General features: G+C 53.4%; 46 protein-coding genes and 1 tRNA gene (1 of these 47 only partly in view). 13 read left to right on the top strand and 34 right to left on the bottom strand.

All coding sequences use genetic code 11. From position 1 onward, the window contains the following. Positions 1-4: 4 nt before the first annotated feature. The 3 genes from ACAW75_RS04895 to ACAW75_RS04885 form a co-directional block, all read right to left on the bottom strand. Positions 5-376, bottom strand: a complete 372-nt coding sequence (locus tag ACAW75_RS04895; protein ID WP_370727558.1) for an HPF/RaiA family ribosome-associated protein — start codon at positions 374-376, stop codon at positions 5-7. 290 nt (positions 377-666) lie between these two features. Then, the gene (locus ACAW75_RS04890) at positions 667-852 is read right to left on the bottom strand and encodes a CsbD family protein (RefSeq protein WP_370727557.1); all 186 of its coding nucleotides are present in this window, start codon (positions 850-852) and stop codon (positions 667-669) included. A gap of 114 nt (positions 853-966) precedes the next feature. Next, positions 967-2,664, bottom strand: a complete 1,698-nt coding sequence (locus ACAW75_RS04885; protein WP_370727556.1) for an AMP-binding protein — start codon at positions 2,662-2,664, stop codon at positions 967-969. A 151-nt stretch (positions 2,665-2,815) separates the two neighbouring features. Here ACAW75_RS04885 and ACAW75_RS04880 point away from each other — a divergent pair, with 151 nt between their 5' ends. Continuing rightward, complete coding sequence (locus tag ACAW75_RS04880) at positions 2,816-3,271, top strand: hypothetical protein (RefSeq protein ID WP_370727555.1); 456 nt, start codon at positions 2,816-2,818, stop codon at positions 3,269-3,271. A gap of 138 nt (positions 3,272-3,409) precedes the next feature. Beyond that, positions 3,410-7,903 (top strand): PAS domain S-box protein, encoded by a 4,494-nt coding sequence (locus ACAW75_RS04875; RefSeq protein ID WP_370727554.1) that lies wholly within the window; start codon positions 3,410-3,412, stop codon positions 7,901-7,903. A gap of 167 nt (positions 7,904-8,070) precedes the next feature. Here the strand turns inward: ACAW75_RS04875 and ACAW75_RS04870 are convergent. The 3 genes from ACAW75_RS04870 to ACAW75_RS04860 all read right to left on the bottom strand — a co-directional run bounded on the left by ACAW75_RS04870 (position 8,071) and on the right by ACAW75_RS04860 (position 11,016). Then, a tRNA-Arg gene (locus ACAW75_RS04870) sits at positions 8,071-8,142 on the bottom strand. A 90-nt stretch (positions 8,143-8,232) separates the two neighbouring features. Then, complete coding sequence (gene hflX, locus ACAW75_RS04865; protein ID WP_370727553.1) at positions 8,233-9,510, bottom strand: GTPase HflX; 1,278 nt, start codon at positions 9,508-9,510, stop codon at positions 8,233-8,235. Positions 9,511-9,630: 120 nt separating this feature from the next. Then, positions 9,631-11,016, bottom strand: a complete 1,386-nt coding sequence (locus tag ACAW75_RS04860; RefSeq protein WP_370727552.1) for an MATE family efflux transporter — start codon at positions 11,014-11,016, stop codon at positions 9,631-9,633. Between the two features lie 346 nt (positions 11,017-11,362). Between ACAW75_RS04860 and ACAW75_RS04855 the strand changes: the two genes are divergently transcribed. Beyond that, the gene (locus tag ACAW75_RS04855) at positions 11,363-12,133 is read left to right on the top strand and encodes a Nif3-like dinuclear metal center hexameric protein (RefSeq protein ID WP_370727551.1); all 771 of its coding nucleotides are present in this window, start codon (positions 11,363-11,365) and stop codon (positions 12,131-12,133) included. Here ACAW75_RS04855 and ACAW75_RS04850 read toward each other — a convergent pair. Continuing rightward, on the bottom strand, positions 12,110-13,465 hold the full coding sequence (locus ACAW75_RS04850) for a neutral/alkaline non-lysosomal ceramidase N-terminal domain-containing protein (protein ID WP_370727550.1): 1,356 nt from the start codon (positions 13,463-13,465) through the stop codon (positions 12,110-12,112). The genes ACAW75_RS04855 and ACAW75_RS04850 overlap by 24 nt on opposite strands. A 79-nt stretch (positions 13,466-13,544) precedes the next feature. Between ACAW75_RS04850 and rsgA the strand changes: the two genes are divergently transcribed. Beyond that, complete coding sequence (rsgA, locus tag ACAW75_RS04845; protein ID WP_370727549.1) at positions 13,545-14,471, top strand: ribosome small subunit-dependent GTPase A; 927 nt, start codon at positions 13,545-13,547, stop codon at positions 14,469-14,471. A gap of 57 nt (positions 14,472-14,528) precedes the next feature. Here rsgA and ACAW75_RS04840 read toward each other — a convergent pair whose 3' ends face one another. The 7 genes from ACAW75_RS04840 to ACAW75_RS04810 form a co-directional block, all read right to left on the bottom strand. Further along, positions 14,529-15,536 (bottom strand): nucleoside hydrolase, encoded by a 1,008-nt coding sequence (locus tag ACAW75_RS04840; RefSeq protein ID WP_370727548.1) that lies wholly within the window; start codon positions 15,534-15,536, stop codon positions 14,529-14,531. 181 nt (positions 15,537-15,717) lie between these two features. Continuing rightward, positions 15,718-16,842 (bottom strand): amidohydrolase family protein, encoded by a 1,125-nt coding sequence (locus ACAW75_RS04835; RefSeq protein WP_370727547.1) that lies wholly within the window; start codon positions 16,840-16,842, stop codon positions 15,718-15,720. A gap of 46 nt (positions 16,843-16,888) precedes the next feature. Then, positions 16,889-17,956 (bottom strand): asparaginase, encoded by a 1,068-nt coding sequence (locus ACAW75_RS04830; RefSeq protein WP_370727546.1) that lies wholly within the window; start codon positions 17,954-17,956, stop codon positions 16,889-16,891. A gap of 43 nt (positions 17,957-17,999) precedes the next feature. Continuing rightward, on the bottom strand, positions 18,000-18,818 hold the full coding sequence (locus ACAW75_RS04825; RefSeq protein WP_370727545.1) for a TatD family hydrolase: 819 nt from the start codon (positions 18,816-18,818) through the stop codon (positions 18,000-18,002). Positions 18,819-18,915: 97 nt separating this feature from the next. After that, positions 18,916-19,911, bottom strand: coding sequence for a glycosyltransferase (locus ACAW75_RS04820; RefSeq protein WP_370727544.1), 996 nt, complete (start codon positions 19,909-19,911; stop codon positions 18,916-18,918). After that, on the bottom strand, positions 19,904-20,560 hold the full coding sequence (locus ACAW75_RS04815) for a polysaccharide deacetylase family protein (protein WP_370727543.1): 657 nt from the start codon (positions 20,558-20,560) through the stop codon (positions 19,904-19,906). Before ACAW75_RS04815 ends, ACAW75_RS04820 begins: the two co-directional genes overlap by 8 nt. Before the next feature lie 45 nt (positions 20,561-20,605). After that, on the bottom strand, positions 20,606-21,730 hold the full coding sequence (locus ACAW75_RS04810) for a glycosyltransferase (RefSeq protein ID WP_370727542.1): 1,125 nt from the start codon (positions 21,728-21,730) through the stop codon (positions 20,606-20,608). Positions 21,731-22,067: 337 nt separating this feature from the next. On the opposite strand from ACAW75_RS04810, the gene ACAW75_RS04805 reads away from it, so the two are divergent. Continuing rightward, entirely contained in the window at positions 22,068-22,334 is a 267-nt protein-coding gene (locus ACAW75_RS04805; RefSeq protein ID WP_370727541.1) for a hypothetical protein, read from the top strand. Positions 22,335-22,367: 33 nt separating this feature from the next. Here ACAW75_RS04805 and ACAW75_RS04800 read toward each other — a convergent pair whose 3' ends face one another. From ACAW75_RS04800 to ACAW75_RS04790, 3 genes are all read right to left on the bottom strand, one after another. Continuing rightward, positions 22,368-22,895, bottom strand: coding sequence for a DinB family protein (locus ACAW75_RS04800; protein ID WP_370727540.1), 528 nt, complete (start codon positions 22,893-22,895; stop codon positions 22,368-22,370). Positions 22,896-23,029: 134 nt separating this feature from the next. After that, on the bottom strand, positions 23,030-24,271 hold the full coding sequence (locus tag ACAW75_RS04795) for a lytic transglycosylase domain-containing protein (protein WP_370727539.1): 1,242 nt from the start codon (positions 24,269-24,271) through the stop codon (positions 23,030-23,032). Between the two features lie 109 nt (positions 24,272-24,380). Beyond that, entirely contained in the window at positions 24,381-24,986 is a 606-nt protein-coding gene (locus ACAW75_RS04790; RefSeq protein WP_370727538.1) for a DUF6134 family protein, read from the bottom strand. Between the two features lie 244 nt (positions 24,987-25,230). On the opposite strand from ACAW75_RS04790, the gene ACAW75_RS04785 reads away from it, so the two are divergent. After that, the gene (locus ACAW75_RS04785) at positions 25,231-26,715 is read left to right on the top strand and encodes an APC family permease (protein ID WP_370727537.1); all 1,485 of its coding nucleotides are present in this window, start codon (positions 25,231-25,233) and stop codon (positions 26,713-26,715) included. A 423-nt stretch (positions 26,716-27,138) separates the two neighbouring features. Next, entirely contained in the window at positions 27,139-28,479 is a 1,341-nt protein-coding gene (locus tag ACAW75_RS04780) for a peptidoglycan DD-metalloendopeptidase family protein (protein WP_370727536.1), read from the top strand. Positions 28,480-28,481: 2 nt separating this feature from the next. Here ACAW75_RS04780 and ACAW75_RS04775 read toward each other — a convergent pair whose 3' ends face one another. The 4 genes from ACAW75_RS04775 to atpA all read right to left on the bottom strand — a co-directional run bounded on the left by ACAW75_RS04775 (position 28,482) and on the right by atpA (position 32,490). Further along, positions 28,482-28,757: a hypothetical protein gene (locus ACAW75_RS04775; RefSeq protein WP_370727535.1), complete on the bottom strand. Its 276-nt coding sequence runs from the start codon at positions 28,755-28,757 to the stop codon at positions 28,482-28,484. Positions 28,758-28,860: 103 nt separating this feature from the next. Next, complete coding sequence (locus ACAW75_RS04770; protein ID WP_370727534.1) at positions 28,861-29,442, bottom strand: DUF4136 domain-containing protein; 582 nt, start codon at positions 29,440-29,442, stop codon at positions 28,861-28,863. Between the two features lie 479 nt (positions 29,443-29,921). Beyond that, entirely contained in the window at positions 29,922-30,806 is an 885-nt protein-coding gene (gene atpG, locus ACAW75_RS04765; protein ID WP_370727533.1) for an ATP synthase F1 subunit gamma, read from the bottom strand. A 109-nt stretch (positions 30,807-30,915) separates the two neighbouring features. Next, complete coding sequence (atpA, locus tag ACAW75_RS04760) at positions 30,916-32,490, bottom strand: F0F1 ATP synthase subunit alpha (protein WP_370727532.1); 1,575 nt, start codon at positions 32,488-32,490, stop codon at positions 30,916-30,918. 242 nt (positions 32,491-32,732) lie between these two features. Here atpA and ACAW75_RS04755 point away from each other — a divergent pair, with 242 nt between their 5' ends. Then, on the top strand, positions 32,733-33,281 hold the full coding sequence (locus ACAW75_RS04755; RefSeq protein WP_370727531.1) for a hypothetical protein: 549 nt from the start codon (positions 32,733-32,735) through the stop codon (positions 33,279-33,281). 22 nt (positions 33,282-33,303) lie between these two features. Here ACAW75_RS04755 and ACAW75_RS04750 read toward each other — a convergent pair whose 3' ends face one another. The 8 genes from ACAW75_RS04750 to uxuA all read right to left on the bottom strand — a co-directional run bounded on the left by ACAW75_RS04750 (position 33,304) and on the right by uxuA (position 43,299). Continuing rightward, positions 33,304-34,134: a ThuA domain-containing protein gene (locus ACAW75_RS04750; RefSeq protein ID WP_370727530.1), complete on the bottom strand. Its 831-nt coding sequence runs from the start codon at positions 34,132-34,134 to the stop codon at positions 33,304-33,306. Positions 34,135-34,312: 178 nt separating this feature from the next. Then, complete coding sequence (locus tag ACAW75_RS04745; RefSeq protein ID WP_370727529.1) at positions 34,313-35,113, bottom strand: alpha/beta fold hydrolase; 801 nt, start codon at positions 35,111-35,113, stop codon at positions 34,313-34,315. Positions 35,114-35,138: 25 nt separating this feature from the next. Further along, complete coding sequence (locus ACAW75_RS04740; RefSeq protein WP_370727528.1) at positions 35,139-36,254, bottom strand: Gfo/Idh/MocA family protein; 1,116 nt, start codon at positions 36,252-36,254, stop codon at positions 35,139-35,141. Between the two features lie 23 nt (positions 36,255-36,277). Continuing rightward, the gene (locus ACAW75_RS04735) at positions 36,278-37,648 is read right to left on the bottom strand and encodes a putative oxidoreductase C-terminal domain-containing protein (RefSeq protein ID WP_370727527.1); all 1,371 of its coding nucleotides are present in this window, start codon (positions 37,646-37,648) and stop codon (positions 36,278-36,280) included. A gap of 94 nt (positions 37,649-37,742) precedes the next feature. Further along, a complete protein-coding gene (locus ACAW75_RS04730; RefSeq protein ID WP_370727526.1) occupies positions 37,743-39,149 on the bottom strand; it encodes a Gfo/Idh/MocA family oxidoreductase in 1,407 nt (468 codons plus the stop codon). Next, positions 39,146-40,507, bottom strand: coding sequence for an MFS transporter (locus ACAW75_RS04725; RefSeq protein ID WP_370727525.1), 1,362 nt, complete (start codon positions 40,505-40,507; stop codon positions 39,146-39,148). The genes ACAW75_RS04730 and ACAW75_RS04725 overlap by 4 nt, the downstream gene beginning before the upstream one ends. Positions 40,508-40,623: 116 nt before the next feature. Continuing rightward, entirely contained in the window at positions 40,624-42,090 is a 1,467-nt protein-coding gene (gene uxaC, locus ACAW75_RS04720; RefSeq protein ID WP_370727524.1) for a glucuronate isomerase, read from the bottom strand. A gap of 21 nt (positions 42,091-42,111) precedes the next feature. Further along, positions 42,112-43,299 (bottom strand): mannonate dehydratase, encoded by a 1,188-nt coding sequence (gene uxuA / locus ACAW75_RS04715; RefSeq protein ID WP_370727523.1) that lies wholly within the window; start codon positions 43,297-43,299, stop codon positions 42,112-42,114. Positions 43,300-43,657: 358 nt separating this feature from the next. Between uxuA and ACAW75_RS04710 the strand changes: the two genes are divergently transcribed. Then, complete coding sequence (locus tag ACAW75_RS04710) at positions 43,658-44,659, top strand: LacI family DNA-binding transcriptional regulator (protein ID WP_370727522.1); 1,002 nt, start codon at positions 43,658-43,660, stop codon at positions 44,657-44,659. Positions 44,660-44,671: 12 nt separating this feature from the next. Here the strand turns inward: ACAW75_RS04710 and ACAW75_RS04705 are convergent, their stop codons facing one another. From ACAW75_RS04705 to ACAW75_RS04695, 3 genes are all read right to left on the bottom strand, one after another. Then, the gene (locus ACAW75_RS04705; protein WP_370727521.1) at positions 44,672-45,670 is read right to left on the bottom strand and encodes a LacI family DNA-binding transcriptional regulator; all 999 of its coding nucleotides are present in this window, start codon (positions 45,668-45,670) and stop codon (positions 44,672-44,674) included. Positions 45,671-45,763: 93 nt separating this feature from the next. Further along, on the bottom strand, positions 45,764-47,464 hold the full coding sequence (locus tag ACAW75_RS04700; protein WP_370727520.1) for a RagB/SusD family nutrient uptake outer membrane protein: 1,701 nt from the start codon (positions 47,462-47,464) through the stop codon (positions 45,764-45,766). A gap of 51 nt (positions 47,465-47,515) precedes the next feature. Next, on the bottom strand, positions 47,516-50,575 hold the full coding sequence (locus ACAW75_RS04695; RefSeq protein ID WP_370727519.1) for a SusC/RagA family TonB-linked outer membrane protein: 3,060 nt from the start codon (positions 50,573-50,575) through the stop codon (positions 47,516-47,518). Positions 50,576-51,854: 1,279 nt separating this feature from the next. Between ACAW75_RS04695 and ACAW75_RS04690 the strand changes: the two genes are divergently transcribed. Then, positions 51,855-52,475, top strand: coding sequence for an HAD family hydrolase (locus ACAW75_RS04690; protein WP_370727518.1), 621 nt, complete (start codon positions 51,855-51,857; stop codon positions 52,473-52,475). A gap of 85 nt (positions 52,476-52,560) precedes the next feature. Here the strand turns inward: ACAW75_RS04690 and ACAW75_RS04685 are convergent, their stop codons facing one another. Together ACAW75_RS04685 and ACAW75_RS04680 are read right to left on the bottom strand one after the other, a co-directional pair. Further along, positions 52,561-53,589 (bottom strand): LacI family DNA-binding transcriptional regulator, encoded by a 1,029-nt coding sequence (locus ACAW75_RS04685; protein WP_370727517.1) that lies wholly within the window; start codon positions 53,587-53,589, stop codon positions 52,561-52,563. A 20-nt stretch (positions 53,590-53,609) separates the two neighbouring features. After that, positions 53,610-53,810, bottom strand: a complete 201-nt coding sequence (locus tag ACAW75_RS04680; RefSeq protein WP_370727516.1) for a hypothetical protein — start codon at positions 53,808-53,810, stop codon at positions 53,610-53,612. Positions 53,811-53,918: 108 nt separating this feature from the next. Between ACAW75_RS04680 and kduI the strand changes: the two genes are divergently transcribed. The 3 genes from kduI to ACAW75_RS04665 form a co-directional block, all read left to right on the top strand. Further along, on the top strand, positions 53,919-54,770 hold the full coding sequence (gene kduI / locus ACAW75_RS04675; protein WP_370727515.1) for a 5-dehydro-4-deoxy-D-glucuronate isomerase: 852 nt from the start codon (positions 53,919-53,921) through the stop codon (positions 54,768-54,770). After that, the gene (locus ACAW75_RS04670; RefSeq protein WP_370727514.1) at positions 54,771-55,952 is read left to right on the top strand and encodes a glycoside hydrolase family 88 protein; all 1,182 of its coding nucleotides are present in this window, start codon (positions 54,771-54,773) and stop codon (positions 55,950-55,952) included. It abuts the gene before it with no gap. Between the two features lie 230 nt (positions 55,953-56,182). After that, positions 56,183-57,671, top strand: partial view of a heparinase II/III domain-containing protein gene (locus ACAW75_RS04665; protein ID WP_370727513.1) — the 5' portion only. It continues 392 nt past the right edge of the window; the window shows 1,489 of its 1,881 coding nt (coding positions 1-1,489); its start codon is at positions 56,183-56,185; its stop codon lies beyond the right edge, outside the window.

Genomic DNA, 57,671 nt, shown 5'->3' with positions numbered 1-57,671 from the left:
CCTATTAATATTCGTCTTGTTCGACGGCTTCTTCTTCCTGTTGGGCTTTTGCTTTAGTAATTTCCGGGCTGGAGAAGTCAGTTCGTTTTTGCTTGCAGCGAACCAGCTTGTCCTTCATCACATCCATCAAGTGTTCAATGGCTGCTTCGAAGGATTTGTTGCGTTCAACAACGAACAGTTCCTTTCCGGGAATATTGAGCCGCACCTCGACAATCTTGTCTTTCACTTTGGCGGTCTCGGCTCCATCTAATTTAAGAAACACCTCTGCACTCACGATTCGATCGTGGAAGGTGTCGAGCTTGTTAAGTTTCTTCTGAATGAAATCCAGAAGTGTCTGGTCGGCCGTGAAGTGCACGGCGTGAGTTTGTACTCGCATACTGTCCAAGCGGTTATCAAGTGAAACATATACCAATGGACTACCTAAGTTTGTGATTTAGGCTATATGAGTCAAGGTATACGAAGAAATATCCAAACGTGTTTCACGCGCCCAGGCGTCAAACATATCGGTCACGCCTCCCTGATGCCAATACCTATCTGTTCGTGGAACGTCTGAAAAATGAAGATTCTTCCAATTGTCTAATACAGACAGCTGCCGTCAGGCAGGCATTAAGTGAAAAGCCCGGCGGATAAGGCTATCTACCGGGCTTCCATGTTCAGTGGTGCTGCTTATACGTCGGCAACGGCTTTACGAATCTCGTCTTTCGTTTTGCCTGTTTTCTCCTGAACCCGCCCCCACATTTCGTCTTCTTTCCCTTCCTCGTAGGTGAGATCGTCGTCGGTCAGGTCAGCATATGCCTGTTTGATTTTACCTTTCATCTGGTCCCATAGACCGCTGGCTGTTGTCTCGTTCATGGCGTTGAGCATTAAGTGCGGATACTCCGCTTTGACTAAGTCAGACCCACCCTGGGTCATGCCAGTATAACGAAGCCAGGAAAAAGTTGTTTAAAAAAGTAAGGTACCCGGCGCTTACTCCCAGATGATCACCTCATCGTTTTCGTACCAGGGCTGCAGGTTTGCCTGATACCTGGCTTCGACCATATTGCGCTTAATTTTCATGGTAGGCGTCATCAGGTTATTGTCTACCGTCCACGGGTCGCGTACAATGACCAGCTTCCGCACGCGTTCATACGTATGGAGCCTTGGATTCAAGGCCAGCAAGGTATCTTCCAGGCTTCGTTCCACCACAATCCGGTCAACCTGTCGGCCTATCTCAGACAGAACAATTAAGGCCAGTGGTTGGGGGAGTTGCTGGCCCGCCACACAGATCTGCTCAATGTAGGTATTGTCAGCAAAGCCAAACTCGATCTGAGACGGGGCTATATATTCCCCTTTGGCTGTTTTGTACATTTCTTTCACTCGTCCGGTAAGGCTCAGGTACCCCTCATCGTCTAACGTACCTACATCACCCGTTGCCAGCCAGCCATCCTGCAAGACGCTGGCGGTCAGGGCTGGTTCTTTGTAATAACCGCGCATCAGCCAACCCGAACGGGTCAGAATTTCGCCCGTATCCGGGTCGATCTTAACGCGCATGCCGGGGTAAAGCTGCCCAACGGTTCCATTCCGCATCTGGTAGCGCGGCATCAATGAAACGGCGCCGAGATTTTCGGTCATTCCGTAAGCTTCCTGGATATGGATGCCTAACCGCCTGAACCAGTCGATCAACGTCTGAGGCATGGGCGCCGCGCCCGTCATGATCAGTTTGGCTTCATTCAGCCCTAACCCCTTTCTGATCTTACGCTTCACCAGGTGCGACACAACGGGGATCCGCAACAGGACATCGAGTTTCTGTTGAGGTAGCCTGGCCAGAATACCTAGTTGAAACTTCGTCCAGATGCGGGGTACGGCAAGAAAATGAGTGGGTTTGGCCGCCGCGAGGTTTTTGGCAAAAGTGTCCAGCGATTCGGCGAAGTATATGGTGCCGCCGGTTGCCAACCCCACTGCCTCCACAACGTTCCGCTCGGCGATGTGGCAGAGCGGGAGGTACGAAAAAAAACGGGCGTTTGGCGTGTGGTGTAACAGGTGATGCTGGGTATCGGCCATCCCCTGTGCCACCGCCCTGTAGTCGATCATCACCCCTTTGGGGTTCCCCGTTGTCCCGGAGGTGTAGATGATGGTAAACAGATCGTCGGGCTGCGGGCGGAAGAGGTCTTGTGCTGGTTCATACTGTGCCATCACCGACTCCCAGGCTACCAGGTCCGGGTCGGCCAGCCCGCCGGCGCCATAGGTAGGAAAGCCAATCAGTGTAACGCTGTCGGGTACGCCTGCCTTCATGTCGGCCCACCGATTTGGATCAGTGTCGAGTTTACCAACGAACATTACCGGACAGTCGCTATGAACCAGCACCTGATGTAACTGGGCTGCATTGAGCGTTGGGTAGAATGGCACCGAAACATGGCCGCTCAACAAAATGGCCAGATCGGCGATGATCCAGTGTGCGCAGTTTTTTGATACCAAACCGATAGGGCTGCCCTGCGGTAGTCCTAGTGAGTTCAGGTACGTTGCCATACGCCGTACCTGCTGACCAACTTCTGCCCAGGTATAATCAATAAACGAGTCGCCAACGGGTTGCCGCAGGTACGTTGCCATTGGCTTCTCTCGTTCCCATTTCAGAAATAACTCAGTAGCGGTCAAAGACAGTGTCGATGAATCGGTAAGCGTTGCCATGATTGTAGAAGGCCTTAATGTTTTCAGTACAATTTAATGCTGAAAAAACCATATAAAATTTATCGGAACAAAAAATGATCGGGAGGGTTAGTTGTTGATCGAAACGGGTTACTAAATAGTCCGCTTCAACGGGCTTCTTCGACACAACGTCATGGCAACAACAGCACATAAAAAGGAATCGGACGAAACGAAATCGTCGCGAAAAAAGACTACCAAAGCCGATAACTATACTGACCCCGAACTGCGCGAACGCCTAAAGGAATCGATCAAGGCGGGCGAGAAAGGAGGCAAAGCGGGTCAGTGGAGCGCCCGGAAAGCACAGCTACTCACCCACGAGTACGAAAAAGAAGGAGGTGGTTATAAGGACGATCACCAAACGGATTCCCAAAAGCATCTGAAAGAATGGACTGACCAGGACTGGCAAACAGCAGACGGGAAGCCGGCCAAACGCGAAGGAGGCACCACGCGCTATTTACCAAAAGAAGCCTGGGATAAGCTCTCGGACAGTGAAAAAAAAGCCACGAATGCAAAAAAAATAGCGGGTTCTAAGCGAGGGGAACAGAATGTGGCGAATACCGAAAAGGCAAAGAAGGCAAAGGAAGAGTAGGGCACCGCGCCGAGATGGAAGGCGAAATTCCTTATATTGTCAGTCTTTCCTGTTGACGGCGAATGCGTCTCGGCAATGTATCCTGAGACAAACCATCAGGGCACGCCTTACCTCCTTTTTCAACAATACGTTTAATTCATGAATGGCCAGTCTACGCCCACATCATCGTCGAAATCGCAGTATGCTTTTCTAGAGGGTGGTGGTGAAATGGGCGCCCTCACCCGCGCTCATAACTGGGCCGAAACACCCCTCGGCCCCCCCGACCAATGGCCCCTGAGCCTGCGAACAACGGTGGGGCTTGTGCTGCACTCGGCATTTCCCATGACTTTACTCTGGGGAACCAACCTTACCTGCTTCTATAATGATGCCCTCCGGCCCAGTCTGGGCACCAACGGCCTGCACCCCGCCCTCGGCAAACCAGCGAAAGCGATCTGGCCGGAGAGCTGGGATTTTATCGGCCCGCTGCTCGGCCAGGTAATGACCACTGGCAAACCTGTTTTCTTTGACGACCAGTTAGTCCCCATTTACCGCAATGGCCATTTAGAAGATGTTTACTGGACATTTAGTTATAACCCGGCCTACGGCGACGACGGGCGGGCAGCCGGGGTGCTGGTTATCTGCACCGAAACGACGGAGAAAGTAGTCAACGCCAGACTCCAGCAGGAAAAAAGCGAACTGCTCCAGGCCGTTTTAGATAGCTCATCGGCGGGCATCAGCGTGGTCAGCAGCGTGCGCGGCGAACAAGACCAGATCATTGATTTTGAGTACCGGCTGGTAAATCGCGTAACGGAACAGACCAATAACCGCACTGATCTGGTCGGAAAGCGCTACTCCGCCATTCATGCCGGGTATAAGCAGGCGGGTATATACGACGATTTTGTGCAGGTCGCCAATACCGGGCAACCCGTTGAACGTGAGCGGCATTATATCGGCGAAGGCTTCGATAACTGGTACGAAACGATTGCCGTTAAACTCGATGATGGCGTTGTTTTCTCCTTCCGCGACATTACCGACATGGTTCAGGCCAGGCAGCAACGCGAAGACAGCGAACGCTACTACCGGCAACTGAACGATACCGTACCGGCCGTTATCTGGGAAACCCGATCCGATGGCAACTGTGTTTACCTGAACCGGCAATGGTATGACCTGACGGGCCAGACCCCCGCTGAAGCCGAAGGGTTTGGCTGGCTCGATGCCACTCACCCCGACGACAGGGCCGAATCCGGGCGGTTGTTTCTGGAAGCCAACGAAGCGCAGGTTCCCTTCAATGCGGTTTATCGGCTGCGCCACAAAGATGGTTCGTACCGCTGGGCGATTGATAAGGGAAGCCCCCGTTTCGGAGCCGATGGCACATATGAAGGCATGATTGGGACGGTGGTGGATATTCACGACCAGAAAATGGCCGAAGAAAATCTGCTGGCCAGCGAACAGCGGTTTCAGGCCGCCGTTGCCGCCGTGCAGGGTATTCTCTGGACCAACAACGCCACCGGCCAGATGGAGGGCGAGCAACCCGGCTGGGCTGCGCTGACCGGGCAGGCCTACGCCGACTATCAGGGCTACGGCTGGGCCAACGCCGTGCATCCCGACGATGCCCAACCGACCGTTGTGGCCTGGCAGGAGGCCGTGGCCCGGCGCGGTACGTTTGTGTTCGAGCATCGGGTCAGGATGAAAGACGGTCATTATGAGCAGTTTTCGATCCGGGCCATTCCGTTGCTAAACGCCGATGGCACCATCCGCGAGTGGGTGGGCGTACATACCAACGTAACCGAGCAACGCCGGGCCGAAGCCGCCCTGCGCCAAAGCCGGGAACAGCAGGCGTTTCTGCTCCGGCTCACCGACCAGCTTCGTCCCCTAACCGATCCGGCCAGTATTCAGTATCAGGCGGTTTGTGTACTGGGCGAGTATGTGGGGGCCAACCGCGTAGGCTATGCCGAAGACCAGAACGATGGGCAGCACGTGGTGGTGACGCAAAACTACACCAATGGGGTGCCGGGCATCGAGGGACGCTACCAATACAACGACTATGGAGCCGCCCTGATGACCGAGCTACAGGCGGGCCGACAGGTGGTGCGCCCCGACATTGCCAACGACAGCAGCCTGACCGAAGCCGAAAAAGAGGCCCACGCCCTGCTGCAACTGGGGGCAACGGTCAATTTGCCCCTGATGAAGGCAGGCCGCATGGCGGGCATACTTTTCCTGCACTACAACGGCCCGCACGACTTTTCGGAACAGGAACTGGCCCTGCTGAACGAAACCGCCGAACGAACCTGGGAAGCCATGGAACGGGCCAGAGTTGCCGAGGCCCTGCGCCAGAGCGAAGCCAAACTGCGGTCGCTGATTACGGTGGCCCCCGTAGCCATCGGGCTGTTTGTGGGGCGCGATCTGGTCATCGACCTCCCCAATCAGACGTTTATCGATATTGTGGGCAAAGGGCCAGACATTGTGGGCAAACCCCTGCGCGAGGTGATGCCTGAACTCATCACCGAAAACCAGCCCTTCCTGCAAATCTTAGACGACGTTTATACCACCGGCCAGATGTTCCAGAGCTTCGGCTCGATGGTGGCTATTGTGCGGCAGGGCGTAATGACCCGCAACTACTACAACATCACCTACAGCCCGCTCTACAACGAAGCCGGAGAGGTCTATGCCATCCTTGATGTGGCCGTTGACGTGACAGGGCAGATTCTGGCCCAGCAGGAACTCGCTCAGCAAAAGTCGTACCTGCAAAATGCCATAGATATTGCGGATCTGGGTACGTTTGAGATTGACGTAGCGACCCAAATAGCCCAATTCTCTGACAAACTGGGGCACTGGTTTGGCCTGACACCCCTCGACAAGCCCGTGGCGGATTTTCTGGCGAAGGTGCATACCGACGACCAGACAATGGTTTGGCAGGCACTCGATGAGTCGATGAAGGACGAGAGCCGAAGTCGCCACGACATCACCTACCGGATCGTTGATGCCGATGGCGTAACGAGCCACCATTTGCGGAGCATCGGCAAAACGCGCTATGAAGCCGGGCAGCCGACAACCATCAGCGGGATTATTCAGGATGTGACCCCGCAGGTGCTATCCCGCCAGAAAATTGAAGAAAGCGAGCAGTTTGCCCGGAGCGTCATTGAGCATTCGCCGGTGGCCAAACTGGTTTTTGAGGGCGGAGACATGGTGATCCGAACCGTCAATGAGATTATGCTCCAGCTGCTGGGCCGCGACAGATCCATTATCGGCCAGCCGTTTATGGTGGCCATGCCCGAACTGATCCCGACTCCGCTGATGGATCGGCTTCGGCACGTGCTGGCCACGGGCGAGACCTATTACCAGCCCGAAGAAAAAATTGAGCTGGTCCACTACGGACAGCCCTACACGGGCTATTACAACTACGTCTATAAGGCCCTCTACAACGCGGCTCAGGAACGGTATGGCATTATGGTAACAGCCACCGAAGTGACCGCTCAGGTGCTGGCCCGCCAGACAGTAGAGGAAAGCGAAAAACGGTTCCGGGCCTTACTGGAATCGATTTCGCAGATGGCCTGGACCAATACGCCAACGGGCGATGTCGATTTCTACAACCAGCGGTGGTACACCTATACGGGCCTAACGTTTGAGCAAACCCGCGCCTGGGGCTGGCAGGCGGTGGTCCACCCCGACGATATAGACCTGACTGTAGCCAATTATCAGCACGCCCTGACGACGGGCGAGGAGTTTGTGGTCGAGAATCGCTACAAACGGGCCGACGGTGAGTATCGCTGGCACCTCAACCGCGCTCAGCCCCTGCGTAGTGAATCGGGGCAGATTGTACAATGGGTAGGTACGGCTACGGATATTCAGGAGCAGAAAGAACTGGAAGCCGAACTGGAGCGGCAGGTCCGACAACGTACCCAGCAACTGCAGGATTCCATTAATGACCTGGAACGCTCCAACGCCAATCTCCAGCAGTTTGCCTACGTGGCCAGCCACGATTTGCAGGAACCGCTCCGCAAGATTCAGGCCTTCGGTGATTTGCTTCATAACCAGTATAGCAACGAACTGGGCGAGGCGGGTCGTGATTTTCTGGGCCGGATGCAGATATCGGCCAACCGGATGTCGAACCTGATTCGGGACCTGCTGACCTACTCCCGCATTTCAACCCAGCAGGACAGCAATACACCCGTTACCCTCGATAGCGTTGTTCAGATGGCCCTGACCGATCTGGACCTGATTATTCAGGAGACTCATGCCAGGGTGGAGGTGGCGCCGCTGCCGACTGTGCAGGGCGACAAATCGCAGCTAGGCCAACTGTTTCAGAACCTGCTGAACAATGCCATCAAGTTTCGCAAACCCGATACAAGCCCTCAGATCAGCATTACCTGCCAACGCATAGCCGCTACGAGCCTGCCCCCGTCGGTGAAACCAACCCGAATGGCAGCATCCTATTACCGTATTGCCGTGGCCGACGACGGCATTGGCTTCGACGAGCAGTATACAGAGCGCATTTTTCAGGTCTTTCAGCGGCTGCACGGCAAAGGGCAGTATGTGGGTACGGGTATCGGACTGGCTATTTGCCAGAAAGTGGCCGCTAATCATGGCGGGGCCATTGCAGCCAGCAGTCAGTCAGGTCAGGGAGCTACATTCAGCATCTACCTGCCAGCGTAACGGGGCTATCGTGAGTTATGGATAAAACTGGAGCGTATTGCTTCGCGAGGTAGGCTCCGCGCCCCGGGCCCTTCGACTGGGTCGGTGCGCCGTGGTCCGGCATTCCGGTGCGATCCCCGACGGGCTCAGGGTCTACCTCGCAAAACAATACGCTAGCTACTGATCGGTGGCTCCGGCGGGAATCGAACCCGCATCTAGCGTTTAGGAAACGCCTATTCTATCCGTTGAACTACAGTGCCAGGAAAAAGAGGGACAGTTGGCCCAATGCGGGTGCAAAAATGGCAAAAAAATATGGCTCTTCCGAATGCGAGACCCGGAAGAGCCAGTGGTTAATTGTCCGATTCAGTTGGTATTTCTTCGGGTGTGTAGTCGCCACCGAGCGTGGCCGATTCGATAAGCGGTACGTCGAGCCAGTTCGGGTAGATCTGGAAGTGACGTTGTTTCACCATATCATACAGCAACTCGCGAAGCTCGTCTATGTTCTCTTTCGTTTCCGCGGAGATAAAGACAACGTGCTCGGCTTTGCGGGTCAGGTACGTATGTTTCAGGTACGCCAGCGCTGTTTTCCGGCGGGTGTCCATCGGAATAACCCCTTCCGACTCGGCACCATACTCAGGTGCCCACTCTTCTCTTGGCACAAAAGCGTCCATTTTGTTGAAGACGAGTACGACCGGTTTATCAGCGACGCCCAACTCAGCCATGGTTGCTGTAACCACGTCGATCTGCTCCTCGAACGAGGGGTGCGAGACGTCGACGACATGCAGCAGGATATCTGCTTCACGAACCTCATCGAGCGTTGATTTAAACGATTCGATCAGCGATGTGGGCAGTTTGCGAATGAATCCAACCGTATCAGTCAACAGGAACGGAATATTACCCAGCACCACTTTTCGTACTGTTGAATCGACGGTGGCAAAGAGCTTATTCTCGGCGAAAACATCGGTTTTGGCAATGGTGCGCATCAGGGTTGACTTACCCACGTTGGTGTAGCCCACCAGGGCTACCCGCACCAGCCGGTCGCGCTCTTTGCGACGGGTCATGCTTTGTTTGTCGATTTTCTCCAGCTTTTCGCGCAGGAAAGCGATCCGGTCTTTCACGATCCGGCGGTCAGTTTCCAGCTCTTTCTCACCGGGTCCACGCATGCCAGCCCCCCCTTTCTGGCTGCTCAAGTGTGTCCACATGCGCGTAAGGCGAGGATACAAGTATTGATACTGTGCCAATTCGACCTGAACGCGCGACTGAGCTGTCTGGGCCCGCATCGAGAAGATGTTCAGGATCAGCAGGCTACGGTCGAGCACTTTCACGTCTTTGAATTCAGCTTCCAGATTACGTACCTGGGCCGGCGAAAGGTCGTCGTCGAAAATTACCGTATCGACCGGTTCGGCCTGGATGTACGTCTTTATCTCGTCGAGCTTCCCCTTGCCTACAAACGTCCGGGTGTCGGGCCGCTCCAGCTTCTGGGTAAACGTTTTCTTGGTGACAATGCCTGAAGTTTCGGCCAAAAAGGCCAGTTCGTTCAGGTATTCTTTCGTCTGTAAGGCCGTTTGTTTCTGCGTAGCTACAGCGACAAGCACAGCGGTTTCAGGGTTTTTATGCGTATCGATCATATAGAATCGGGATTAGTCGGTTAAAAAATAACGAACGGTTGGAGTTTCGGGTTTCAAGCTTCAGCTTTCATGTGCGCTGCCTGGCAACCATAGGGGCGATCAGCAGCGCCGTGACACTGATCATACCTGCACCAATCGCCAGCGACCTTGCCGGAAAGCCAGTACGGAAACGACCGCCAGCAATGATTCGGATAGAGCCACCGACCAGAATACGCCTGCTGGTCCCCACTTTAACCAATCTGCCAGCAGATAGGCTAACGGAATTTCAACGAGCCAGAAGCAGACGATGTTCAGGAGCATAGGGGTGCGGGTATCGCCTGCACCGTTCAGGGCCTGTGTCAGCACCATACCATAGGCCATAAACACGTACCCCAGGCAAAAAACACGCAAACTTTCTACGCCAATGGCCAACACGCTGGCATCTTGACTGAAATAGCCAACTACGGTTTCTGCACCCGTGTACAGCAAGGCCCCAACTGGAACCAGGAAGATCAGGTTACACAACGCAGCGCGCCAGGCTGAGGTTTCGGCCCGGTCTGGCTGACCAGCGCCCAGATTTTGCCCTACCAGCGTAGCCGCTGCATTGGCCATACCCCACGACGGTAGGATGGAGAAGATGAAGATTCGGATGGCAATGGTGTAGCCAGCCACCACATCACTGCCAAACGTCGAAACAATACGGGTCAGGAATACCCAACTGGCCGATCCGATCAGGAATTGGCCGGTGCTGCCCGCTGCGAGGCTGAGCAACGTACCGATCACGTTCAGGTTGGGTCGGAAGGCCTGCATATTGACCGATACACGTCCATTCCGAACCGTCAGGGCATATAACTGATACAGAACTCCGATTGATCGACCGGCCGTAGTCGCCACCGCCGACCCCATGACGCCCATTTCAGGAAAAGGGCCAAGGCCAAAGATAAACACCGGACAAAGCACAATGTTGATGCCGTTTGCCAGCCACAGTGAGCGCATGGCCACCGAGGCATCGCCTGCACCACGTAGTGAACCACTCAGCGTATGCAACAGAATAATGGCTGGTGCCGACGCAAAGATGACGCGGGTATAGCCAACTCCGCTGTTGATCAGATGCTGATCGCCGCCCATCAGGTGTAGCATGTCTGATGCGAACAGGACCCCTGGTATGCCCAGCAGGAACGCAAACGTCAGCGAAACAACCATCACCTGCCCAACAGCCTGGTTGGCTCCGGCTGAATTATTCTCGCCAATCCGCCGCGACACCAGGGCTGTCGCGGCCGTGCTCAGGCCAATGGCGATGGAATAAACCAGTGTAAGCACCGATTCAGTAAGGCCAACGGTAGCCACGGCTTCGATACCGATCTTAGCCACGAAAAACACGTCGACAATGGCGAAGAGGGATTCCATCACCATTTCGAGAATCATCGGAACCGACAGCAGAAATATGGCCCGGTTGATACTGCCGGACGTAAAATTGGTTTCTGAGCCGCGCAAAGCAGCCAGGAACAACCTGAAAAACTTGGTCATTGTAGGAAGAAAGAATTAGCCATAACCCGAAACGGGCTACCGATGCTCTAAGATGAACAGGCACACTGATGAAGCGTGGTGCACACCATCTAAAAAGAAAAAATGGAAAGCCAGTCCACTGTGGAGTGCGTGAAAAGCTGGCTGGAAAAAGCCCCCGTAGGGCTTCAGAATACGAGAATCATCGGCGTAGGCCACCGCGAGCGCGGTGCATTTACGTGACAAAACTAAGTTAATTATCGGAGAAACACCAATTTAGGTTGAGTTAACGGTCTGCGAAGTCCCAGAAGAGGCAGTTGTACAGGTAAATTACCCACAAACTCTTTACGGATTAAACAGTTGGGACAACATGAACGAGCAGTTGCCCCAATTGACGGATTTAGCCCAGTTCCTGGAAGGCGAGTTTCAGGCGAGCCGCTATCCGAAGAACGAACAGGGCGGTATCTATACGCCATCTGATCGGGCAATTCATCGGCTGGGCGTGACACTGGAGCCTGAAGCCGATACGGGCAACTGGGTACGTTCCAACCGGCTCGATGCCCTCTGGATGCACCGTCCCTGGCAACTCGATCTAAAAAGCCTTCCCGTCGATGTGGGGGTGGTTACGCATCATCTGCCATTCGATGAGTCCCTGACTATGGGGTACAATCGGCCTCTGGCAACGACACTTGGGTTACTTTCCTTAGACGAATTAGGGTATAAGCAACAGGCCGACGAGTCGGGTATACTACTTCCCAAACGGGCTATCGGCATGATCGGCAACGTACCTGAACGTACCCACGATGAATGGATTAACCTGATCAACGCGCAGTTTAGGGGGTACGACCGGGTAGAAGCGGGCGCGAATCGTAGTTATAAGCGAGTGGCCGTCGTGGGGGCCATGACAGATACACTGATCCGCGAAGCCCATGCACACGGCGTTGAGCTGTACCTGACCGGTGCATACCGAAAAGCAGCGCAATCGGCTATTGCTGAAACGGGGATGTCTGTCATGGCCATTGGGCACCAACGAACGGAAGAGTGGGGCCTACGCGCCTTAGGTAATCGGGTGCAAGAGCGCTGGCCAGCCTTGGAAGTAGTGCTGGTTAACCGAAGCTTACCGTCTTGCCTTCCGTACTAACCCCGCCATCATTTCAGAAAAATAGGTGCCGTTTTGTGGGCCGAACCAGTTCATAACCCGAGTTTCGTAGGCATCTTTCTCATAATAAGCATCTGGAGTGATGTAGCCAACGTACCCACCGTTGAAGCTGGTCACCATCAGGTCGAGGCCCTGCTTCGATGCCGCCTGGGCGAGTGGGGGAAGCAGTTCGCCGGAAAAGTCGCAGGGGGTGCCGATGAACAAAACTGGCCCGACGCGTAACGCTTTCAGATCAGAAGGGTAGTCGCCGTAAATCGAATGGAAAAGCCACGGACGGATCCGCCAGTCGCCGAGCACGCGGGGGGCGGGCGCGCGGAGTGCAAGGGGGAGGGTGAGCAGGCCCAATGTACTATCGGGCCGCGTCGCAAAATGCTCTAGTTCGGGTTTGAGGCGATTCAACAGAGCTGTGGCGTATTGATTGACCAACGGGAAATCTTTGCCGGTGGGAGGCCCTTTGGGGCCCATGCTACCAACTGCCCCAGCCAGGAATACGGCAAAGTCACCCGTTTCGCGCTCCAGCCCGTCAACAACGCGGCCCGGCCAGTCGCGCGACAGGTATTGATAGCTGAATATGTCGATGAGGGTGGCGTGGGCGGCATAGGTGACTAATACAGCGGTTTTCCCATCGGTTCGTTTTAAGCGGAGTAGCCGGAAGAAGGGATCTACCGGATTTTTCTCGTCGAGTCGGTTATAGACAAATTCAGGCGCATTTACCTGCTTATAGCCAATCTCAACGGGCTGCAAGTCGGCTTTGGCTTGTGTCAGCGCAGCCAATATTGTGTTGGTGATGTGGTCAACAAGGCGCTGGTCGTAACTACCCGAAAAGAGGTTGCCAACCAAACCGGGGGCCCATCCGCCCAGGCTATTGTGGCTGTGAATAGCGCCAAAATAAACAGACTCCCAACGCAGGCCAATTTCGGGTAGTCGCTGGCGTAACTGTTCGCTGACCGTTGGCGGGGTAATGAGCAGATCAGAAGCGACCACCGCCACAGGGCCATTTCCGTTATCGAACACAAGGGCACGCACCCAGACCGAATCGGCAACCGTAGTCCAGTGTTTACCACGCCGAACCCCATAGCCACCGGTTGGGGTAGTAAATGCGGGAGTTAGATTCGCTTTAGCCCAGCCCGCCCGGACTGCCGTTTTGGGAGCCGGCAGCGTTGGTAATGCCAACAGGCGGGCATTCGTCTGGGCATAAAAATTGGTCTGCTGGTACGGCGTGTGGTCATTTGGAGACAGACTGATGGCCAGGATGACCAGAACAACAACCAACAGGCCCAACAGAACCCGGAGCAGGATACGCAGAAGCTTCATAACGCAAAGGTACAGTGGCAACAGAGAAACATTTTTGCCTGATTTGTGGGTTAACCAGTTGCTACTAACAACAAGACATTTGGCGCAAGGCTTAGTTATACGGTCAACCGGCTCCTGGTACGACGTCCGCCATACGGACGGCCACGTGTACCATGCCCGGCTTAAGGGAAAATTTAAACTCAAAGACTTCAAGGTAACCAACCCGATTGCCGTTGGTGATCGGGTGCAGTTTGAGGTAGAAGATGAGGTCGAAAATACGGCGGTGATCTACGACATTGCCCCGCGCGAGAATTACATCATCCGGCAGTCGGTCCATAAAACGGCGCACGGACATATTCTGGCAGCCAACCTGGATCAGGCCGTGTTGCTGGCTACGCTAACCCTGCCCCGGACCTCGCTGGGCTTTATCGACCGCTTTCTGGTGGCTGCCGAATCATTCCGTATTCCGACAACCATTGTGTTCAATAAAACCGATATTCTAAACGAAGAAGGGCTTGATTTTCAGCGAGAATTGCAGGATTTGTACGAGCATATAGGGTATAACACGTTGGCTACGTCGGCCATTGAAGGCGACGGGGTAGAGCCGTTCCGCCAACTGCTCGATGGTAAGATCACTTTATTATCGGGGCATTCGGGTGTTGGTAAATCGTCGCTGGTCAACGCCATTTCGCCAGACCTTGATCTGCGCACCAATGAAGTGTCGACCTTTGCCAATAAAGGGGTACACACGACGACCTTCGCCGAAATGTTCGAGCTAACGCCGGGTACGTTCATTATCGATACGCCGGGCATCAAAGAACTAGGGCTGGTAGAAACCTCGAAAGAAGAGATCGCCCATTACTTCCCCGAAATGCGGGAGCGGCTAAACCAGTGCCGTTTCCATAACTGCCTGCATATCAACGAGCCGGGCTGCGTCATCAAGGAGGCCGTGATCGAAGGAGAGATTGCCGAAAGCCGCTACAATAGCTACCTCAGCATGGTCAGCGGAGAAGACAACCGGCGATAAAAAGCGAGAGCGCGAAAGCGTGTTTACGCCGGCGCAGATTCTTGCCTAAGCAAGCTTTCACTCTTTCACTCTCTCGCTCTTTGTACCTGTCTGATGTTGCATCAGTTTGTCAATGTGTGCCTGCACTTCAGCAGGTGGGCGTTTCACGACCAGGTGCGCCTGGCCTTTGCCCGTAGCATCCCAGGTGTTGCTGCCGTTGGGGCCGAGAATCAGACGCCCGGTTTGGACGGTATAGTAAGGCTCAGTGCCCTCAACAGCCACCAGTACCGCGGTTTGGTCCCAACTCATTCGGCCCGCATGATCTTCATCTGAAAAAGGCAGACTAATCCGAAATACATCTTTGACCGGGCTGTTTTTGATAGCTGAGTTCTGTACCAGCGGAAGCCCCGTTTTGATAGCTGCACCAATTTCGAACCCGCTGAGCAGCATCGGCGTGGGCCACTCGGTATACACGATTCTCGACGCGGTCGTGTCGCGGTGAACGTTGTATTCGTGCCCTGCCGGAAATTTACCCGCCATGCTTACCAATTGCTTCACTTTCCGGGTGACAAGCTGCTGACCTGTTAACGGCGAATAGTGGTCGGCTGGCGACTGGAGCAGATTGGCAAGATTGGTCAGGAAACCTACCGTAATGATGGTGACGCTCCGATCAGGTCGAGCAGCCAGCAGTTGCCTGTATAGGGTTACTGCAGCCGGCGCCGCTTCATTTGTTTTGAACGAATGCGGGTACCGAGCCACCAGCGTATCTGACCAATGTTGCTTATCGGCGTCTGTAACGGCCCAGCCTTTGGGCACGCCGATTGGCAGCGCAGGGCGCCCGAAATAGGTGTTCAGTACGCTTAGAACGGGTACTACGCGTGGATACTTACTAGACGCAATGGTAGCAAGAAGCGTTACTCGGCCTGCGTCGGCATAGGCGTGCAACATGGTAATTGCCCCCACGTCGTCATAGTCCGGCCCCATGTCAGTATCGAAAATAACCGGTATTGGTTTGCTCTTCTGAGCAACAGCCGGGTACGTTACCAGCAGAAATAAGAGCAGAAGGTAGCGGAGAGATGAATACACGGATAAATCAGAGGTGAAAGAGTTACGGAAATGCTGAGCTTATACCAGACGAAGGCCGTCTATTCGCAAATCTATCTGCTTTCCTATGTCGTCGTCTCAGTTGCCCACGTTGGAGTTAGTTTGTTGCTTTCGCGTAGTCGAAGGGCTACGCGGAAGCAACTCTCGCTCGTTCGCTCGTTCGCTAATTAGGGAACAGGCTCTTATCCAGGCCGGGTATGATGCGGAGGGCGTTCTTATAATAGACCTTTTTCAGCACATCGTCGGAGAGGCCCATGCCGTACATCCGCCAAAAGGCATGGTATTTTTTGTGGTAGGGAAAATATTCATCGTCAGTTTCCAACACCCGGAAATACGTAGCATACTCGCTCGGAACCCAGCTATCCTTGCCGAATACGATCCGGTCCTGGTGTTTGGTGAAAAACCGGTTCGACGCCCGGGGTTGCCGACCCAGTTCCGCAATCACGGCTCCAATTTCCAGGATCATGTTTGGGTATACGCTCATCAGGCTGTCGAGCTTGTCCAGGTTGTTCGGGTACCAGCCCATGTGTGCTGCAATGAAGGTAGTTTTCGGATTTTTACGAAACACGTTATGCTGTTCGTCCAACAGTTTTTCCCAGGAGACCGGATTTTTGTCGGAGCGGCGGCGACCGGGGTGCAGTTTCAATTCCAGCCAGCGTTCGTTGTAGCGATCCATCGGGTCCCAGAAGGGCTTGGGGTCAGCCGTATGAATCAGCACCGGAACACCTAATTCACCACATTTCGCCCAGATCGGGTCCAGGCGTGGATCGTCGACGGCAACGCGCTGCCCTTTGTCGTCTTTAGTATCCATGCCCAGACTTTTGTAGATCTTCAGTCCGTGTGCTCCGGCTTTCACATCGGCTTCGAGGCGTTTCACGGCGGCTTCTGTCCAGCCAGGTTTGCCAATACCGTCGAACAGAATATTGGTGAATAACACAAAATGAGAGGTGTTCGCCTGCTTAATGGTAGCCAGTGATTCCGTAAAGAATTTATCGCTTTCGGCTTCCTGCCCCCAGCCGCGCCCACTCAGGTTCACCATGATGCCCATGTTCAGGCTGTCCATCTGGGTGAGTAGGGTGCGTAGGCTGGCCCCGTCCAGGTTCCACTGATGGTTATGCACATCGATGAACGGAAATTTGGCGCGTGTCAGCTTATGTTCGGGGACTTTCAGTGTTGACACAGGGTCATATTCTTCAAAGCCGAGGGGTAATTCAGGAGATGGCTGTTGCGCCAGCAGGGGCGTTGCAGATAAGGCCAGACCGAGCGCCAGCAGGTGGGTAAACCGCATAGTTAGTGGAAAATTGGAACGTATAAATATACAAGTCGGCGCGCGTTTAATTGCTCATTTCACCCCGCATCGATTGCCCCAGCCGTTGCTTCAGAACTGTCTGGTTGGTTTCCTGTCCCAGCAGTACCATCAATTTAGTGATAGCCGCTTCGGTAGTCATGTCTACTCCGCTTACCACACCAATCTGTTGCAACCGGGTACTGGTCTGATAGTGTCCCTGCGTGACGCGCCCCCCTTCGCACTGCGACACGTTCAGGATAAGGGTGCCCGATGAGATAGCCGCTCTGAGCGCATCGCCCAGCCAGGCATCGGTAGGTACGTTGCCTGCGCCGAATGTTTCGAGCACCACGCCCCGAAGCCCGGGTATAGCCAGCACCGCGTTGACCACGGCTGGTGTAATACCCGGAAAAAGTTTCAGAATCGTTACGTTATCGCAAATGGCAGTTTTGATACTGAAGGGAAGAGCCGTATCCTGACGGGCAATGAACGGCCGGTTGTATTCAATACGAACGCCGGCCATAGCCAGATGCGGATAATTTTCAGAATGAAAGGCGTTGAAATGAACGCTTTCCCGTTTTTTAGCCCGATTCCCGCGAAGGAGCAGCGAGTTGAAATAGATACATACTTCAGGAACGGCCGGTCGACCATCCTGCCGGTCGGCGGCAATTTCGAGGGCGGTCAGCAGGTTTTCACGTGCATCGGTGCGGGCTACGCCGATAGGCAGCTGGGCACCTGTAAGTATGACTGGCTTGCCCAGATTCGTAAGCATGAAGCTCAATGCCGAAGCGGTGTAGGCCATGGTGTCGGTCCCGTGCAGAATGACGAAACTGTCGAACTGTTCGTAATAGGTATCAATGGCCTGCGCGAGCCGGACCCAAACCGATGGTTTCATGTCCGACGAATCGAGAATGGGTTCCAGCGTGATGAGCGATACATCGAAATCGAGCCGACCAATTTCGGGTACTTTTTCAATAACCTGACTGAAATCGAAGGGCCTGAGTTGCCCCGTTTTTGCCGAATCGGCCGACCGGTCGTAGACCATACCGAGCGTACCGCCCGTGTAAATGACCAGAATAGAACCGGCCGGATTCGGCGTTATGTTTAGATGAAGCATAGTGAATAAGAGACAATGGAGTTGGGTACGCTGGAGGGCATGCTCACCGGCCATTGCGCATCGTTAAGGCATTTCTGGTGGTGATTGCCGCCACTTCGTCAACCGACGTGCCGGTCAATTCTGCCAGGCGACCGGCAACGTACCTGAGGTAGGCGGGCTCGTTTCGTTTACCCCGGAAGGGAACAGGGGCGAGGTAGGGCGCATCGGTTTCCAGTACCAGATGATCGAGGCCAATGTGTGGAATGACCTGGTCGAGACCCCCGTTTTTATAGGTCGCCACCCCGCCAATGCCTAACACGAAACCCAGATCGATGGCCCGTCGTGCTTCGTCGAGTGTGCCGACGAAGCAATGAAAAATGCCTCTCAGGTTTGGCAATGCCAGTTTCTCGATCAGATCGGCAGCCTCCATCATGGCATTTCGATCATGCCCGGAGCGGGTATGAAGCGCCACGAACAGGTTTTGTTCCGACGCCCAGCGCAGTTGCCGCTCAAAAGCCATAAACTGTTGCGGCACAAAGGTCATGTCCCAATAGAAATCTAGGCCAATCTCGCCGATGGCTATAAACGACTGCTGGCTGAAGTAGCGTTCAACGGTGGCCAGTTCTGTTTCTACTGTTTCGCATACATAGGTCGGGTGGAGCCCCATCATGGGGCGGCAGCGATCAGGATAGTGCTCGCTCAGCGCCATCATGCCATCAATGGTTTCTGTCGCGCAATTGGGCATCCAGATTTCGGAGATACCGTTTGAAAAAGCCCGCTGTAGCATGTCGTCGCGTGTGCCAACGGGCTGCCCATCAACGAGGCTATCGGCTTCGTACTTCTCGTCGTAGATATGGGCGTGGGTGTCAATGAAGGTTAACATACCGCAAAGAAACGGCCAAAACGGCGTTTTCTGACAGGATTTCTGCTGCATTGCCGCCGCGAATCCATACGAACCAGTTGACCAGCCGACCTGCCCTTCAGGTGTAGGTACGTCCTTTCCAGCGAATTGGAATCGGCAACAGGTAATACAGCATGGCTAACGTACCCAGTACGAGTTGATACGGCTCGTAGAGAATGGTATCGGGCCAGCGGTGCATTTGCCGGGTACGTTGCAGGGCCCAGGTGAACACCGTGCTCTGAATCATCCACTTGACTAAATAGATCGCCAAGGCAGTTGTCGGCGCAAACAAGGCAACGAGCAGTAAAAAGGGTACCAGCAGATACTGGAAAAGAACACCGCCCAACAGGGTGGCGGGTAAGTCAAACGCGCCCCGCATCCAGCGCTTTCGTTGCTGTAGGTACGTTGCCAGCGTGGGCGCGGGTAGGGTGTGGGCCAGCACAGCCACGTTGAGGCCATGAGCGTAGCCATAGCCTTGCCGGACAATAGCCTGAAATAACGTATAATCTTCGACCACTGAGAATGGGATGCCGTCAAAACCGCCAACGGCTTCATAGGCTGTTCGCCGAACGGCCATGTTGTTGCCAGACCCGGTTAGCGGTAGGTTCAGGCGCGTCCCCAGGTGAATCAGCCCAAAGGCGAGCAGCCATTCCACCGCTTGAAGCCGGGCCCAGAGGCTGGTTCCGTCGACGAGCGTAGTGCCGGTCACTATGCCAGTAGTTGGCGTAAAGTGGCTGAGCATCCCGGATAACCAGGTTATCGGCACGCGCACATCAGCATCGGTCATGAACAGAAATTCGCCTTGTGCCCGGCTCGCTAATTGAGCCAGCACATTGGCTTTTCCGTTGAGTATCGACGTGCTCCCAGCCACATCGATTAGTTTGATGTGAGGTTTATCAGCCATAAATGCGTCTACAAGGCTGGCCGTCCGATCGGTTGACGCATCATTGCCAATCAGAATTTCGAATCGGTCAATGGGGTAGCTGACCGCCATCAGGCTATTGAGGCAGGCTTCGATGGTGGTTTCTTCGTTGCGAGCTGCGACCAATATCGATACGTAGGGCAGGTCAGGCATAAACCGGTTGCGGGACGGCCCTGAACTGATAGCCCAACGCCGAAAAATGGGCCAGGTAACGAGGTAACGCGTATTCCAGATTCCGCCAGGCTTTCAGGCTATCATGAAACACGACAATAGACCCCGGCTTGGTGTACTTGATACTCTTCTGCAAGACTGTTTCCGGAGAAAGCGACTGATCGAAATCGCCGGTCAGTACATCCCACATCACCACCGAGAACTCTGCTTCCAGACCCGCCGCCTGACTTTTCTTGATTCGGCCGTAGGGGGGACGAAACAGGTTGGTGGCCACACTCATCTGGCGTTGGCACTTCCTGATATTGGCCCAATAAACGTCGTCGTGCGTTTTCCAGCCATTCAAATGATTGAACGTATGGTTGCCGATGGCATGTCCCGCTTCAATCACTTTGTAGAACATATCCCGGTGTTTGCTTACGTTGTCGCCGATGCAGAAAAAGGTGGCTTGTGCTTCGTAGCGGTCTAGTTGATCAAGCACAAATTCCGTCACGCCGGGTATCGGACCATCATCGAACGTCAGGTAGATAGTTGGTCCGTGGGTATATTTTTCCTGTTTCGCGCCAAGCCGCCATAAAAAGTCGGGATAGACCGTCCGAAATAGAAAATTCGATTTGTGCAGGAAAAACGACATGGCGATGGTGGCAATTGGAAATCGGTTGCTACAGGAAAACCGCTTTTATGGTAGCTGTCGACCTTTCCAGGTAATGCCCGGTCGCTGAGCAGCAAGGCCAAAGAAAAGAACATAGAAGGGGTAAATCAACTGCGTCAACGGAATCCAGGCGATAGCACTTTGTTTACGAAGAAAACGCAGAACATGTTGCAAATAAACAAACTCGGGTACCAATTTCAGTGCAACCATCGTACCTGTAGCGGCAACAGGCAGACGGCCTGCCACGCACAGACCCACCGCGATGACGGGCGTCAGGTTACTCAGAAAAATAAAGACCGCCAGTAGCGTTGGAAACAGGGATGAATAGGCGCGCCATTTGCCTGCCCAGCGCTTGCGCTGGTGATAGAACGTACCCAGTGATCGATGAGCGGCTGTTTCAACAATTGCCTCGCGACTTTTCAGGAAACGGACGCTCTCTGGAAAACGGCCAGCTATTTTATGCATGAGTAATTCATCATCCCCCGACGCTACGTGATCGACCCCCGCAAACCCATCTACATCGAAAAAGGCCGACCGCTGATAACAAAGATTGGCGCCGTTGCACATGGTTGGGCGGCCAAGAGCCAGCGTGGCGGCCCCCGCACCGATCAGCGACGCAAACTCAACTGTTTGTAAAGAGCCAAAAATGGAGGAATCGGTTGTAAACGTGACCGGCCCGCTGATGAGTTTCGCGTTGGTTTCAGTATAAAAGCGGGCAAATGATTCAAGCCAGTGTGGGCCCACCCGGCAATCGCCATCGGTAGTCACGATCAGTTCGCCTGATGCCCGTGAAATACTCTGCTGAATGGCCCGTTTTTTGGGCGAAGCTACCGTCGCATCGTCTGCCAGGGTGAATACGCTGAGCGGGTACGTGGCCACAACGGCATGGGCGCGGGCCAGCGCGGCTGAGTCATCAGTAGAAGCATCGTCGGCAACAATAACGGTGAAATGCCTGTACGTCTGCGCGTCCAGGTCGGCCAAGAGCAGCGGAAGGCCTGCCGATTCGTTCCGCACCGGAATAACAACCGTTATGGTGGGGGTTACGAGCAATGGCTGGAAAGTAGATACGTCAGGAAGGCCACTCCAGGCGCGCAATAGCACGATCGTCAGGAAGGCATAGGCAGCAATCAGGAGCCAGAGAAGCCAAATCATTTGGCCAAGTTACGCCCGTTCTCTGATTTGCCCCGCCACTCAGCTAGAGGCAAAGGCGTTTATCCGCAGGCTGTTTTGGCGGGAGATAGCGAATTCAACGATAGAGCCACGCAGATCAGCGCTTCATTACAACACACGAACTGGATGTGCGCCGGGCAAAATCAACCGAAAGCGACAACAGCTTGCCTTAGCAGCAGGTGCGTCGGGGTGTCAGCCCGCTGTTCGGTTTGCCTTTCGCTAAAATGAGTGAGGCTTCTACACTGAAAATGATTTATTTATAGTTGGAATGGCGCGACTTTCGTGTGTCCGCCTTCAACGCTCAACTATCAGTGAAACCATGCGCGTAGCCCAAATCAACAAGCAACAAACGGTCGTTACCACTCTGGACGTGCTGGATGGCTACGCAGCCATTGTTACCATCCTGGTCAATCACCTCGACGAGTTACAGTTTTTGGGAAGTGCTGGCTTGTCGCCAGCCACTGCGCGCGTGACCACATTTGAGCATATACTGGCGCTTGATCCGTTTCTGCGCAAATTCGAGCGTTTCGAGACAAACACTCGCTATGAACGTACCCCCAGCGGCCACTGGACTGCTCTGCCATAGGTTTTGCAATGAACCACGCACAGGCACAGAGGCCTACCCTAATCCAGGTACGTATCGCTCGCGGAAAAGCCGAATATGATGGGCTTCATGACCGGGTATGATATGAGCCAATGCCCGTAGGCTTAATGCTCCGCCACTTGCCATGCCCTTACGCTCATAATCGCCGGGGGTAAATGAAGCAAAAAGGGAGAGCGTAGCTGCCCTAACCGTGTCATATTCCTGCCAGATACTGGCCAGCGTGCGCGCGTCGGCACCCGATGCCGGTACGTAGTCATCCTGCTCAAAGCCGGGAAGCGGTGTTGTGTCGCCGCGCCCGATCCGAAGTGCTCGGTAAGCAAAGATCCGTTCGGTATCGATCACATGCACCAGCGATTCTTTGATGCTCCATTTACCGGGGGCATACCTGAATAAGGCCTGCTCGTCGTTCAAATTGGCCAGTGTAGCTTTCAGGATCGCCGCCTGGCCTTTCAATTGCTCGAGCGGGTCTTGACCCATTGGAATCATGTTGACGTAGGTACCGGCGAATGGCAGGTATTCGTCGGGAGTTGGGCGGGAAATCATGCAGTTGATAGACGGTTACTTGATTAATCAAAATTGCTCACGCACAGTTCGAGGCACAGAAAATAACCAGCCTGGTGACCGACAGCTCACAAAAAAAGCCTACGTCTCCGCAGGCTTTTCAGGAACGGGAGTTATCAGAGTTTTTCCCAGGCTAACTGCCACCCGGAAGCCAGTACGTCGCGTACGGGCATGGGAACACCGGGCTGATGGCTTTTCTCCACAGCGACCAATTTTAAGGGGCGGGTTTCGCGGGTTTGCGACGACATGACGCGGTCGGCCCGTAGATATACCCGACGTGATGACTGGTCGATGATCTCTACGTGCGCGTAGACCATATCGCCAACGCCAAGTGTGACTTCATCAAAGGTCTGGGGGCTGGTTACTTCAAAAACAAACAGCTGACCCTCTGAAAGCGCGTTATTGGTCAAACTGCGCGTCTGCACCGATGGCCAGTGGCGGGAAGCGGGGGCCACTTTTGCTTCAGTGAGCGCAACGGGCCTCACATCGGTCAGGCGGACAGTGGTTGGTGTTCCCTCTCCGGCAACCACTACGGCGGCATCAGCCAGCGACGAAACGGCCATTTCGGCAACGTTCTCACTCTCTACTTCGGGATGCGGCGTCTCAATAACGGCTAGAATGTCCTGGCGTTCGGTCGTCGAGACAACATCGGTTCGGCGACTAAGCGCCAGCACCGACTTGGTGCTTAACAAGTCGCTGTAGTAGGCCGGGCGGGTCAATAACTCTTTATAAGCCAGCGCCTGGTAGACGTATAGCTGTGTCTCTGCTTTAGCGAAGGGCAACATCAGCGGGTGGTCAGCAGAAAACTCTTTGCTAAGCTGCGATATGTAGGTTGGGCCGGCGTTATAGGCTGAGGCGGCGAGCATCCAGGAGCCGGTTTGCCGGTACAGCTCCCACAAATACCGACAGGCCGCCTGCGTAGACCTCCGCACATCATACCGGTCATCGTGACGTCGCCGAACGGTTAAGCCTAATTTACGGGCTGTCTGTGGCATCAATTGCCAGAGACCGGCAGCTCCTTTCCTGGATATACTCCTGTTCTTCAGCTCGCTCTCGACCAAAGCAAGGTATTTGAGGTCTTTAGGGACCGCGTTTTTCTCGAGAATAGGCTCAATGATCGGGAAAAGGACGGCTGCTTTACGCTGAATTTCCAGAAGTTCGTCGGTATAGCGGGCCCGGCGGGCAACCGTTTTTTGCCAGCGTTGCGCAACGGTAGGGATGTAGCTGGGTAGCTGTTCGCCACAAAATTGTACGCTTTCTGGAGGTGGGGCAATGGCCTGAGCGCGTGATTGGGCGACTGAACAGGTGCTGCCAAGCAGCGTAATACTGACGGTGGAGGCTAGTAACAGTATTTTCATATATGGGTAAAAGCCCAGCGGCTATTTGGGTTGCCAATCGATGCCCCTGTTTATCGCAGGAGCCATATTCGCTGGTTTCCACATCCTCTCGTCGCTACCCTGTCCCGGCTTAATCCAGCAGCCGAATATTAAAATTCTTCAGTGTATTCTTTTTAATGACCCGGACCAACCGGCCTTTCTCGTAAATGTATTCATCTTCACGGTCGGCCAACTTCGCCTGATAGCTGGGACGGGGAGTAGGTATTATTGTAAAATAATCACCAAAATACTCAGCGTATATGCGCTGACGTCCAGCAGGTTCGCTAAAGTACATCATAGAAATGGTAAAATCAATCTTTCGATTTTCTAAGGCTTTATGCTCATACTTGTACTGGTTTGCCATGATCTCGTAGTGAGTCCCCACCCATTCTGTGCGTGAACTATAGTTGCCCTTGTTTGTGTGCGCTTCCACCGTGGCCAACATCAACTGACCGTTCTTTAGCCGACTGACCACTTTATAATAGATGATTAATTTATAGATCAGAAAATTGACCTGGACGTCGCTGATTTGTGTGTACACTATTTCATTAGCCGTCAGTTGCTGACGGGTAGCCGTCATGGTGCCAATGCGGGCCCCCGCAATCTCAATCGCATAATGATGGGTTTCCTGGAGATTTTGTGCCTGAAGCATCACCGCATTGAGCAGGCAGAAGAGCAGAGATAGGGCATAACGCATAGTTTAAAAAGTGATAAGCTGACGAATTTGTTTCTGCACCGGTTTGCAGGGTGCTTGCAGGCCGAATGGATGCTTGAAGGCAGCTTTGATCAGTAGGAGACGCAAGCCGCCGGGTACGTTCAGCAGGGTAGGGCTATGGCTGTAGAAAAAGATAGTAAGGCCATTCTGTTTTGATATCTATATTGTTTGGTCGTTCTTGCTTCAGAGAAAACGATTCTACCCTGTATCATCAGTAAGGTTCTTTATGACTTCATCAACTACGTCTGACTCCTCAACGTCTTCTGATCATTTTAATCGCTCGCTCGGCCTGCTCGATTCCACACTGATTGTGTCGGGTTCCATGATAGGCTCGGGGATCTTTATTGTGTCGGCTTCGATGGCCCGCAACCTGGGCTCGCCTGGCTGGCTAATGCTGCTCTGGGTGCTGACGGGCGTCTTAACGGTGGCGGCAGCGCTTAGCTACGGTGAATTGGCGGGTATGATGCCACGAGCTGGTGGCCAGTACGTGTATATCCAGCGTGCCTACAACCCACTGCTGGGCTTTGTCTACGGCTGGACAGTCTTTACGGTTATTCAGACGGGAACGATCGCTGCCGTAGCTGTGGCTTTCACAAAGTTTTCGGCCGTGTTTTTTCCCGTGCTCAATCCTGAAAACACCCTGTTTTCGCTCGGGCCGATCACCTTCTCGATCGGTAAGCTCTATGCCATTGGCAGTATTGTCCTGTTGACCTGGCTGAATAGTCAGGGTGTACAGAGTGGTAAACTGATTCAGAACGTGTTTACTTCGGCCAAACTGATCGCCTTGTTTGGCCTCATCGTACTGGGTATTGGTTTCGGCGTAGCGAATGGGTCACTGACCGCTAACTTTCAGCAGGTGTGGACGGCCACAAAAACGGTCGTTGATCCTGTAACAAACGCGGTAAGTATCACCCCGCTGGTAGGCACGGCGCTGCTCCTCGCTTTCGGCGTTTCCATGATCGGGTCGCTGTTCTCCGCTGACGCCTGGAACAATGTGACGTTTATTGCGGGTGAGATCAAGAATCCACGCCGGAATATTCCGTTGAGCCTATTCTTCGGTACGTTGCTGGTCACGACCATCTACGCGCTGGCCAATATCGCTTATCTGGCCGTGTTGCCACTTAAAGGCATGCCCGATGCCACAACCGTAGTTGGGCGGGGAATGCAGTTCGCTGAGTTTGACCGGATAGGCACAGCGGCGGCATCCATGGTATTCGGTGATGTGGCCGTTGGTATCATGGCCGTGCTGATCATGGTGTCAACCTTTGGCTGTAACAATGGCCTGATTCTAGCGGGAGCCCGTTTGTACTATGCAATGGCTGGTGATGGGTTGTTCCTGAAAGCGGCAAGCAAACTCAATAAAAATTCGGTGCCCGGAGCGGCCCTTTGGCTACAGTGCATCTGGGCGTCATTACTTTGCCTGTCTGGTAAATATGGCGACCTGCTCGATTACTGTACGTTCGCGTCGCTGGTGTTTTATATAGTGACTATTGGCGGGCTGTTTCGGCTACGCACCAAAGAGCCCAACACAGAGCGCCCCTATCGGGCTTTTGGGTATCCGTTTGTACCAGCCCTGTATATCATCGCCGGTATCGGTATCTGCCTGATTCTTCTCATCGACCCGCAGACACGGTTCAATACCGGTATGGGGCTTGTTATCGCCGGGCTTGGCGTACCTGTCTACTACTGGACAAAGAAATCGCAAGCCTAGACCGGGCTGTTCCAGATCAGCGCTCGGTGGACTAACTAACTACGTTATGGACAGTGGCAGCTCTCTTCGTGGGAACTGCCATTTTTTATACCTGGTCTGACAAAGTGCAGGCAAAAGGAAGTAAGGCTGAACAAAAGCTGGGAGAACAAAGCCGCCCGGCTTTAAAGCACCAAACAGGCCTCCGATTTTTAAGCCATAACCAATTTGTGAAAGGCATAGGTACGTTCCTGATTAGCAATCAAGAAAAGTAAGCGGCTTACCAGTATTGAATAAGCTTGATGAACAGTCAGCCAACTATTGACAGGGTGGGCGGTCAATAGAATCTGAGCGCCTCAAAATAGTGGCGTAGCCGGGTCGTTTACTTAATGATGGCTCATGGTGGCCAGCCACTTTACCTGTCAGCCATAAGTGAGCACATACGTTATGAAACTGATTTTTGTTGTCGCCTGCTTAACCGTTTGGGCGTCTGCCTGTACTGGAAGTGGACCTGGAAGTACGCTGCTTAGGGCAACCACGCCACATGAACAATATGAACGATCGCTTAAAACGGCCCAACTCGACCAGACAGCCCTGGGAATAGACTGGAGCCTTGCGGCACAACAGGCACTACGTGATTCATTGAGAATCACGGTGCCTTACCGGGAGAGCGGCTATTTCTCGGCCGCTAAGCCCAGTGCAATTGGGTATCGACTCAATGGCAGTCGGGGTGATAAATTTACGATTCGTGTCGACGTGCAGGGACGACAGGCAGGACGGGTCTTTATTGATGTGTTCGCCATGAATGATTCGTCGCCTGACCTGGTCGCCTTTGCTAAAGCGAATGCCGATAGTAACGTAGTTGCCGAACTGGTATGGGAGCCGCGACGTACCCAGCGCTATCTGATTCGGATTCAGCCAGAACTGCTCCGCTCGGGCCGTTATACGCTGTCTATAACGCGTGATCCAGCGCTCAGTTTTCCGGTGAAAGGACGAACGAGTAAACAGATAAGCAGCTATTTCGGTGTACCGCGCGACGGCGGCCAGCGGCGGCATGAGGGTATCGATATCTTCGCTCCCAAAGGAACGCCTGCACTGGCAGCGGTTGATGGAGTCATTTCTCGTGTTGGCGTTAACGAGTTGGGTGGGAATATCGTCTTTCTAACCGATAATGAACGCCAACAGCGTCTCTACTATGCCCATCTCGACCGGTTCAACGTGAGCGACGGACAACGGGTTAGTATTGGCGACACGGTCGGCTTTGTAGGCAATACGGGCAATGCCCGAACCACCGGGCCTCATCTTCACTTTGGCATTTACTCATTCCATGAAGGCGCTGTTGACCCACTGCCTTATGTTCGGCTCGGGCCAGGGCCAGCCAGACAGGAATTGCCTGCCGTCACGTTGCTTGGGGATTCTGTCCGTATCATGACGCTCCGGGGATTGTTGCGGACTGCACCAACTGCCGATGCGCCCATTGTTCGGGAATTAATCCGACAGCAGCCAGTAGTAGTGCAGGGGGGAACTGCCAGGTGGCTACGCGTTTCGCTGCCCAGCGGGCAAACAGGCTATATCGCACAGGGAAGCTTTGAGTCTATTGATAAACCAATTAGAAGCGAAGTGCTGAACGCACCTACGTCGCTGCTCGACGAAGCACACCCGAAGGCCGCAGTTAGTGCCATACTCCCGAGCGGATCAACGGTGCGGATAGTGGCCCAGCAACCTAACTTCTTGCTGGTTCGTGCAGAATCGGGGCAAACGGGCTGGTTGCTTCGCCCCAATAAATAGAGTCAATGACTCCAGCCATCGTCTGCTGGAACGGCTTTGGGAACGGTTTCTTGGGGAAGATTCAAACGATTGCTGTCGGGGCAACACGCGCGAAGCTGCCGACGGAGTGTTTCAACGTCCTGATCGCGCCCGCTTAAATGCAGTCGCAGGTCATTTAACTCATCGGTACGTCGTTCGATACGTTTGTTGTCAACCCAAAGTAGGGCCGCCCCACAAAGCATAAACAGCCCAAAGCCAAGCAATAGCGCGTAAATAGTCCGTTTTGATGAAGTTGACATTACCGAAACCACCGGTAGTACCCGATCACTTTGCATATAAAAACCAGTGCCCCCGATTCTTAAGACGAGAATCGGGGGCACTGGTTACTCTAAAATTCGTTATTTATCGAGCGGCGCCATAATCCTGCCCGGCACTTTGCGGGAAGTTCTTCATGATGCTGGCAACCGTTTCCCGGAAAGCAAGATCCCGGTTACGTTCGTTCTTTTTCGTATTTAGCTGACCAGTAGCCCAGCCCTGCCAGACAATATTGTTTGTACGGCTATCATACACATTGATCACAACCCGGTTTTCTTCATACTGACGTGAATAAACCTGGTTGCCGTAGCCGCCACCCCAGCCCCAGCCGCCCCAGCCATACGGGCTGCCCATACCGGTAGATTGAACTTGCTGACGATCTTTCGAATCAGTAAAAAACCGAACGACCAAATCTGCTCCTATGTCTTCGGTAGGTTTATAACCCAACCCTTGCAACGATTGGTCAAGCGCTTCAGAAATCCGGCGCTGATTCAGATTGCTACCCACAATAGGGTCTGCATTGCGCTGCCGGTCAGCCTCGATGCGATAGGTGCTGAACTGGCGAACATTCACTTTGGGGTCGTAGTCGTATTTAACGGCAATCGACGGTGCACAGGAAGCGAGCAAACCCGCTACGAATAAACCCGCTACTAAGCCTTTGATATGCATGGTTATGTGTTGTTAGAGAATCAGTCGTCTGCCCGACGCAGGGTAAGGTCCCACTGGTAATAGCTTCATCGTAGACTACCAATAAACGGTACGCCAGCGGCTGCTATTGTGTGGCAATAGAATAACTGAAAATTGCCGTGTATAGTTCGTATTTCGATAGACAGATGAGTAGTATTTAGTGTGTGTAATACACTGAATATCAAATACTTATGTTTTAATATGAGGCCTGTTTCGATGGAGTGTTGTCCGCGTTTCTAATCAAACTATAATGCAAACGTAATTGTCGACACTGATGGCCAATGCCGGTATATGATTCCGTAGCTGGCAAATCGGTTGTAAGCCATTCATGCCTTTTTTATCGAGGATGTACCTCATGCGGTAACGTACCTGGAAGCCACTGGATACGCAACGGTTCTGACAACAAAAATCCCACGACGAGGTCGCCGTGGGATTTAATTCACATTGGTGTCGTATACCTGCTACTCGCTGGCAAGCGCTTCTGCGCCACCTACGATTTCGAGGATTTCTTTGGTAATCGCCGCCTGACGGGTTCGGTTATAGACTAGTTTCAGGTCTTTCAACAACTCACCGGCGTTTTCGGTCGCCTTATCCATGGCCGTCATTCGGGCACCATGCTCCGACGCGTTCGATTCCAGTACAGCTTTGTACAGTTGAATCTTCAGCGTTTTTGGGATCAGCTCCGTAATGATTTCGTCCTCACTTGGCTCAAACGTGTAGTTGACGTTCGTGGTCACACCAGCAGGAGCCGGGGTCGACACGATCGGCAGCATCTGTTCGGCGCGGATGATCTGAGTGGCTACGTTTTTGAATTCGTTGTAGATGATCTCAACCACATCAAATTCACCATTCACAAACTGCTCCATCGCTTCTTCTGCCGCCTCTCGGACAGTAGAGAAGCTCAATGAACCAAACGCATGTACATGATTGGTGTTGACCTTAAAGCCACGGCGCTGCATGGCTTCAGCTCCTTTTTTGCCAATAGCCATTACCTGTACCGTACCGCGACGAGCCTGCTCTGCGTATTGGTCGTTGATGCGGATCATGGCTACCTTTACCACGTTGGTATTGAACGCGCCACAAAGGCCACGGTCTGACGTAACAAGGATCAGCAGGACATTCTGTACGGGCCGGACTTGCTTGTAAGGACTATCGGCGGCGGTTTCGGCACCGGCTGAAACAGTACCGAGCATTTCGCTCAATTTCTGGGCGTAGGGACGCATCTGGGTGATCGCATCCTGTGCCCGCCGCAACTTGGCCGCCGCCACCATTTTCATGGCTTTGGTGATTTGCTGCGTGGAGTTTACCGATACAATCCGATTACGTACTTCCTTTAAACTGGCCATAAAAAAAGGGTTCAGTTTACCGTTTTCTGTTTACTGTTTTCAGTTGCTCCACCAAGGTTGATGTAAGCAGAGCAACTGAAAACAGTAAACAGAAAACGGTAAACTCTTTTTAATATTTCGCTGTCAAATCGGCAACTACTTTGCGAACTGCGGCGGTGGCCGTATCGCTTAAGTTACCTTTCCGAAGGTCACTCAATGCATCGGCATACTGCGCCTGGAGCAGCATGTTGAACTCCGATTCAAATTCTTTCACCTTGTCAACCGGCACTTTATCCAGTAACCCGTTGGTCGATGCGTAGATGATGGCAACCTGCTGTTCAACCGGTACGGGTGAGTATTGAGGCTGTTTCAGCATCTCCTGGTTCCGACGACCGCGGTCGATCGTCAGTTTCGTAGAGGCGTCGAGGTCAGAGCCGAATTTCGCAAAGGCTTCCAGCTCGCGGAACTGAGCCTGGTCGAGTTTCAACGTACCTGCTACCTTCTTCATCGACTTGATCTGGGCGTTACCTCCTACGCGTGATACCGAAATACCTACGTTGATCGCAGGACGGATACCGGCGTTGAACAGGTTCGACTCCAGGAAGATCTGACCGTCGGTGATCGAGATCACGTTCGTTGGGATATACGCCGATACGTCACCTGCCTGCGTTTCAATAATTGGCAGGGCCGTGAGTGAACCACCACCTTTCACCTTCCCTTTCAGGCTGGGTGGCAGATCGTTCATTTCGCGGGCGATATCGTCGTTCTGGTTGATCTTGGCGGCCCGCTCGAGCAGGCGGCTGTGGAGGTAGAATACGTCACCTGGGTAAGCTTCACGTCCTGGTGGGCGACGTAGCAGCAGGGATACCTCCCGGTACGATACGGCTTGCTTCGACAGGTCATCATAAACGACCAGGGCCGGGCGACCCGTATCCCGGAAATACTCCCCAATGGCGGCACCCGTAAACGGCGCAAAGAACTGCATCGGTGATGGATCTGAGGCCGCAGCGGCTACGATTACCGTATACTCCATGGCACCGGCTTTGCGCAGCGTAGCTTCGATCTGTTTGATCGTCGACGCTTTCTGTCCGCAGGCAACATAGATACAGTAAACAGGCTCCCCTTTTTCGAAGAACTCGCGCTGGTTGATGATCGTATCGATGGCCACGGCAGTTTTACCTGTCTGCCGGTCACCGATAATCAATTCACGCTGGCCACGACCAATGGGGATCATGGCGTCGATGGCCTTGATCCCTGTCTGGAGAGGCTCTGTTACCGGCTGACGGTAGATGACACCGGGTGCTTTACGCTCCAGGGGCATCTCAAAGGTCTCGCCCTGAATGGGTCCGTTACCGTCGATGGGCTGGCCAAGGGTGTTAACAACGCGGCCCAGGATGCCTTCACCTACGTTTACATAGGCAATTTGGCTGGTGCGCTTAACAGTATCGCCCTCTTTTACTTCTGAGTAATCGCCGAGCAATACCGCGCCGACGTTATCTTCTTCGAGGTTAAGAGCGAGTGCCTGCAAGCCATTGTTGAAGGCGAGCAATTCACCGGCCTGTACTTTAGACAAACCGTAGATACGCGCCACACCGTCGCCGATTTGTAGCACCGTACCCACTTCTTCGAGTTCAGCTTCGGTCTGCGCTCCAGCAAGCTGGGCGCGAAGGATGGCTGATACCTCATCGGGTCTTACGGACACCATATAGTCTGAGAAATCGTTAGTTAGAGATTAATTTTCGGGCGCAAAGGTACGGTTAAAATTCGATAAAACACGGATTAGAGCTCAACAAAGCGACGATTTCTTATACTATTCTAAGAATCTCTGACTGATTCAGGCCCTACCAACTGCTGTACGCTAACTGGGGTGAATAGCCTTTCTGAACAATTGGCGAAAACAGTAAATGCAGTACAATATTTCGTATCGTTGCAACTTCTCAGCTCCAGATGGCCATTCCATTTTTTCTTCCGCGTTTGTTGGCAAGCTTCTCGATGCTAGTCGCACTTGCTTCAACAAACGCCACGCTGGCTCAGCAGCCAACTGTTGAGGTGTACCGAGTGCGCATTACTACCGTGTCGGGCTACCATATTCGTGGCATTCTGGAAGCGGTAGATAGTCTGGATGTCTACGTAGGTAATGATTATATTCCACTAAGTATGATCCGCAGGATTGTAATTCAAAGGGAGAGTAAGAAAAGTGCCCTGATCATTGGCGCTCTTATCGGGGCTATCGCTTCGACCTATCTGGCTAATCAGGGCCTGAAAAAGAATCCGGCACGCAGCACGGGTGTACAGATCGTTAATCTCGGATTTTCGGCCGTTGGTGGGGCTACCGTGGGATTGCTAACTGGCTCCGCAATCGGGAATATAAACGCCCGGGTTATACGGCCAACAGGCCTGTCGGGTTCAACGATCAGTTTATATCGAGAGTTGAGGCCGTTTTCTGTACAATTTCAGCGAGATATGATTAACCACCTGACCGATCAAAAACGGTAAGCCCGCGGTCAACAGGCTGATGTCAACGAATCGCCTCGCTGGCAGCCTGGGCATACGCTTTAGAAAAATCAATCGTTTTTACCTGGCCAACAACGTACCTGAGCCCCTGAAAGAGGTGGTTGACGAAGGTCGGTTCGGTGTAATCCTTTTTGTCGTGGCCAAGGGCCGTGCACCAGGTATGTCCGCCGTCGAACTCGTAATACCAGGCGGCAGGATATAACTCATTGAATGCACCAGCAGACGTTTTAATCTTTTCGGCTTCTTCCGTGCTGAGCGAGGTAAGATCATGTGCCAGTACTACGGTCGGGCCGGGCGACAATTCTTTCATGAAATAGCATTCATCTGATTTGGACCAGACCGTAGGTACGTTCATCATCGATGCGTGTTGCGCGGCTAGTACGCGTAGCCTGTAAGGCTGGAAGCGGGGATGCCAGAGAAAGGTGCCGCCCATCATGCGTTTAAACCAACTCCAGCTACGCTCGGTACCCAACACCGAATGAATGCCAACAAAGCCGCCACCTGCCTCGACGTACCGCCTCAGTGCCAGTCGCTGGGTATCGGTGTCAAAGACGTCGTTGTTGGTGCTGGCGAAGACCAATGCCGTATACTGGCCAAGGTTCGCCTCGCTAAACGCATCGGGTTTCGACGTGGTATCTACCCTGAATCCGTGTTCTTTCCCCAATTGCTGGATGCATGCCACTGCAAACGGAATGTTATCGTGGACGTAGCCCTTGCCATTCTTCGTGTACACCAGCACCTTCACCCGCTTCCAGTTAACACGATCTGACTGGGCGTTGACTGCCGAACAGATTGTTAGGCATAGGAGCAGTAAGAGCAGGTTAGCTTTGTACATGGTGGCGAAGAAGGCTTCGGTTTGGTAATGGAATTAGTCGGTAGAAATGATTTTGTTCTGGGCCTGTCCGGGATCGCGGCGGCGAACCGGCCTAGTCGGGGACGCCTAATCGAAGGGCCCAGAACGCGAAGCAATTTTAGCTAAGCCTTACTCAGTTTCAAATAGGTGAAAACCGCCGCTACTTAAACCGAAAGAATTCACTAACCTTGGTGTTGAATTCGTCGGCCCGGTCGATCAGGGTGGCGTGGCCGCAGTGGGGCACGATCCAAAGCCAGGAGTTGGGTACGTTTTGAGCGATGGCCACAGTATGGGCTGTCACGATCAGGTCACGGTCACCGGCCATAATCAGGGATGGTGACTTGATAGCTTGCAATGCCTGAAGCGGAATGTTGGGCTGGAGTACGTCGAGCACAAATACTTTCCAGTCGTTTTTCTCTTTCGGGCTGGTGCGCAGCTTGGCTTTCTTCTCGACGTATTCTTTCTGCATCTGATTCCAGAGCGAAGGCACCAGCGCCGTCGAATCGGGCCAGAGATTGGCACCGGTTGCTACCAGCTTCTTTACTTTTTCGGGGTGCCGCATGGCCAGCAACAGCGCGTTGATGCCCCCATCGCTCCACCCGATCACGTACGCCGAATTGACCTTGAGCGCCGTCAGGAGGGCGGCAAAATCATCGGCCATCATCTCAAAAGAGAGCGAATCTCCGGGGTCTACCGATTTCCCATGGGCGCGGCTATCCACCGCAATCACCCGGTAGTTCCGGGCGAAATAGGGGATGTTCTTGCTAAATGAACTGATGCTGCCACCATTGCCGTGAATCAGCAACAGCGGTTCTCCCTTGCCGTATGTTTCGTAATACAGCCGAACGCCATTGACTAACTGGTACTTGCCGGCGGCGGCGTTGTTTCCATACGGGGTGGCCTGCCCGCAAACAGACAGGCTACACACCAGCAACAGGAAGAACATGCAGCTCGTCTTCATAGAGCAATATCAACGGGTCCAGCTATTAAGCGATGGTGAGCTTCTGGGCGTGCTTTTGAGCTTTCAGCGCCAGTTCGGTTGCCAGGAAACAGTGCGCCTGGGTCATGGCTGTTTCGGTACGGTTCAACATATCATCGACCAGTTGCGTGCCGTAGGGTAGCTCCTGCTTGCTGCAATCAACGTAACGTGTTTCTTTTTTGTCGACCAGAAACAGGTGACTGCCGCCTGTTCGGCCGGCTATATCTACGTTTTTACGGATCTCGATGTAGCCTTCCGTTCCCAGGATCGTCAACCGACCATCGCCCCAGGTGTTGAGCCCGTCGGGCGTAAACCAGTCGACCCGGATGTAGCCCGCGCCTTTATCACCACGTAGTGTTAAATCACCGAAGTCTTCAAAATTTGGATATTGGGGATAATGAACATTGCCCGTCTGCGACGATAGCACCTCGCCTTTGGTAGACCCTGTGAAGAACAAAAACTGATCGACCTGGTGCGAGGCAATATCGCAGATGATGCCACCAAACCGCTTTTTGTCGAAAAACCACTCTGGTCGTGAGGTCAGGCTAATGCGGTGAGGCCCCATCCCGATGGTCTGGATAACCTGCCCGATGGCGCCGGCTTTCACCAGCTCACCCGCCTTCACGGTGGCCCTGTTTTCGAACCGTTCGCTGAACATGATCGAGTAGATGCGCTTCGTTTCCTGCTGCACTTTTCGTACCTGCGCCAGTTGCTCCAGGGTCGTAATACCCGGTTTGTCGCTCATGAAATCTTTACCGGCTTTCATAACGCGGATGCCCAGCCCGGCCCGTTCGTCGGGAATACCGGAGGTCAGAATCAACTGGGTACTCTTGTCATTCAGCACTTCATCTTCCGAACGGGCCTGTTTGGCTTGTGGATACCGTTTGGCAAAAGCAGCCGCCAGATCAGGTTCTTTGGCATAGAACGAAACCAGTTCGCCACCGCCACGCATCGTTGCTTCGACCTGACTGTAAATGTGGCCGTGGTTGATGCCAACCACAGAAAACTTAATTCGGGGAGCAAAAGTGGGGCTGGCCTGGAGATTGGGTGCCAGTGCCGACAGGGCCGCAATACCGGTCGTCTGTTTCAGGAACGTACGCCGGTTAGATGATAGAGAAGTCATGAGAAAGTTTAGGAAGAACAGACCTAACGTACCTGGCTTTTCTTGGCCAGCGCTAACGCCTGTGTGGTTGTGTAGTATTTGGTCAGCATGTTAGGCACTTCCCAGGCGGGGAGTTTGCCCGCTTTCAGGTACGTCAGGTAATTCTGCATCACCCGTCCGAAGTGGGCTTCGTGCCCTTCGTTGTAGTGCTCAGGTACGTTAACGATCCAGCCAGTAGCCGTTTGCCTGATATCGACGCCCGGAAATTCGCGCTGTATAGCAGGGAGGACTTCCTTCAAGGATGTCTCTAATTTGTTGCCTGCCACCGGCTCAATGTACAGGGTTGGCTTATACTGCTGTTCGGCGCCTTGACGGATGATCAGGTTGGCCTTTGTTCCGCGCATGATCGAGTAGTGCGTATCACCACCACCAGCCGGAGCGGCATAGGCCCAGATGACCGACACTTTGGCATGAATGCCTTTCAACTGGTAGTTGATTTCGCCGTTGCTATACACCGTCAATACACTATCCTGCACCACGTCTTTCTTCAAATAATCGGGGAAAGCGGGCAGTTTGGTAATGGCTTTAAACTGACTCAACCGCATATCGGTTGTCCAGCGGCGGGCCGATGTCAGCCGTACATCTTTCTTATAATCAAGGGTTTGCTCGGGAAAGCATTCCCACTGTACCAGGTCAACCAGGTGGGTCGTGACGTCAACGATTCCTTCGCCTTGCTGGGCTACGTCCATAAACCAGGCTGGCCGGGTGAGTATACTGCCCGATACATTCTTGTAGAAGTGATGCACACTCTCCTTCGTGACGGCCGGGTTTTCAGGCGTTCCCTTTTCGAGCGTTCCGAACAGAGCTGCCTGGCGCGAGAAAGCCCGTTGCAGCATGGTCGTGATCTCATACCGTTCCGTCATGATGTCATAGAGCAACACATTCTTTTTGGCGGCGGTCGCAAACGATTCCTGCAACTTGCCAAACTCTGAACCGTTGATGACCATCGGTTTGTCGGCCAGTACGTTAAAGCCCGCGCCAACTGCCTGGTGAATGTAGTCGGTTTTCAGCCGGTTGTTGCCCGCCATAACAACGACGTTACCCGCCCGTTCAGCCATCATTTTCGCCATGAAGTCTGGGCCACGATAGACTTCTTCCTGCCAGCTTGTTGGCTTGTCGCTCCGGGTATTGTAGGTACGTATCCGGTCGAGGTGCATCTGTACATCGGGACCGTCCGGGGCATACACATGCACCTTGGGGTCAACCCCGTCGTACATTGATTTCTGCACCAATGCCGCATGGAAGTGGCCGGGATCCAGCGTAATCAGCCGGATGGGGCCGATGGCGTTTGGCCCGCGAAAAGCAACTAGCAAAGCAACACCGATGGTAAGGGCAATAGGAATCGCAATTTTCATAGTTCTGTAGCACCGGAACTCCAGCTCCGGTAGAGTATTAATATCGTTCTGATTACCGAAACTGGAGCCGCGCGGCGGACCGTTTCGGTGCTACCTACGCTTTCTTCGCCGTCTTCTTCGAATTCGACGCGACAATGGCGTACTCTTTCCGTTGCGGACGCGACAGCAGCTTGGTTGCTTCCGGGTCATTGATGAACTGTTCTTTATCCGGATTCCAGTACAACTTCCGGTTCAGTTTCATAGCGGCATGATGCAGCAGACAGGCCGAGCAGGAACGGTGACCAATTTCGACCGGAGCAATAGGTTCTTTGCGGCTTACGATGCTTTCCAGCCAGTTTCCGTGGTGCTCTTTACTGACGGGCAGGTTTATTTCATTCGGGCCAATCACCGATGTGATGATCTTCGGATCGCTGGCGTCGAGGGCTTTAGCCGCATTTTGCTTGGCAATCGGGTCGCTGGTCGTCACCGACGCGTCGCCCCGTGAGACGAAGATCCAGCCTTTGGTGCCTTCGAACCTGATACCGTTCGGAATCTCATTGCTGACTACCATCTTCACCCCGTTTTTATAGAGCGCTTCGGTCTGAAAAATGCCGTGTACATTCCAAAGGCCACTTTTGGGGAAATCAGCTCTTCCCCAGATCTCCACGGGACCGGTATGTTCTGTATCCATGGCCCAGTGGGCGCAGTCGATGTGGTGCGCACCCCAGCCGGTGATCATACCCGCGCCAAACTGCTCGCAGCGTAACCAGCCCGGCCGGTCGTAACCCATTTGTGGGTGCACCCGTTTTTCGGTGTAATACACTTCCGGCGTTGTGCCGAGCCACATGTCGTAATTCAGGTTTTTCGGAACCGGCATGGGTGGTTCTTCGTCGCCACCGGGGTCGCCGGGTAGGCCGACGTACACCGTTTTCAGGTCGCCAATCCGGCCATTACGAACCAGCTCAGCGGCGTATCGGAACTGCTTCGAGGACCGTTGCTGACTACCTACCTGCACAATCCGGCCCGATCGTTTTACCGCATCGGCCATCATGCGCCCTTCCGAAATAGTAAGCGAGGCCGGTTTCTGCATATACACGTCTTTGCCTGCTTCTACCGCGTGAATAACGATCGGTGCGTGCCAATGGTCGGGTGTGCTGACAATCACCGCATCGATGTCTTTGTTGGTCAGCAACTCCCGGTAATCGGTGTAGACCTTGACGCCGTCGTAGTCTTTACCTGTTTTCTTCGAGTAATAGTCGTTGACCAATTTTTTGGCATCGTTGGCGCGGTTACTATCCAGGTCACAAACGGCCATAATATTCGCGTTGTCGTATTGCCAAACGCCGGGCATGTCGTGTCCTCTCGAAATGCGGCCCGTTCCAATCGCGCCAATATTGATCCGGTTGCTGGGGGCGTTTTTGCCAAAGACAGAGGATGGCACAATGGTTGGAAAACCCACGGCGATGGCCGCTGCTCTGGCAGAGACGTCTAGAAACGTCCTGCGATTTAAGGCGTCTTTCATACAGTATCAGCCGTTTGGCCAGAAAGGTTGATTGTTTTGAATTTAGGAACCAGCAGGTGCATAATACTCCAGGCCGTCAGGTAGGCGAACCCGCAAATGATGAACATGATGTAATAGCCTGTTTCAATGTGCCCCAGCGCTTTGTAATGATCGAAAAGTCGGCCGGCCAGGCGAGCGATCAGGATGCCGCCAACGGCACCAGCCATGCCCCCGATACCTGTCACCGATGCCACGGCGCGGCGTGGGAACATATCGGATACGGTGGTAAAGATATTGGCGCTCCAGGCCTGGTGAGCCGAGGCCGCGAAGCCGATGATGAATACTGCCAGCCAGATATTCATGCTGCCAAGCCATTGGGCAAATACAACCGGCAAGGCACAGAGCGCGTAGATGAACATGGCTGTTTTCCGGGCCCGGAAAATGGACATTCCCTTCCTGGTCAGGTTTAGGGGAAGCCAGCCACCAAACACGCTGCCCACGCTGGCAATGGTATACACCGAAGCCACTGGTATGGCTAAATCAGTGCCCTGAAGGCCGTATTGTGCTTTCAGAAAAGCGGGCAACCAGAACAGATAAAACCACCAAATTGGGTCTGTGAGCAGTTTGCCGCAAAAGAACGCCCAGGTTTGCCGGTAGGTAAGCAGCTTGAACCAGGATACGGGTGCGGCACCTTCGGCGTTGACTTCTTCGGTGCGTTCGTCAACGTCGCTATTGATATGCGCTAACTCGGACGCTGATACTTTATGGTGATCAGCGGGTTTTTTATAGATGGTTAACCACAGCACCAGCCAGATAAAACCCGTTAGTCCGGTCAGAATAAAGGCCCATTCCCAGCCGTAGTTGGCGGTAATGAATGGCACCGTGAGCGGAGCAATAATGGCCCCGATGTTGGTGCCCGAGTTAAAAATGCCCGTTGCCAGTGCCCGTTCCCGCTTAGGAAACCATTCGGCCACGGTCTTGATGGCGGCCGGGAAGTTGCCCGCTTCACTCAGGCCAAGCCCGGCGCGGGCAAAGCCAAAACCGAGGGTCGTTTTAGCAAAGGCGGTAGCAACACCCACCACGCTCCATGCCGTGATCGACAGGGCATAGCCTATTCGCGTACCCACTTTATCAATAATACTGCCAATGCCCAGCATACCGAGTGCATAGGCCGCCTGAAAAACAACCACCAGATTCGAATAGTCGGTTTCGGTCCAGTTGAAGTCTTTCTCGAGAGTAGGTTTCAGCAGACTAATGACCACCCGGTCGAGGTAATTGATGGTGGTAGCAAAGAAGAGCAGGGCAGCAATCACCCAGCGGTAATTGGTCTGGCTCTGGCTGGTTTCCAGTGCAGGAACGGTGGGAGCGGTATGAAGCATAGGAGTTAACAGGTCATTCGTAGGAAGTGTACTACGCTGTCAGGAATAAATGAGTAGTCAAATGGTACTGGCGCTGACTGATCTGGACGACCACACGAGGCAGCGCAGCCTATTGCCTATTGAATAGTCCAGCCGAAGTAATCTACTGTATTGTAGTACGATATATTGGCTGCCAGCTGACCCAGCCAGGGCAGGTCGTTCGGCAATAGTCCCCGTTGAATGTCCTGGCCAATCACGTTGCAGAGAATCCGGCGGAAATAATCGTGGCGGGAGAAAGAGAGAAAACTGCGTGAATCGGTCACCATACCGATAAAGCGACTCATCAATCCCATGTTCGATAACGTATTGATCTGTTTCTCCATGCCGTCTTTCTGATCCAGGAACCACCAGCCCGACCCCCACTGAATTTTTCCCGGCGTGGATTCGCCAGGTACGTTGCCAGACTGCGCGTCCTGGGACTGGAAATTGCCGATCATAGTGGCAAACGTTTCGTTGTCGGCGGGGTTCAGGTTGTACAACACCGTCTTGGCCAACTGCCCATCCTGATCCAGCGCGTCCAGGAAACGGGCCAACCGTTGCGTCTGGCTCCAGTCGCCCATCGAGTCGCCCCCAACGTTTACCCCCAACCGGTTGTACAGCCGGGTACTGACATTGCGTAAGGCGCCGAGGTGAAACTGCTGAACCCAGCCGCGTTTGGCATACTGACGGCACAGTTCAAGCAGAACGTACCCCTGCAACAGCTCGATCGTCTGCGCGTCGGGGACTGTTTCGCCGGCGAGTAATTGCTTACAGGCTGTTTCCAGGGCAACTGTGCGAGCTGATACAGGTGGCAGTCGCTCCAGACCGTGATCGGAGGCCCGGCAACCCAGTTCATGAAAGGCGTCGATCCGGCTGATCAAGGCTTCGAGCAGTGAATCCAGGTCCGTTACTGCTACGCCTGAAATGGCTACCAGTTTAGCCACCTGTTGCCGCCAGGCGTCGGTAGTCGCAGGGAGCAGCGTGTCGGGCCGGAAAGTCGGGTACATTTTCAGCGCCTTACCTTCGGCCGCGTACTGGCTGTGATACCGCAAATCGTCGGTCGGATCGTCTGTTGTACACACGACCTGCACATTATAAGCGTTCATCAGAGCACGGGCCGTGAGCGTGCTTTGTAGTTGCTCGTTGCACGCATCGTAGATAGGACGAGCGTTTTGCTCCGAAAGGAGTTCATCGATACCGAACGGATATTTTAGCTCCATCTGCGTCCAGTGCTGAAGCGGATTCCGCATGGTATAGGGCACCGTCTTCGACCAGGCCAGAAATTTCTCCCAGTCATCGCGATTCCCGGTGATCAGTTCTTCGGGAACGCCGTTAGCCCGCATGGCCCGCCATTTATAGTGGTCGCCTTTAAGCCATATTTCGGTCATGTTGGCGTACCGTTTATCGTCGGCTATCTCATGGGGTGACAAATGGTTATGGTAATCTACGATGGGTAGATCGCGAACGAAATCGAAATACAGCGCCCGGGCTGGTTCGCTTTCGAGAACAAAGTTTTCCGAAATGAACGGTTCGGTGGTTGTATTGAGCTGAGAGCCAGTGAACATAGTGTCAGTGTCGTTTTCGGTTTATGATTGCCAGCCTTCGGCGCGGCTGATGCCCAGTTCCAGCCCGCGTAGCTCAGCTAGCCCGCGCAAGCGGCCAATGCAGGAATAGCCGGGGTTAGTGGTCTTGTACAGGTCGTCGAGCATCTGATGGCCGTGGTCGGGCCGGAAGGGGATAGGCTCGGCAACGCGTTGCTGAATGGCCAGCACTTCGCGCATAACGGCATACATATCTACGTCGCCGTCGAGGTGATCAGCTTCGTAGAAATTGCCATGCTCATCTTTCCGAACATTACGCAGGTGAACGAAATGAATTTTCTCACCAATCCGACGAGCTAATGCGGGCAGATCATTGGCCGGATTGGCCCCCAGCGAGCCGGTACAGAAACAAACGCCGTTGCTTTCGTTGGGCACTTTTGTCAGCAGATAGTCAAAATCCGCAGCTTGTGAAACGATGCGGGGTAAGCCCAGAATTGGGAAGGGCGGGTCGTCGGGATGGATAGCTAGCTTGATGCCCAGCTCATCGGCCAGTGGCGCAACCTCGTTCAGGAAATCGGTTAGGTTGGCGCGCAGGGCATCCGCATCAATGTCCGTATAAGTGGCCAGTCTGGCCCGCATCCCGTCGAGAGTTTGTTTGGCTTCACCTGGTATGCCAAACATAATGATATCGGCCAGTTGTTCGCACTCCTCTGCACTGTACCGGGCAAATCGCCGTTCGGCTTCGGCCACGACGGTCGGCGAGTAATCATCCGCTGCGTTTGGCCGTTTCAGCAGATGAATATCAAAAGCAGCCAGGTCGAACCAATTGTAATAAAGCGCCTTCGACCCGTCGGCCATAGGATAATTCAGGTTCGTACGCGTCCAGTCATTGACCGGCATAAAATTGTAGGTAACTATCTTTAGCCCGCACTGGGCCAGATTGTGCAGGCTCTGTTTATAGTCTTCGATATGCTGGCGGTAGGCACCAGACCGGGTTTTTATACTTTCTGAAACGGTAAGGCTTTCAACAACGGCCCAATGCAGTGGCCAGGCCCCAGCCGGAGCCGAACTAATTTCTGCCTGGCGAGCCTGAATGGCATTGACCGGCCAAACATGGCCGTGGGGAATTTGGTGTAGGGCAGAAACAATACCGCTAGCTCCCGTCTGGCGAATATCGGCGAGTGTCACCGGGTCACCAGGCCCAAACCAGCGCCATGATTGAAGTAGATTCATTCAGATAAAAGTTGACAGTAAAGAAATGGCAATGCTTTTCTACAATGGATCAGGAGGGCTATATCCTACTCACCTGTCTATGATTCGATGCCATTTTCATTTTTCATTCCAGTCTATTCGTGGTTCATTACTACTCATTGCGTCAAGCTGCGTCTGATGCTACTGCTGTCAATGTGAGCTGGTCACGCATCGAACGGAGAAGATCGTACGTACCTGGATTACCGGTCAAGCGGGGAAAAGGGTTGTCATTATGGATTCGTTGCCAGTCGGCTGATTTGTGGACCTTTAGCTGATTGACTACATTCATTGTTTTATACTTTATCAATATGCCTTAGCGCTTTCCGATTCAACCGCAATTATGAGACGAGGTGTTACGCTCAAAGACCTGGCGAAAGAACTTGGCCTGTCCGTTTCGGGTGTGTCCAAAGCACTTCGCAACGATCCGGGTATCGGTTCGGCCACGGTGGCTCGCGTTCGGCAATTGGCCGAAGAGCGAAACTACATTCCTAATCTGGCAGCTATTCACCTGAAGCAGAAGCGCAATTTCAAAATTGGTGTTATCATTCCAGATTTGTTTGATCAGTTTTACGGGCTGACCCTGCGTGGTATTGAAGACACCGCTGCCCGTCACCACTATTCAGTTGTATTCACCCAAACCCATGAGCAACCCGACCGCGAACGAGCACTCATCGAGACCATGATTCGCAATCGGATCGACGGGCTGCTCATTTCAATTACCACAAAAACAGACCGTACTGACTTTGTTGATCAACTGGAAGCCATTGGTATTCCGGTTGTCTTTTTTGTGCGTGCTCCCCGCGACCGGCCCAGTTACAACGTTACCGCCGATTCGTTTGAAGGAAGTCGGCAGGCTATAACGTACCTGATCCAGAAAGGTCACCGTCGCATTGCTCACTTAAGGGGCCCTGCTACACTTTCGCTTAGTCAGGTACGTTACGATGGCTATCTGCAGGCCTTAACTGATCACCAGGTACCGTTCGATGCTGATCTGGTCAAACAGCCAGATACCACCCCCGATTTGGTGGAAGGTGCCATGCGGGCGCTAATGCAACTCGATGACCCACCCACGGCTATTTCCACCTTTAAAAGCTACCAGACGCTGGATGCTATCTCGTTTATGCAACGCGACTATCCAGCCAGATCCAGCTCAATCGATTTTATTGGCTTTGGTAATTTGCCCTTGTTCAAACACATCGACTACCGCCCGCTGGCTGCTGTGGATGCTGATCCGTTTGACCTGGGTGCCGAAGCGTTTGGCTTACTTCATCAGCGTATGGTCAATGGCTCGGCACCGATCAGCCAGCAGATTAAGATTCCGTGTCAAATGACCATTTATTGAGCGCTGCTGTTATCAATGGATGACCAGTTCGCCGGGTACCTCAATGTGCGTTGACCCGGCCGGTTTGTCGCTCATCAGTTGCAGTAACAGACGCACCGCTTCCTGACCCATCAACCCCGGATTCTCTTCAATGGATGCCGCTGGTTTATGGGCCAGATGCTTGAGCAATGGTAAATTACCAAAGCCAACAAACTCTACCTGACGTAGCCGCTCTGGATACACCCGCTTCAGGTAAGCAATGGCATCGAGTACCGTATAGGTTTTGAAAGCCAGAATTCCGGTTGGGTAATCGGTGCGTTCCATAACCGTTGCCATGATGGCTTCCGTATCCGTTGCCGTTAAACCAGCTGGCTGGTACACTGTTCCATCGGCTGACCGGTGCCGTTCCTGCAAGGCTTGTTCAAAGCCGGCCCGTCGCTGTTGACTGGCGTTGATGTTGGGTGGACCATTCAGACAGGCCAGTCGCTGATGTCCCCGATCGAGCAGAAAATCGGTTGCCTTCCTGGCCGATTCCATGTTCAATACCGTTACCTGAGCGCAGGCTGGATCATTAGGGCTTCGGGCAATGTAGACAACCGGAATGCCTGCGGCTTCCAATCGGCGGTAGGGGGTAAGATTCGTTGTATTGGGTGTAATGGTGGCGATCAGGCCGTCAACACCGTCGAGGCGCATCAGCTCCAAAATGGCGTTGGCGCGGTCTTCATCGTCGAGGGTCTGGCTAACCAATACGCTATATTGTTTATCGCCCGCAACTTCATCTACCCCATTGATAGCCTGAACAAAAAACTGATCGAGCACATTGGGTACAATCAGTCCGATGGTCAGGCTTCGTCGCCGTTGAAAATTGCGGGCTACCTGATTGGGAATGTAGTGGCGGGTCCGGGCAAGGTGCTCAACCCGTTCGCGGGTATAGTGCCCAATGGTCGGGTCATTGTTCAGCGCCTTGGACACCGTTGATACCGACACGCCTAATTCCAGCGACAATTCTTTCAGTGTGACGATCTTCTTCATAACTGAATTGGTCTGATACCAGTGGAGGTGGTCAGTCTGTGTCACATTCGACACTGTCTGACCACCTCCGGCAAGCCTGCGAAAGGGTACTGCCTAGAATCCGGGGTTTTGCGCAAAACCGGAAGATCCATCAGCGGCCTTCTCGGTCCGGTCGATCTGGGTTTGTGGAATCGGACGCAGGTTGTGAATATCCTTCACGTTGGCAGCTCCATCCGGGTTATATAATTTAACCCGCTCAACCAGCGTGCCCCAACGCTTCAAATCCATCCAGCGCGTTTGTTCGCCAGCCATTTCGCGGGCGCGTTCCTGCATAATCATTTCCATATCCAGTTGCGCGGCGGTGATTTCCATCGCCGATTCTTTGCCTGCATTGGCGGCCCGGCGACGAACTGCGTTGATAGCAGCTACCGCTTCAGCTGTTTTGCCCTGCTTAAACTGAGCTTCGGCCAGAATCAGGTACGTCTCTGCCAACCGGAACGCCAGGTAATCGCGGCTACCCTGTTCGTAGGTCAGATCGGGACGAAGTGGATCAAGGAATTTTTGCAGCGTGGGAAACAAGGCTGCTGAGTAGGCACTAGGCACAAGCACCTGGTATGGCTTGGCAGCCCGCTGAGCCAGCGTCCACTCAACACCTGGAATGTAAATGGCCGTATCGCCTGCTTTCAGGGTTATTTTAGACTTACTTACATCAAACGAAGTATTCAGGTTTGTGCCGGGGTTATTACTCAACCACGTGTCCTTGAATGTCTTTTTGTAGCGTGAGTCATTCACCCGGTCTTTAAAAACAGTCTCGAGCAGGTAGGTTGTTGGGCGCAGCCGCTTGAAGGGACGGTCATTGGCGATGTCGCGTTTCATGCCAGGTTGTACGTCATACTGCATACCAAAATACAAGTGGAGCTTGTTACCATCACCGTTGTTGGTATTGGCCGAATTGATGTTGGTCAACGGGTCTGAGGTATACTGAACCGCAAAGATCACCTCATCATTGATCTCACCAGCACCCTGCGCAAACACACTGGCAAAATCGGGCAACAGTTTAAAGCCGTAGTTGGCAATGACGCTCTGGGCGTACGTGGCTGCCTTAGCGTAATCATCAGTCGCTTTAGCCGACGATGTTGCCTTGGTTAAATAGACACGAGCCAGCAAATGCTCGGCAGCGCCTTTCGTAGCCCGGCCATAATCAGACGATCTGATCTTCGACTCCAGGTCCGGTATGGCGGCTTCCAGATCAGCGATGATGGTTTTGTATATATCCGCCTCCGAGGCACGCTTGGTCACTTTTGTTGGTCCCAGCGTTTCTGTTAGCCGAAGATCAACACCACCCCATTGCTGAACCAGAATGAAATAATAATGCGCCCGGAGAAACTTCATTTCCGCAACACGCAGTTTTTTTACGGCATCTGTCACGGTGGCAGCAGGAGCCCGGCCGATAACGGCATTACAGGTATTGATGCCCTTGTACAACTCTTCCCAGACCTGCTGAAGAATGTCAACGAAGCTATTCATCTGGGTATCATAAAAGTGAAACCCTTTGTAGCTTCCGTCGGCCCCCGTCGTGTAGATGTCCGTACCGTACTCGGTCATGGTCAGGCCGCGCTCCGATCCGTAGAAGTTCCGTAACGACGAATAGGCTGCTTTGCTGGCATCTTCAAACCCTTTGGGAGTATTGATATAATCGTTGCCAATGGCTGAGACTACTTTTTCATCCAGAATATCCTTACAGGCCTGACCGCTAAGCATGAGGGTGGCAAGAGCAAGGACACGGATTGATTTATGTGCAAATTTTGATTTCATGTTTTTTAAGTCTTTGACTGTCTGTAGACACATCAGGTAAACCAGTTGCGCTTAGAATTTGACGTTTAAACCAAAGGTCGTTACCCGGGTGGCTGGCGTTACACCGTTACTCACCGTTCCATCGCTGGTTTCGGGGTCAACACCGTTGTACTTCGACCGGTACGACGAGAAGATGAACGGCTGCTGAATGCTGGTGAACAACCGAAGCGATTGAACGTGGAGTTTAGACGTAATGCTGGTCGGGAAGGTGTACCCAAAGTTGATGTTCCGCACTTTCACAAACGAGCCGTCGAAGTAGATGATTGCCGCGTTGTAGACCGGGAATTCCTGGCTTGAGTTAGGCCGTGGGAATTCATTGGTTGGGTTGTTTGGCGTCCAGTAATCAACCTTGATCTGCTGATAGCGGCCGGCGAGCTGATTATTATCCCGGTGGAAACCACTTAGGATAGTCTGACCGATCCGGGCATAGATGAAGAAGTTCAGGTCAAAGCCTTTATACGCGAACCGGTTTGTAACACCACCGCTCCAGGTTGGGATGTCAGAACCTAAGTACACCCGGTCGTCGGCCGTGATTTTGCCATCATTATTCGTGTCCTGCACTTTAATCTGGCCAACTGTACTCTGGTATGATTTAGCTGCGTCAGCTTCACTGGTTTGCCAGATGCCTGCTTTCTTGTAATCATACATGGCGGTCAGGGGCTTCCCAATAAAGCGCTTGTTCCCTACGTCATCGATCGGTCCATTGAAGAGCGAGATAATGGCTTCTGTATTCTTCGAGAAAACGAAGTCAGACGTCCATTTAAAGCCACCTTTGTTCATGTTCACCGTCGATACGCTAACCTCGATCCCTTTATTCTGGGTCTCACCGATGTTCCGGGTTACCGCATTGAAACCAACAGACGTTGGCAGCAGGTCAGACAGCAGCAGATCAGTTGTGTTGGTCAGGTACGCTTCGATGGCACCCGTCACCCGGCCACGCCAGAGGCTGAAATCCAGACCGATGTTTGTGGTAGTCGACGTTTCCCATTTCAGATCAGGGTTACCAATTGTGTTGGGGCGATAGCCATAAGCCGGGTTGTTACCCCAGGCGTATACCGTACGGTCGAGTAATCCCTGCGTCTGGTATGGCGCTACGCCCTGGTTACCTACCGACCCCCGGCTCGCCCGCAGTTTCAACAGATCGACCCAGGTTGATCCTTTCATGAACTCTTCGTTGCTAATATTCCAGCCCAATGCAATACCAGGGAAGTTACCATATTTGGTATTGACACCAAACCGGCTCGATCCATCCCGGCGAATCGTGGCCGTTAACAGATATTTGTCTTTGTAGTCATAGTTGATCCGGCCCATATACGAGTTAATCGTCCACTGGGTCAGACCGCTACCTACACCCAGTACAGAGCTGGCGTTGCCTTCGTTGTAAAACTGCTGCGATTCAGCCGGAACACCCTGTACTGAAATGTTATTCTGCTCAAAGTTGTCACGCTGAACAGACCACAGTCCGGTGACACCAACGTTATGATCGCCAAATTTTTTGTTATACGTAACTACGTTCTCCAGCGTGTAATTGAAGCCGAATGCGCTAGCCGTAGCTGCCTGTGGGTCTCCCCCCTTACGGGCGTTGGTTTGAGCGCCAATGAACCGGCCAAATCGGTTGATGGTGAAATCAGGTCCGAAATTGACCCGGTATTTCAGACCGTCAAGGATGTTTACTTCCGCATAAATGCTGTTAAAGATCCGGTATTTCTTCCGCTCTTCAATCTGCGCACCCGGCACAACTTCGGCCAGTGGGTTAGTCAATAACGCATCGTTTGTGGGCGAAAAAATCAGATTCCCGTTGTCGTCGTAGGGGCGGCCCAGTGGATTTTGCTGCAGGGTAAAGTTGTATGGGTTGAGCGTCTCCCCATTGCGCAGGCTGTACATCATGTAGGTCGACAGACCAACGCGGAGCACTTTATTGATCTGATGATCGACATTGGCACGCAGCGAATAACGGGTAAAATCAAGACCTGGCATAATACCCTGGTCTTTAAAGTAACCGGCCGAAATGTAGAACTGCGTTTTGTCGTTCCCCCCTTGAATACCCAGCGAGTGGTTCTGCTGAAAACCCTGCTTCAGCAGCAACGACTGCCAGTCTGTGTTCCGGTTGGCAGCAAGACCTGCGGCTACGTTCGGGTCGCCGCCCAGTACGGCAACTTTCGAGTCAGCATACGCATCTGCAACGCCCGTTGGAACCGGATTGCCGTTTGCATCCTTGTAGTTACCCGTGGTCCGGTAGGCTTCCCGAACGTATTCGGCAAACTCAGCACCGCTGAACAGGTGAACCTTATCAAGCGCGTCGGTAACACCCGCGTAGTTATCGTAGCTGATCGTCGTCTTGTTATTGGCAAGACCCCGTTTGGTCGTAACCAGTACAACGCCGTTGGCACCCCGAGCCCCGTAAATGGCTGTGGCAGTAGCATCTTTCAGGATTTCCATTGAGCCAACATCATTCGGGTTGATATCCTCGTAACCGGCCGACAGTGGAATTCCATCTACTACATACAGGGGGTCATTACCCGCATTGAACGAACGACGACCACGAATCCGGATCGTTGGCACAGAACCTGGCCGACTACCCGACTGCGCTACGTCGACACCCGCTACCCGGCCCTGCATGGCCTGGCCAATGTTGGTAATTGGCTGCTCGGTGATTTGCTTGGGTGTAACCGATGAGATAGCGCCCGTTGTCTGGCTTTTTCGCAGGCTACCATACCCCACAACCACCACTTCATTCAGCGCCCGCTCGTCGTTGGCCAGCGTCACGTTGATGGCGCTACGGCTGCCAACAGTCTGCTCCTGTGAGGTGAAGCCTACTGATGAAAATACCAGTACGGCTCTGTCGTTTGGTACACTGATGCGGTAGTTGCCTTCTGCATCAGTAGTGGTGCCGCGCGTGCTTCCTTTAACAGTCACGGTCACGCCGGGTAACCCAATTTGCTCGTCGCTGACGCGGCCAGTAACACTGCGTTCCTGCGCAAAGGCCGAAGCCGTACACAGACAGCATAGCCATAAAAAGGCTAATGCAACTTTCCGCCGATACTGCGGCGCACTGAGGTAGTAAGAGATCATAGATTGGAAGGGTATTATTTAAACATAGAGTTTAACTAAATGAACTTGCGATTGAGAATACTTCACTATTCGTGGCAAAAGTTTACCTTTTACCGGAATCTACTTGTTTAGATTTAGGGTAATCCCTAGCAGCGATCAATTAATTCCGGCTGAATGGGCTACTACACCGTTTTCGTAAATTGCCTATACGATAAAATACTTGCTTACTATAGGTCAGGTATGAGTATTTATCCATGCTTATCGCCTGTTTGCTATCCTTTCGATCCGGGATTATGGGTTAGTGGGCCGCCGGAGACAGCTTCGGAGAACAACCTACGGATCAAGTAGAAAATTGGTAGGATTAGCGGTCAACTGCCCCTTACCACACCACCAAGTTTGGGATGGAAGGCTTGTCAATCTGGTTAAGCGTTCAACATAGTCTGGCCAATGTCTGGGTAACGGTGACCGTATCTGTGGGTACGTACCGATTGGGCAACCCCATTCGCTGAAGCAGACGGTTTGTAAAAACAAAAGCCTGAAAATGGTGTGATTTGGCGCGTTCGATAAACGAACCGGAACCACTCGGCCCGAAGCAGATCGTCGAAGCAATTTATTGGCCGCCAGCGATGGAACGGACAAACTCAGGTACGTGGCTTACACCGATTTTTTATCGGCGTTGGCGATCTTTTTCTATTCCCGGATAGGGGCTGTACTCAGTTTGCCGACTCGCCAGTTCAGCGTCAGGCAGCTGTTCCGATTGGCCGTGTAACTGGAGCCGTCTGACAGAAAAGTAGCCATACGCTGCTGTGAGTTGACAAGGCTGTACTCCCGAACGTGGCCGTTCCGATGCTGTTTTGCGGCCTGATCACTTCCCTGGCTGAGAAACCGTAGTGATGGAAACCCGATAATGGACCTTTTATCGAAGGCATTGCGAGGGACACGACCCGTTGGTTTGGCTACTATAATTTTTTGAAGTTGAACCGATCGATCTATTGATCGTCATCTGATGACTCCAGTTCCGGTTGCTGGTCTGACAGGTGGGGCTGTTCCGTAGGTTGTAGTGTAAGCCAATCGCTGTTTCGTTGATTGGGGCGGACTGGTGAATAGGTAATTGGGGTAAATTGGTAATCGGGTGATAGTTTGCAGCCATTTAACGTAGGTTGAAGCTGGCTCAACTGTTGAGTTAACTCAGCTCCTGGCATCCCAACAAAGCGGCGGTCCGCCGTTACGGGATGGCAAATGGCCACGAAGCCTACGCAGACCGTACCCTTCAACAGCTTTGCAACCTGTTTGCCTTTCCATGATCAAGACCATTATTTTCGATTTGGGCGCGGTGCTCATCGACTGGAATCCGCACTACCTGTATAAGACCATTTTTGCCGACGAAACCGAGCGCAACGCTTTTCTTAACACGGTCTGTACCTCCGACTGGAACGAAGAGCAGGACGGTGGCCGCTCCCTGCAGGAGGCAACCGGTCTGCTGATAACTCAATTTCCAGAACATGAAACAGCCATCCGGGCCTATTACGGCCGTTGGACAGAGATGCTTGGCGGGCCCATTCAGGGAACCGTCGATATCTTTTCGGCGCTGAAGGCCACTGGTCAATACAGGTTCTACGCCCTCACCAACTGGTCGGCCGAAACGTTTCCGATTGCCCTGGCGCAATTCGATTTTCTATCGTGGTTCGACGGCATCCTCGTGTCGGGCGCTGAAAAAGACCGGAAGCCGTTCGCCTCTTTTTACAACACCCTCCTCGATCGCTTCGACATCGACCGGTCAACGGCCCTGTTCATCGACGATAACTACCGGAATATCCTGGCCGCCGAAGCAATCGGCATCCAAAGCATCCACTTCACCAGCCCCGATGACCTACGGTCCCGGTTAACCGATTTCGGTATTGAGCTGGAGAAAGCAGGATGATGCGGTGGTGGTTTTTTTTGAATGCTGTAGGCGTGTTGGGGTATCTCGCGTGTCAGTCAGGTAAAGGCTACATCGCTTCACAAGTTCACGTCCCTTTCCGCGATGAGTCACGGATGATCAATTCGGTGCGCATCATCTTCGTTTCAGGTAGGTAGGTCTCCGTGTCATCCGCTTCAATCTGCTTAAGCAACAGGCGGACGGTCTCCATGCCCATCTCCTGAATTGGCTGGCTGACGCTGCTTAGCGATGGCGTGAGAAAATCGCACAGGGGTTCGTTGTTGAAGCTCACCACGGCCAGATCATCGGGTATTCGAAGTCCTCTTTCTTTTAAGGCGAATAGCGCCACTAAGGCAATCCGGTCGCTGATGGTCAGCAGGCCGTCGGGTGGTTTGGGTACTTTCATCAGGGCCAGCGCTTGCTGCCGGGTACGTTCAGGTGTGAAGTCGCAGTGGAGGATATACGATTTATCCTCGGCTAACCCGGCATCGGCCAGGGCGGCCCGGTAACCAGCCAGTCGCTCGTTGCTGATCAGTAGCTGCGGCGGGCCCGCCAACACGGCAATGCGCTGGCAGCCGTTTTCGATTAAATGCATGGTGGCATTGTAGGCGGCTTCCTGGTTGTTGACGATGACTTTATCCGCCGCAATGGAATCGGCGTACCGGTCGAACAAGACAACGGGAATGCCTTTCCGGACGAGCCGGTCTACGTGTTCGCAGTTATCGGTGTCGCGCGAGAGAGAAATAATGAAGCCTTCTACCTGACTGCGGAGCAGATTCTGAACGTGGGTGGCTTCGCGCAGGTACGATTCGTTCGACTGGCAGACAAGCACGCTGTAACCCGCCTGCATGGCGGCTTCTTCAATGCTGTTGAGCATCGCCGAAAAGTAGTAGTAGCTCAGGTTCGGCACAATGACGCCAATGGTACGGGTGCGGCTCTTAAGTAGATTTTTCGCCAGTTGATTGGGCTGATAATCCAGTTCTTCGGCCAGCCGCATTACGGCGGCGCGGGTGTCGGCATGGATCTCCGGCATACCCCGCAACGCCCTGGAGACCGTTGAAATCGAGATATTCAGGGCTTTAGCAATGTCTTTGATCGTAACCGGCGTGCTTCTCATGTGGGAAACGTTAACTAGGATTATTTCTGGTTTGGCACGCTGATAGTTTCACCATTTGCCAGGCAGGCGGTGGGAGCTGGAAGCCAAACAGTGCCGGGCCCGCCAGTAATTTTCGTTAGAATCGTGTTGAATGCAAACGTTTCCGCAAACGTTTGCACGAAGATATTTTCAATCCGGTCAGTAAATAGCTTGGTATGCTCATTTCCTGCATAGACATTCATCGATACATCTACGTTTCACTGGCCCTGGGCGTTGAAAACAGCCATGGCGAAGTCAGTAGTAGATGATCTCGATAATTTAACTTTTCCTGGAAACAGCGCAACCAAACAATGAGCTTACCCATCGCTTCGCTACCTATTCGTCATGCCATCGGCCTGAACGAACTAAAACACTCGACCACTGAGAGCCTGCGTGCTGATTTTCTGATCGAATCGCTGTTTGAGGCCAATACCATTCAGGCCGTATATACGCATTACGACCGGGTGATTGTGGGTGGTGCCCTGCCCACGACCGAATCGGTTGCGCTGCCAACCTATGACAATCTGAAGTCGACCTACTTTCTGGAACGGCGTGAACTGGGGATTATCAATGTGGGCGGATCTGGGTCGGTTACAGTCGATGGGACGGTTTATTCGCTCAATAAACTGGATGGCCTCTATGTGGGGAAGGGGTGTCGGGACGTATCGTTTCAAAGTGCCACCGCCGCCGACCCTGCCCGTTTCTTCCTGATGTCGGCCCCTGCCCATGCGGTGCATCCAACCGCCAAACTGGCTAAAGAAGAGGCCAATCCAACCCGTCTGGGCGCCCGCGAAACGGCCAATGAACGCACCATCTACAAGTACATCCACGCGGCCGGACTGGCGAGCTGCCAGCTGGTGATGGGGCTGACGGTGCTGGAATCGGGGAGTATCTGGAACACCATGCCCGCCCACGTGCACGACCGCCGCATGGAAACGTACCTGTACTTCGACGTACCTGCCGACCACCGTGTTTTCCACCTGATGGGCCCACCCGACCAGACCCGGCACATCGTAGTCGCTAATCACCAGGCCATTCTGTCGCCACCCTGGTCGATTCACTCGGGCGCTGGCACCGCTTCCTATTCGTTCATCTGGGGCATGGCGGGCGAAAACCTCGACTTTGCCGACATGGATTTTGCACCTATTTCTACCCTTCGATAAATGATCCGTTACACAACCCTGATTGCCCTGTTGTGTTTGACCCGGCTGGCGTCGGCGCAGACACAGGCCCCTATTGATGTGAAAGGCGCTTTCGCCGTGGCTGCCAGGCAGTACGACGGCATGCTGAAAGCGCACCCCGATACCACCCGATTCCCGCAGTCGACGAATCCAGATGGCACGCCGCGCGACATGAAATCAGACTGGTGGTGCAGCGGCTTTTTCGGCGGCTCCCTTTGGTACCTGTTTCAGGAAGCTGGTGATGTACGCTGGAAAAAATCGGCTGAACTTTGGACAGCTGCCGTGAAAAAAGAGCAGTATAACACCGGGACGCACGATCTGGGCTTCATGATCTATTGCCCGTTCGGGAATGGCTATCGGCTCACGAAAAACGAATCCTACAAGCCCGTTATGCTCACGGCGGCCAAGTCGCTGGCGACCCGTTTCGATCCGAAAGTGGGGCTGATCAAATCGTGGAACAAGTTTCAGACGTATAGCTATCCCGTGATCATCGATAACATGATGAACCTGGAACTGCTGTTCTGGGCGGCCAAGAACGGCGGTGATAAACGGCTGAGAGAGATTGCCATCATCCACGCCGACAATACGCTGAAAAACCACTACCGTCCCGATGGCAGCAGTTTCCACGTGGTCTGTTACAACCCGGACGGAACAGTCGCCGCCAAAAAAACAGCGCAGGGATACGCCGATGGATCGGCATGGGCACGCGGACAAGCCTGGGGATTGTACGGCTACACGGTCATGTATCGGGAAACAAAGGACAAAAAATACCTCGATCAGGCGCGCCGCATCGCCGACTTTTATCTGAATCACCCGAATCTGCCCGCCGACAAAGTGCCGTACTGGGATTTCAATGCACCGGGTATTCCGAACGAAGAGCGCGACGCCTCTGCCGCAGCCATCACGGCATCGGCGCTGCTGGAACTAGGTACGTATGGCGGTCCTTCGGCTAAAACCTACACGCAAGCGGCAGAACAGATGCTACAAAGCCTGTCGAGCCCAACGTACCGGGCCAACCCCGGCGAGAACAACCACTTCATTATCAAGCATTGTGTAGGCCATAAGCCCGCCAAAAGCGAAGTCGACGTGCCGCTCGTTTACGCCGATTATTACTACCTCGAAGCCCTGCTACGCTACGAGGCGCTGAATAAGAAACGGGGGTAGTGGTAATATGGGCTTTTGAAAAATATCGTTGTCGCTCGCCTGTGGCGAGTGATGCTTATCTGTAGGGCCTCTGGCCCGGCGTTACATTTCGGGGTACTTAGGCAAGTTTCGGGAACGGGCCAGAGGCCCTGCAGATAAGAGCCACTCGCCACAGGCGAGCGACAACGGAATTACTAATAGCGTCAGCAACTTTCAGCAACACATTTACTGCTCCCTAAACCAACCTCGTAATGAACCAGAATCGGCTGTATCTCCTACTGATTGTTTTACTGAGTAGCCTGCCTGCTTTCAGTCAGGATAATCCATTAAATGCGGCGACAAAGGTGCCCGCTCATCCGCGGATCTTGCTGTTGAAAGGGGAGGAGCAGACGATTCAGAAAACGATCAACGCCGATCCGACCTGGGCGAAAATGCATCAGGCTATTCTGGCAGAAGCTGACGCATTGCTGAATGCGCCTATGCCCGAACGTACCTTGATCGGTCGACGGTTATTAAGCGTATCGCGTGAGTCGCTTCGGCGCATTTTTATTCTCTCGTACGCCTGGCGACTGACCCAGCAACCAACGTACCTGAAACGGGGCGAGAAGGAGATGCTGGCCGCTTCGGCCTTCACCGACTGGAACCCGTCGCACTTCCTCGATGTGGCTGAGATGACCCTGGCCGTGGCGATTGGCTACGATTGGTTATATACCGGCTTGTCGGATCAATCGAAGGCCACGATTCGAGACGCAATGGTGAAAAAAGGCATCGAACCGTCGCTCGATCCCAAGAACAACAGTTGGCTAAAAGCTACCCATAACTGGAATCAGGTCTGTAACGCGGGTATCGCCTATGGTGCGCTGGCTATCTACGAAGACCATCCCGAACTGGCCCGTACCCTGATCAACCGCGCCATCACAACCGTGAAATTGCCGATGGGGGACTATAAGCCAACGGGCGCCTACCAGGAAGGGTACGGTTACTGGGGGTACGGAACCAGCTTCAACGTACTGCTGATCAGCGCCCTCGAAAAAGCGTTTGGCCAAGATTTTGGCCTGTCGGAGGCTCCCGGTTTTATGAAAACGGCGTCGTTCATGGAGAACATGACGGGCCCAACCGGCACGCCGTTCAACTACTCCGATTCGGGCGGGGGCAGCGAGTTGCAGCCCGCCATGTTCTGGTTTGCCAATAAGCTGCATGACCCGTCGCTGTTGCTTGAAGAACGTCGCCAGCTACAGCAGGTACCCGCCACAAAACACGTCAGAAACCGACTGATTCCGGCCGTTATGCTCTGGAGCGCAGGGCTCAAACTCGACAAGATCAACGTACCTACGTCGAACGTCTGGGTGGGGAGCGGTACCAATCCGGTGGCGATGATGCGCTCGTCGTGGTCAGACCCGGCGGCAATCTACGTTGGCGTTAAAACCGGATCGCCCAGCGTCAACCACGGCCACATGGACGTTGGCTCGTTCGTCATGGATGCCGATGGCGTTCGCTGGGCGATGGACTTCGGCATGGAAGAATATAATCCGCTGGAAACGAACGGCATCAAGCTGTGGGGAATGAAGCAGGACTCGGAGCGGTGGACGGTATTCCGGTATAACAACTTCGCACACAATACGCTGACCATCAATGGTCAGCTTCAGCAAGTAAAGGGTCATTCACAAATCACGTCGTCGTCGGCTAAACCAGACTTTATGAACGTGACCACCGATCTGACGCCCATCTACAGTGAGCAGG

Source organism: Fibrella arboris, from assembly GCF_041321095.1.
Taxonomy (GTDB): Bacteria; Bacteroidota; Bacteroidia; order Cytophagales; family Spirosomataceae; genus Fibrella; species Fibrella arboris.
The sequence above is the reverse complement of the archived record's forward strand: the minus strand, read 5'-3'. Positions and strand labels throughout refer to the sequence as shown.

Excerpts from the sequence above, each read along its gene's own strand:
- ACAW75_RS04705 (WP_370727521.1), bottom strand. The coding sequence starts at position 45,670 with ATGAAGAAGATCGTCACACTGAAAGAATTGTCGCTGGAATTAGGCGTG.
- ACAW75_RS04805 (WP_370727541.1), top strand. The coding sequence starts at position 22,068 with ATGCGCGTAGCCCAAATCAACAAGCAACAAACGGTCGTTACCACTCTG.
- ACAW75_RS04775 (WP_370727535.1), bottom strand. The coding sequence starts at position 28,757 with ATGTCAACTTCATCAAAACGGACTATTTACGCGCTATTGCTTGGCTTT.
- ACAW75_RS04885 (WP_370727556.1), bottom strand. The coding sequence starts at position 2,664 with ATGGCAACGCTTACCGATTCATCGACACTGTCTTTGACCGCTACTGAG.
- ACAW75_RS04860 (WP_370727552.1), bottom strand. The coding sequence starts at position 11,016 with ATGACCAAGTTTTTCAGGTTGTTCCTGGCTGCTTTGCGCGGCTCAGAA.
- uxaC (WP_370727524.1), bottom strand. The coding sequence starts at position 42,090 with ATGTTCACTGGCTCTCAGCTCAATACAACCACCGAACCGTTCATTTCG.
- ACAW75_RS04890 (WP_370727557.1), bottom strand. The coding sequence starts at position 852 with ATGAACGAGACAACAGCCAGCGGTCTATGGGACCAGATGAAAGGTAAA.
- ACAW75_RS04700 (WP_370727520.1), bottom strand. The coding sequence starts at position 47,464 with ATGAAATCAAAATTTGCACATAAATCAATCCGTGTCCTTGCTCTTGCC.
- ACAW75_RS04830 (WP_370727546.1), bottom strand. The coding sequence starts at position 17,956 with ATGCTTCATCTAAACATAACGCCGAATCCGGCCGGTTCTATTCTGGTC.
- ACAW75_RS04730 (WP_370727526.1), bottom strand. The coding sequence starts at position 39,149 with ATGAAAGACGCCTTAAATCGCAGGACGTTTCTAGACGTCTCTGCCAGA.
- ACAW75_RS04880 (WP_370727555.1), top strand. The coding sequence starts at position 2,816 with ATGGCAACAACAGCACATAAAAAGGAATCGGACGAAACGAAATCGTCG.
- ACAW75_RS04755 (WP_370727531.1), top strand. The coding sequence starts at position 32,733 with ATGGCCATTCCATTTTTTCTTCCGCGTTTGTTGGCAAGCTTCTCGATG.
- ACAW75_RS04690 (WP_370727518.1), top strand. The coding sequence starts at position 51,855 with ATGATCAAGACCATTATTTTCGATTTGGGCGCGGTGCTCATCGACTGG.
- ACAW75_RS04795 (WP_370727539.1), bottom strand. The coding sequence starts at position 24,271 with ATGAAAATACTGTTACTAGCCTCCACCGTCAGTATTACGCTGCTTGGC.
- ACAW75_RS04875 (WP_370727554.1), top strand. The coding sequence starts at position 3,410 with ATGAATGGCCAGTCTACGCCCACATCATCGTCGAAATCGCAGTATGCT.
- ACAW75_RS04820 (WP_370727544.1), bottom strand. The coding sequence starts at position 19,911 with ATGCCTGACCTGCCCTACGTATCGATATTGGTCGCAGCTCGCAACGAA.
- ACAW75_RS04770 (WP_370727534.1), bottom strand. The coding sequence starts at position 29,442 with ATGCATATCAAAGGCTTAGTAGCGGGTTTATTCGTAGCGGGTTTGCTC.
- ACAW75_RS04740 (WP_370727528.1), bottom strand. The coding sequence starts at position 36,254 with ATGACTTCTCTATCATCTAACCGGCGTACGTTCCTGAAACAGACGACC.
- ACAW75_RS04855 (WP_370727551.1), top strand. The coding sequence starts at position 11,363 with ATGAACGAGCAGTTGCCCCAATTGACGGATTTAGCCCAGTTCCTGGAA.
- ACAW75_RS04785 (WP_370727537.1), top strand. The coding sequence starts at position 25,231 with ATGACTTCATCAACTACGTCTGACTCCTCAACGTCTTCTGATCATTTT.
- ACAW75_RS04850 (WP_370727550.1), bottom strand. The coding sequence starts at position 13,465 with ATGAAGCTTCTGCGTATCCTGCTCCGGGTTCTGTTGGGCCTGTTGGTT.
- ACAW75_RS04815 (WP_370727543.1), bottom strand. The coding sequence starts at position 20,560 with ATGTCGTTTTTCCTGCACAAATCGAATTTTCTATTTCGGACGGTCTAT.
- ACAW75_RS04790 (WP_370727538.1), bottom strand. The coding sequence starts at position 24,986 with ATGCGTTATGCCCTATCTCTGCTCTTCTGCCTGCTCAATGCGGTGATG.
- atpG (WP_370727533.1), bottom strand. The coding sequence starts at position 30,806 with ATGGCCAGTTTAAAGGAAGTACGTAATCGGATTGTATCGGTAAACTCC.
- ACAW75_RS04710 (WP_370727522.1), top strand. The coding sequence starts at position 43,658 with ATGAGACGAGGTGTTACGCTCAAAGACCTGGCGAAAGAACTTGGCCTG.
- ACAW75_RS04810 (WP_370727542.1), bottom strand. The coding sequence starts at position 21,730 with ATGATTTGGCTTCTCTGGCTCCTGATTGCTGCCTATGCCTTCCTGACG.
- ACAW75_RS04800 (WP_370727540.1), bottom strand. The coding sequence starts at position 22,895 with ATGATTTCCCGCCCAACTCCCGACGAATACCTGCCATTCGCCGGTACC.
- ACAW75_RS04745 (WP_370727529.1), bottom strand. The coding sequence starts at position 35,113 with ATGAAGACGAGCTGCATGTTCTTCCTGTTGCTGGTGTGTAGCCTGTCT.
- ACAW75_RS04895 (WP_370727558.1), bottom strand. The coding sequence starts at position 376 with ATGCGAGTACAAACTCACGCCGTGCACTTCACGGCCGACCAGACACTT.
- ACAW75_RS04670 (WP_370727514.1), top strand. The coding sequence starts at position 54,771 with ATGATCCGTTACACAACCCTGATTGCCCTGTTGTGTTTGACCCGGCTG.
- hflX (WP_370727553.1), bottom strand. The coding sequence starts at position 9,510 with ATGATCGATACGCATAAAAACCCTGAAACCGCTGTGCTTGTCGCTGTA.
- ACAW75_RS04685 (WP_370727517.1), bottom strand. The coding sequence starts at position 53,589 with ATGAGAAGCACGCCGGTTACGATCAAAGACATTGCTAAAGCCCTGAAT.
- uxuA (WP_370727523.1), bottom strand. The coding sequence starts at position 43,299 with ATGAATCTACTTCAATCATGGCGCTGGTTTGGGCCTGGTGACCCGGTG.
- kduI (WP_370727515.1), top strand. The coding sequence starts at position 53,919 with ATGAGCTTACCCATCGCTTCGCTACCTATTCGTCATGCCATCGGCCTG.
- ACAW75_RS04780 (WP_370727536.1), top strand. The coding sequence starts at position 27,139 with ATGAAACTGATTTTTGTTGTCGCCTGCTTAACCGTTTGGGCGTCTGCC.
- ACAW75_RS04680 (WP_370727516.1), bottom strand. The coding sequence starts at position 53,810 with ATGAATGTCTATGCAGGAAATGAGCATACCAAGCTATTTACTGACCGG.
- ACAW75_RS04825 (WP_370727545.1), bottom strand. The coding sequence starts at position 18,818 with ATGTTAACCTTCATTGACACCCACGCCCATATCTACGACGAGAAGTAC.
- ACAW75_RS04750 (WP_370727530.1), bottom strand. The coding sequence starts at position 34,134 with ATGTACAAAGCTAACCTGCTCTTACTGCTCCTATGCCTAACAATCTGT.
- atpA (WP_370727532.1), bottom strand. The coding sequence starts at position 32,490 with ATGGTGTCCGTAAGACCCGATGAGGTATCAGCCATCCTTCGCGCCCAG.
- ACAW75_RS04835 (WP_370727547.1), bottom strand. The coding sequence starts at position 16,842 with ATGCGGTTTACCCACCTGCTGGCGCTCGGTCTGGCCTTATCTGCAACG.
- ACAW75_RS04695 (WP_370727519.1), bottom strand. The coding sequence starts at position 50,575 with ATGATCTCTTACTACCTCAGTGCGCCGCAGTATCGGCGGAAAGTTGCA.
- ACAW75_RS04735 (WP_370727527.1), bottom strand. The coding sequence starts at position 37,648 with ATGAAAATTGCGATTCCTATTGCCCTTACCATCGGTGTTGCTTTGCTA.
- ACAW75_RS04725 (WP_370727525.1), bottom strand. The coding sequence starts at position 40,507 with ATGCTTCATACCGCTCCCACCGTTCCTGCACTGGAAACCAGCCAGAGC.